Source organism: Pseudarthrobacter sp. NPDC058119 (assembly GCF_042884655.1).
Taxonomy (GTDB): Bacteria; Actinomycetota; Actinomycetes; order Actinomycetales; family Micrococcaceae; genus Arthrobacter.
In genome coordinates this window covers 1-57,671 of record NZ_JBHVTN010000011.1, presented here as the reverse complement: position 1 = coordinate 57,671, position 57,671 = coordinate 1, and the positions used below count along the sequence as shown (strand labels likewise).

At 66.6% G+C, this 57,671-nt stretch carries 52 protein-coding genes (1 of these 52 running past the window's edge); 36 read left to right on the top strand and 16 right to left on the bottom strand.

Translation table 11 applies throughout. The features are described from left to right. Window positions 1–421 carry the 3' portion of a class II 3-deoxy-7-phosphoheptulonate synthase gene (locus ACFVTD_RS19660; protein WP_387566389.1) on the top strand. The gene continues 971 nt to the left of window position 1, outside the view, so the window shows 421 of its 1,392 coding nt (coding positions 972–1,392); its start codon lies off the left edge, out of view; its stop codon occupies window positions 419–421. A gap of 45 nt (window positions 422–466) precedes the next feature. Here ACFVTD_RS19660 and pknB read toward each other — a convergent pair whose 3' ends face one another. Both pknB and ACFVTD_RS19650 read right to left on the bottom strand, forming a co-directional pair. Then, complete coding sequence (gene pknB / locus ACFVTD_RS19655) at window positions 467–2,545, bottom strand: Stk1 family PASTA domain-containing Ser/Thr kinase (protein WP_387566386.1); 2,079 nt, start codon at window positions 2,543–2,545, stop codon at window positions 467–469. Between the two features lie 101 nt (window positions 2,546–2,646). After that, window positions 2,647–4,047 carry a LysM peptidoglycan-binding domain-containing protein gene (locus ACFVTD_RS19650; RefSeq protein WP_387566383.1) on the bottom strand — a complete coding sequence of 467 codons (1,401 nt, stop codon included), beginning with the start codon at window positions 4,045–4,047 and terminating at the stop codon, window positions 2,647–2,649. A gap of 249 nt (window positions 4,048–4,296) precedes the next feature. On the opposite strand from ACFVTD_RS19650, the gene ACFVTD_RS19645 reads away from it, so the two are divergent. Continuing rightward, on the top strand, window positions 4,297–4,650 hold the full coding sequence (locus tag ACFVTD_RS19645; RefSeq protein WP_387566380.1) for an Rv2175c family DNA-binding protein: 354 nt from the start codon (window positions 4,297–4,299) through the stop codon (window positions 4,648–4,650). Between the two features lie 7 nt (window positions 4,651–4,657). Here the strand turns inward: ACFVTD_RS19645 and ACFVTD_RS19640 are convergent, their stop codons facing one another. Together ACFVTD_RS19640 and ACFVTD_RS19635 are read right to left on the bottom strand one after the other, a co-directional pair. Continuing rightward, complete coding sequence (locus tag ACFVTD_RS19640) at window positions 4,658–5,752, bottom strand: polyprenyl synthetase family protein (RefSeq protein ID WP_387566377.1); 1,095 nt, start codon at window positions 5,750–5,752, stop codon at window positions 4,658–4,660. Further along, window positions 5,749–6,267: a hypothetical protein gene (locus ACFVTD_RS19635; protein ID WP_387566370.1), complete on the bottom strand. Its 519-nt coding sequence runs from the start codon at window positions 6,265–6,267 to the stop codon at window positions 5,749–5,751. Before ACFVTD_RS19635 ends, ACFVTD_RS19640 begins: the two co-directional genes overlap by 4 nt. A gap of 124 nt (window positions 6,268–6,391) precedes the next feature. On the opposite strand from ACFVTD_RS19635, the gene dinB reads away from it, so the two are divergent. The 23 genes from dinB to dnaE all read left to right on the top strand — a co-directional run bounded on the left by dinB (window position 6,392) and on the right by dnaE (window position 33,289). Then, window positions 6,392–7,624, top strand: a complete 1,233-nt coding sequence (dinB, locus tag ACFVTD_RS19630) for a DNA polymerase IV (protein WP_387566368.1) — start codon at window positions 6,392–6,394, stop codon at window positions 7,622–7,624. Between the two features lie 252 nt (window positions 7,625–7,876). Next, complete coding sequence (locus ACFVTD_RS19625; RefSeq protein ID WP_387566365.1) at window positions 7,877–8,248, top strand: DUF3040 domain-containing protein; 372 nt, start codon at window positions 7,877–7,879, stop codon at window positions 8,246–8,248. A gap of 362 nt (window positions 8,249–8,610) precedes the next feature. Then, a complete protein-coding gene (mraZ, locus tag ACFVTD_RS19620; protein ID WP_018763545.1) occupies window positions 8,611–9,039 on the top strand; it encodes a division/cell wall cluster transcriptional repressor MraZ in 429 nt (142 codons plus the stop codon). 167 nt (window positions 9,040–9,206) lie between these two features. Further along, window positions 9,207–10,199: a 16S rRNA (cytosine(1402)-N(4))-methyltransferase RsmH gene (rsmH, locus tag ACFVTD_RS19615; protein WP_387566362.1), complete on the top strand. Its 993-nt coding sequence runs from the start codon at window positions 9,207–9,209 to the stop codon at window positions 10,197–10,199. Beyond that, window positions 10,196–10,900: a hypothetical protein gene (locus ACFVTD_RS19610; RefSeq protein WP_387566359.1), complete on the top strand. Its 705-nt coding sequence runs from the start codon at window positions 10,196–10,198 to the stop codon at window positions 10,898–10,900. The genes rsmH and ACFVTD_RS19610 overlap by 4 nt, the downstream gene beginning before the upstream one ends. A 48-nt stretch (window positions 10,901–10,948) precedes the next feature. After that, window positions 10,949–12,751, top strand: coding sequence for a peptidoglycan D,D-transpeptidase FtsI family protein (locus tag ACFVTD_RS19605; protein ID WP_387566356.1), 1,803 nt, complete (start codon window positions 10,949–10,951; stop codon window positions 12,749–12,751). A gap of 97 nt (window positions 12,752–12,848) precedes the next feature. Then, the gene (locus ACFVTD_RS19600) at window positions 12,849–14,480 is read left to right on the top strand and encodes a UDP-N-acetylmuramoyl-L-alanyl-D-glutamate--2,6-diaminopimelate ligase (protein WP_387566353.1); all 1,632 of its coding nucleotides are present in this window, start codon (window positions 12,849–12,851) and stop codon (window positions 14,478–14,480) included. A 6-nt stretch (window positions 14,481–14,486) separates the two neighbouring features. Then, window positions 14,487–15,935, top strand: coding sequence for a UDP-N-acetylmuramoyl-tripeptide--D-alanyl-D-alanine ligase (gene murF, locus ACFVTD_RS19595; RefSeq protein WP_387566350.1), 1,449 nt, complete (start codon window positions 14,487–14,489; stop codon window positions 15,933–15,935). Further along, window positions 15,932–17,041 carry a phospho-N-acetylmuramoyl-pentapeptide-transferase gene (gene mraY / locus ACFVTD_RS19590; protein ID WP_387566347.1) on the top strand — a complete coding sequence of 370 codons (1,110 nt, stop codon included), beginning with the start codon at window positions 15,932–15,934 and terminating at the stop codon, window positions 17,039–17,041. Before murF ends, mraY begins: the two co-directional genes overlap by 4 nt. Beyond that, window positions 17,023–18,600: a UDP-N-acetylmuramoyl-L-alanine--D-glutamate ligase gene (murD, locus tag ACFVTD_RS19585; protein ID WP_387566345.1), complete on the top strand. Its 1,578-nt coding sequence runs from the start codon at window positions 17,023–17,025 to the stop codon at window positions 18,598–18,600. The genes mraY and murD overlap by 19 nt, the downstream gene beginning before the upstream one ends. A 2-nt stretch (window positions 18,601–18,602) precedes the next feature. Continuing rightward, window positions 18,603–19,937: a putative lipid II flippase FtsW gene (ftsW, locus tag ACFVTD_RS19580; protein WP_387566342.1), complete on the top strand. Its 1,335-nt coding sequence runs from the start codon at window positions 18,603–18,605 to the stop codon at window positions 19,935–19,937. A gap of 6 nt (window positions 19,938–19,943) precedes the next feature. Further along, entirely contained in the window at window positions 19,944–21,044 is a 1,101-nt protein-coding gene (murG, locus tag ACFVTD_RS19575; RefSeq protein ID WP_387566339.1) for an undecaprenyldiphospho-muramoylpentapeptide beta-N-acetylglucosaminyltransferase, read from the top strand. Further along, on the top strand, window positions 21,041–22,417 hold the full coding sequence (gene murC, locus ACFVTD_RS19570; RefSeq protein ID WP_387566336.1) for a UDP-N-acetylmuramate--L-alanine ligase: 1,377 nt from the start codon (window positions 21,041–21,043) through the stop codon (window positions 22,415–22,417). Before murG ends, murC begins: the two co-directional genes overlap by 4 nt. Then, window positions 22,410–23,330: a cell division protein FtsQ/DivIB gene (locus tag ACFVTD_RS19565; protein ID WP_387566333.1), complete on the top strand. Its 921-nt coding sequence runs from the start codon at window positions 22,410–22,412 to the stop codon at window positions 23,328–23,330. The genes murC and ACFVTD_RS19565 overlap by 8 nt, the downstream gene beginning before the upstream one ends. Before the next feature lie 184 nt (window positions 23,331–23,514). Beyond that, entirely contained in the window at window positions 23,515–24,768 is a 1,254-nt protein-coding gene (gene ftsZ / locus ACFVTD_RS19560; protein ID WP_387566330.1) for a cell division protein FtsZ, read from the top strand. Window positions 24,769–24,776: 8 nt separating this feature from the next. Continuing rightward, on the top strand, window positions 24,777–25,466 hold the full coding sequence (locus ACFVTD_RS19555; RefSeq protein WP_387566327.1) for a polyphenol oxidase family protein: 690 nt from the start codon (window positions 24,777–24,779) through the stop codon (window positions 25,464–25,466). Beyond that, window positions 25,459–26,193 (top strand): YggS family pyridoxal phosphate-dependent enzyme, encoded by a 735-nt coding sequence (locus ACFVTD_RS19550; protein WP_387566324.1) that lies wholly within the window; start codon window positions 25,459–25,461, stop codon window positions 26,191–26,193. The genes ACFVTD_RS19555 and ACFVTD_RS19550 overlap by 8 nt, the downstream gene beginning before the upstream one ends. 90 nt (window positions 26,194–26,283) lie before the next feature. Next, window positions 26,284–26,814 (top strand): cell division protein SepF, encoded by a 531-nt coding sequence (locus ACFVTD_RS19545; RefSeq protein ID WP_141160844.1) that lies wholly within the window; start codon window positions 26,284–26,286, stop codon window positions 26,812–26,814. Window positions 26,815–26,949: 135 nt separating this feature from the next. Then, window positions 26,950–27,237 carry a YggT family protein gene (locus ACFVTD_RS19540; protein WP_387566320.1) on the top strand — a complete coding sequence of 96 codons (288 nt, stop codon included), beginning with the start codon at window positions 26,950–26,952 and terminating at the stop codon, window positions 27,235–27,237. Window positions 27,238–27,412: 175 nt separating this feature from the next. After that, window positions 27,413–28,096 carry a DivIVA domain-containing protein gene (locus ACFVTD_RS19535; RefSeq protein WP_387566317.1) on the top strand — a complete coding sequence of 228 codons (684 nt, stop codon included), beginning with the start codon at window positions 27,413–27,415 and terminating at the stop codon, window positions 28,094–28,096. Between the two features lie 94 nt (window positions 28,097–28,190). Next, window positions 28,191–28,763, top strand: a complete 573-nt coding sequence (gene lspA, locus ACFVTD_RS19530; protein WP_387566314.1) for a signal peptidase II — start codon at window positions 28,191–28,193, stop codon at window positions 28,761–28,763. Next, window positions 28,756–29,682 carry an RluA family pseudouridine synthase gene (locus ACFVTD_RS19525; RefSeq protein WP_387566311.1) on the top strand — a complete coding sequence of 309 codons (927 nt, stop codon included), beginning with the start codon at window positions 28,756–28,758 and terminating at the stop codon, window positions 29,680–29,682. The genes lspA and ACFVTD_RS19525 overlap by 8 nt, the downstream gene beginning before the upstream one ends. A 49-nt stretch (window positions 29,683–29,731) precedes the next feature. Further along, entirely contained in the window at window positions 29,732–33,289 is a 3,558-nt protein-coding gene (gene dnaE, locus ACFVTD_RS19520; protein WP_387566308.1) for a DNA polymerase III subunit alpha, read from the top strand. A gap of 74 nt (window positions 33,290–33,363) precedes the next feature. On the opposite strand, the gene ACFVTD_RS19515 is transcribed toward dnaE, so the two are convergent. Further along, complete coding sequence (locus ACFVTD_RS19515; RefSeq protein WP_387566305.1) at window positions 33,364–33,864, bottom strand: flavin reductase family protein; 501 nt, start codon at window positions 33,862–33,864, stop codon at window positions 33,364–33,366. A gap of 127 nt (window positions 33,865–33,991) precedes the next feature. Here ACFVTD_RS19515 and ACFVTD_RS19510 point away from each other — a divergent pair, with 127 nt between their 5' ends. The 3 genes from ACFVTD_RS19510 (at window position 33,992) to nrdR (ending at window position 36,542) form a co-directional block, all read left to right on the top strand. After that, window positions 33,992–34,525, top strand: a complete 534-nt coding sequence (locus tag ACFVTD_RS19510) for a hypothetical protein (RefSeq protein WP_387566303.1) — start codon at window positions 33,992–33,994, stop codon at window positions 34,523–34,525. 4 nt (window positions 34,526–34,529) lie between these two features. Further along, window positions 34,530–35,903: a histidinol dehydrogenase gene (gene hisD, locus ACFVTD_RS19505; RefSeq protein ID WP_387566300.1), complete on the top strand. Its 1,374-nt coding sequence runs from the start codon at window positions 34,530–34,532 to the stop codon at window positions 35,901–35,903. 135 nt (window positions 35,904–36,038) lie between these two features. Then, the gene (gene nrdR, locus ACFVTD_RS19500) at window positions 36,039–36,542 is read left to right on the top strand and encodes a transcriptional regulator NrdR (RefSeq protein ID WP_387566298.1); all 504 of its coding nucleotides are present in this window, start codon (window positions 36,039–36,041) and stop codon (window positions 36,540–36,542) included. Window positions 36,543–36,594: 52 nt separating this feature from the next. On the opposite strand, the gene ppgK is transcribed toward nrdR, so the two are convergent. Further along, window positions 36,595–37,398 (bottom strand): polyphosphate--glucose phosphotransferase, encoded by an 804-nt coding sequence (gene ppgK / locus ACFVTD_RS19495; RefSeq protein ID WP_387566295.1) that lies wholly within the window; start codon window positions 37,396–37,398, stop codon window positions 36,595–36,597. A 112-nt stretch (window positions 37,399–37,510) separates the two neighbouring features. After that, entirely contained in the window at window positions 37,511–38,389 is an 879-nt protein-coding gene (gene map / locus ACFVTD_RS19490; RefSeq protein ID WP_387566292.1) for a type I methionyl aminopeptidase, read from the bottom strand. Window positions 38,390–38,509: 120 nt separating this feature from the next. On the opposite strand from map, the gene ACFVTD_RS19485 reads away from it, so the two are divergent. Continuing rightward, window positions 38,510–38,674, top strand: coding sequence for an SPOR domain-containing protein (locus ACFVTD_RS19485; RefSeq protein WP_285242522.1), 165 nt, complete (start codon window positions 38,510–38,512; stop codon window positions 38,672–38,674). A gap of 15 nt (window positions 38,675–38,689) precedes the next feature. Here ACFVTD_RS19485 and panB read toward each other — a convergent pair whose 3' ends face one another. Continuing rightward, window positions 38,690–39,577: a 3-methyl-2-oxobutanoate hydroxymethyltransferase gene (gene panB / locus ACFVTD_RS19480; RefSeq protein ID WP_387566288.1), complete on the bottom strand. Its 888-nt coding sequence runs from the start codon at window positions 39,575–39,577 to the stop codon at window positions 38,690–38,692. A 276-nt stretch (window positions 39,578–39,853) separates the two neighbouring features. Here panB and glnA (ACFVTD_RS19475) point away from each other — a divergent pair, with 276 nt between their 5' ends. From glnA (ACFVTD_RS19475) to ACFVTD_RS19465, 3 genes are read left to right on the top strand one after another with little or no spacing between them, the layout of a single operon-like run. Continuing rightward, entirely contained in the window at window positions 39,854–41,194 is a 1,341-nt protein-coding gene (glnA, locus tag ACFVTD_RS19475; RefSeq protein ID WP_110544581.1) for a type I glutamate--ammonia ligase, read from the top strand. Between the two features lie 9 nt (window positions 41,195–41,203). Next, window positions 41,204–44,215: a bifunctional [glutamine synthetase] adenylyltransferase/[glutamine synthetase]-adenylyl-L-tyrosine phosphorylase gene (locus tag ACFVTD_RS19470; RefSeq protein ID WP_387566283.1), complete on the top strand. Its 3,012-nt coding sequence runs from the start codon at window positions 41,204–41,206 to the stop codon at window positions 44,213–44,215. Next, a complete protein-coding gene (locus ACFVTD_RS19465) occupies window positions 44,205–44,765 on the top strand; it encodes a GNAT family N-acetyltransferase (protein ID WP_387566280.1) in 561 nt (186 codons plus the stop codon). Before ACFVTD_RS19470 ends, ACFVTD_RS19465 begins: the two co-directional genes overlap by 11 nt. A gap of 247 nt (window positions 44,766–45,012) precedes the next feature. Here the strand turns inward: ACFVTD_RS19465 and glnA (ACFVTD_RS19460) are convergent, their stop codons facing one another. Beyond that, a complete protein-coding gene (gene glnA, locus ACFVTD_RS19460; protein WP_141160827.1) occupies window positions 45,013–46,437 on the bottom strand; it encodes a type I glutamate--ammonia ligase in 1,425 nt (474 codons plus the stop codon). Between the two features lie 284 nt (window positions 46,438–46,721). Between glnA (ACFVTD_RS19460) and ACFVTD_RS19455 the strand changes: the two genes are divergently transcribed. Next, entirely contained in the window at window positions 46,722–47,159 is a 438-nt protein-coding gene (locus ACFVTD_RS19455) for an RDD family protein (protein WP_387566276.1), read from the top strand. Window positions 47,160–47,188: 29 nt separating this feature from the next. Here the strand turns inward: ACFVTD_RS19455 and ACFVTD_RS19450 are convergent, their stop codons facing one another. The 5 genes from ACFVTD_RS19450 to lipB all read right to left on the bottom strand — a co-directional run bounded on the left by ACFVTD_RS19450 (window position 47,189) and on the right by lipB (window position 51,200). Continuing rightward, complete coding sequence (locus ACFVTD_RS19450; protein WP_387566273.1) at window positions 47,189–48,172, bottom strand: DMT family transporter; 984 nt, start codon at window positions 48,170–48,172, stop codon at window positions 47,189–47,191. A gap of 18 nt (window positions 48,173–48,190) precedes the next feature. Next, entirely contained in the window at window positions 48,191–48,544 is a 354-nt protein-coding gene (locus ACFVTD_RS19445) for a DUF3817 domain-containing protein (protein WP_387566270.1), read from the bottom strand. Between the two features lie 121 nt (window positions 48,545–48,665). Beyond that, on the bottom strand, window positions 48,666–49,418 hold the full coding sequence (locus ACFVTD_RS19440) for a DUF4191 domain-containing protein (protein WP_255175166.1): 753 nt from the start codon (window positions 49,416–49,418) through the stop codon (window positions 48,666–48,668). A gap of 88 nt (window positions 49,419–49,506) precedes the next feature. After that, complete coding sequence (gene lipA, locus ACFVTD_RS19435) at window positions 49,507–50,526, bottom strand: lipoyl synthase (RefSeq protein ID WP_387566267.1); 1,020 nt, start codon at window positions 50,524–50,526, stop codon at window positions 49,507–49,509. Continuing rightward, on the bottom strand, window positions 50,523–51,200 hold the full coding sequence (lipB, locus tag ACFVTD_RS19430; protein WP_387566495.1) for a lipoyl(octanoyl) transferase LipB: 678 nt from the start codon (window positions 51,198–51,200) through the stop codon (window positions 50,523–50,525). The genes lipA and lipB overlap by 4 nt, the downstream gene beginning before the upstream one ends. Before the next feature lie 126 nt (window positions 51,201–51,326). Here lipB and ACFVTD_RS19425 point away from each other — a divergent pair, with 126 nt between their 5' ends. Then, window positions 51,327–52,571 carry a serine/threonine-protein kinase gene (locus tag ACFVTD_RS19425; RefSeq protein WP_387566264.1) on the top strand — a complete coding sequence of 415 codons (1,245 nt, stop codon included), beginning with the start codon at window positions 51,327–51,329 and terminating at the stop codon, window positions 52,569–52,571. Next, window positions 52,532–52,936: a hypothetical protein gene (locus ACFVTD_RS19420; protein ID WP_387566261.1), complete on the top strand. Its 405-nt coding sequence runs from the start codon at window positions 52,532–52,534 to the stop codon at window positions 52,934–52,936. The genes ACFVTD_RS19425 and ACFVTD_RS19420 overlap by 40 nt, the downstream gene beginning before the upstream one ends. Window positions 52,937–52,986: 50 nt before the next feature. Here ACFVTD_RS19420 and ACFVTD_RS19415 read toward each other — a convergent pair whose 3' ends face one another. Next, window positions 52,987–53,898 carry a TIGR01777 family oxidoreductase gene (locus ACFVTD_RS19415; RefSeq protein WP_387566258.1) on the bottom strand — a complete coding sequence of 304 codons (912 nt, stop codon included), beginning with the start codon at window positions 53,896–53,898 and terminating at the stop codon, window positions 52,987–52,989. Window positions 53,899–53,971: 73 nt separating this feature from the next. On the opposite strand from ACFVTD_RS19415, the gene ACFVTD_RS19410 reads away from it, so the two are divergent. Next, the gene (locus ACFVTD_RS19410) at window positions 53,972–57,466 is read left to right on the top strand and encodes a S41 family peptidase (protein ID WP_387566255.1); all 3,495 of its coding nucleotides are present in this window, start codon (window positions 53,972–53,974) and stop codon (window positions 57,464–57,466) included. Window positions 57,467–57,548: 82 nt separating this feature from the next. Here the strand turns inward: ACFVTD_RS19410 and ACFVTD_RS19405 are convergent. Next, window positions 57,549–57,671 (bottom strand): integrase core domain-containing protein (locus tag ACFVTD_RS19405; RefSeq protein WP_387566493.1); only part of this gene is annotated, 123 nt, incomplete at its 5' end.

The following is a 57,671-nucleotide window of genomic DNA, read 5'->3' as shown; positions in this document are numbered from 1 at the left end:
CCCGGAACGCGAACCCGGCCGCCTTACGTTCATCACCCGCATGGGTGCGGGCAACATCCGCGAGAAGCTGCCCGCCGTCGTCGAGAAAGTCACCGCCTCCGGGGCGCAGGTCCTGTGGGTCACCGACCCCATGCACGGCAACACGGTCACCTCGCCCAACGGGTACAAGACGCGCAACTTCGACGACGTCATCGACGAAGTGCGTGGCTTCTTCGAGGTGCACCACGGCCTGGGTACGGTACCGGGCGGCCTGCATGTGGAGATGACGGGCGACGACGTCGCAGAGTGCCTGGGCGGCGCCGACCCGATCGACCAGGACGCTTTCCTGGACCGCTACGAGTCTGTCTGCGATCCCCGCCTGAACCACATGCAGTCCCTCGAGATGGCGTTCCTGGTGGCCGGCGCCCTCGCCAAGCACTAGGGACATCACTGCCTAAGGTGGGCCGGCGATGCCGGCCCACCGGGACTACACCACGGTGATGGTGACCACGGAGCCTTCCGGGACTTCCCGGTTCACCGGCGACTGGTCCCGGACCGTGCCGAAGAAGCCGCCCAGGATGTTGTTGCGGCGGACTTCGAATCCGAGCTTCTTCAGGGCCTGTTCTGCTTCGGTGGCCTGCTTGCCGATAAAGCTTGGGACCGCCACCATTTTGGGACCCTTGGAAATGGTCAGGGTGACGGTTCCGCCCCGGGTGAGCGTCCCGTCCGCCGGGGTCTGGCTGACGACGGCGCCCTCCGGAACATTCCGGTCGAACACCCGGTCCGGGGCTACCTTGGCAGTAAGGCCTGCTGCCTCAATGGCGGCGACGGCATCGTTGCCGTTTTTTCCTACGACCGACGGAACCGGAAGCGGCTGCGGGCCTTTGGAAACGGTGATTCCCACAGGGGTCCCGTGCCTGGCGGGCGTGCCGGCGCCTGGATCCTGGGACAGGACGCTTCCGGCAGGTGCCTGGTCGTCGAATTTTTCCGTGACCGCGCCCAGCGCCATCTCCGCCGCGTTGAGGGTTTTCTTCGCATCGTCCAGGTTCCCGCGGGTGAGGTCCGGCAGGGGGAAAAGCTGCGGACCTTTGGACACCAGCAGGGAGACCGGCTGGAACTTCCGGATTTGCGTCCCTGCCGCCGGATCGCTGCCCACCACGATTCCGGTGGGCACGTCGTCGTCGAACACATCACTCGTGGTGGAGTGGAAGCCCACCCCGTCCAGGACCTGCTGGGCCTGGGCCACGGTCTTGTTGGCCACCGCGGGAACAGCGGCGGCGGCACCGGGACCCATGCCGAAAAACCACCCTGCACCCGTTGCCAGGAGTGCGGCGAGGATCAGGACCACGACCCATATGAGGCCGCGGCGGCGCGGATTTCCGTCCCGCAGGGTGCGCACCGGCGTGGCGGCCGCCTCGGCACGGAGTTTCTCGCTTTCCCTGTCGGCCTTGCGTTGTGCCCGCTTGCCCAGCCGCGGCGGCGGGGGAGACCAGCCGCTGTCGGCGGCGTCGTCGTCGGGCAGCGTGAGTCCCGGGCGTTGGTGGTAGGCCACCTGCTCCGTCGGGTTTGCCTCCGCCTGCTGGGACTGCCGCGGCGGGTGGGCAGGTGCAGCCGGCCGGGACGGGGGCATCATGGTTGTCGGGTTGCTGGTGCGGCCCAGCACCTCGGTCTGGTGCATGGCGGCAGCCGCGGCAGCTGCCGGCGGCTGCAGGTCCAGTTCCGCATCGGTGAGGTTGGTACGGATGTGGCGCAGTTCCTGGAGCAGCGCGTTCCCGTCCACGGGCCGGTTCTCCGGATCGTTGGCGGTGCACCACTGCACCAGTTCGTCCACCTCGCCCGCCAACCGCGGGACCAGGTCCGACGGCGGCCCCACCACATCGTTGACGTGCTGGTAGGCCACCTGGATGGGTACTTCGCCCTCGAACGGCTGCCGCCCGGTCAACATTTCGTACAGCATGATGCCAACCGCATAGACGTCGCTGCGGGCATCCGCCGGCTTACCCAGGACCAGTTCCGGCGAGATGTACGCCACTGTTCCAATCAGGGCGCCGGTGCTGGTTGAGCTGGTGACGGCACGGGCCAGGCCAAAGTCGCCGATCTTGATCCGGCCGTCGTCGGCGATCAGGACGTTTTCCGGCTTGACGTCGCGGTGGATGAAGCCGGCAGCGTGGGCGGCAGCCAGGCCCTCCACCACCGGATCGATCAGGGCCAGCGCCAGCCGGGGTGTCAGGGCGCCCCTCTCCTTGAGGACGTCCCTGAGCGTATGGCCCTTGATGTATTCCATGACGAGGTAGGCGGTATTGCCGTCGTTGCCCTGGTCGAGGACTCCCACCACGTGCGGGTGGGACAGCCGGGCAGCAGCCTTGGCTTCACGGCCCAGCCTGCCCAGGAAGTTTTCGTCGGCGGCGAGGTGGGGATGAAGCACTTTCAGCGCCACCTCACGGTCCAGCCTTTGGTCCACCGCCAGGTAGACGGTGGACATCCCGCCACGGGCAAGCCTGGAAGTGACTGCATAGCGGTTGTCCACCAGCGTCCCTACAACTGGGTCTGACACGTGTTCCTGCACCTTACGATCCTAGTCCCGCAGCAAAACGCGTCCGAAATGAAAACGGGTCCGAACCGGTAACGGTTCGGACCCGCAGGCTTGAAGCTGTCAGTTGCCGAAGCTCAGCTGAAGTTCTTCTGGTGTGCCTTGATGGCCGCGAGGTAGGCCTTGGTGTCGTCGTACATGCCGTACTTGCTCACGGAGTACTGGCCCTGGTAGTAACCCGCGATGGCGGTGTCCTGGTCTTTGCTGGTGGCCAGCAGCTGCCGGATGATGGCCACGCCGGCCGTGGCGTTGTCGTACGGGTCCAGCAGGTTCAGCTTCCGCCCCACCAGGTCCGATGCCCACTGCCCGGAGCTGGGAATGACCTGCATGGTGCCGATTGCATTGGCCGGGGAGACGGACCGCTGGTTGAAGCCGGATTCCTGGAAAGCGAAAGCCATGGCCAGCGAGGGATCCACGCCCATGCGCCGTGCGGTGTCGGCAACGATGTTCTTCATTTCATCCCGGGAAGGAACGGGAGAGGCGTTCAGCAACGCCTTGTTTTCGTTGGCTGAGCTGACAACAGCGGCCGGGTAGCTGAAACCCAGGAAGGAGCTGGGAACCAGCGGTGCGGCCGCCGGCTGGGGTGCTGCTGCGGGCTGCGCGGCCGGCTGGCCGGAGCCGCCGGGAATGACCAGCCTGCTGCCCGGGTAGATGACAGTGGTCATACCCAGGTTGTTGGCCGCGAGTAGGTCCGACAGTTTGACGCCGTGGCGGGACGCAATGGCGGAGAGCGTATCGCCGGCCTTGATGGTGTAGGAGCCTGTTGCCGGCGCGGAGGTATTTGCCAGTGCCGGTGCCGGGGCCGGGGCGGCGGGAGCTGCCGGTGCCGGGGCTGCCAGGGCAGGAGCGGCGTCGCCGCCGCCTACCTTGACCTTTTGTCCCGGGTAGATGATGGAGCGCATGGAGAGGTTGTTCCAGGCGAAGACGTCCGAAAGGGAGACGTTGTGCTTCGCGGCGATCGCTCCCAGGGTGTCCCCGGCCTTCACCGTGTAGGTTGCGCCGCCCGTGGGTGCAGGCGCTGCGGGGGCGGCGGCAGGTGCGGGAGCGGGAGCCGCGGGCGCCGCCGTGCCGGACAGCTTGAGCTTCTGGCCCGGGTAGATGATCGTGTTGGCCTGCAGGTTGTTCAGCCTAAGGATGTCCCCGGTATTCAGGCCGAAACGGCCGGCGATCCCGCTGACCGTATCCCCGCGGACGATCGTGTACTCCGCGGGTGCCGCCGGCTGCGCGGGCTGGAATGCTGCGGGAATGGTGGTGGAGACAACGGCAGCGGGAATGATGGTCCCGGCCGCCTTCGCTTCGGCCTGTGCCTTCATTGCTGCTGCGAGGCTGCTGGGAATGTTCCTCACCGGCTGCTGGGCCGTGGCCGGCTCGGCGAGGGCCAAGGATGACAAAACGACCGCTGGCAGCGCCGCTGTGGTGGCGGCAATCATGGGCAGACTCGGCTTGGGGGGCTGCTTGCGCGAGCGGGACATCGTCATCGGAAAGAATCCTCTTCTCAACTGCGGGTGCGGACGCGGACGGGGATGCCGCTGTCAATCTTGATACTACTGTGACTCAAGTTAATACTGTTACAACTGTGATGTGTGTGAATCTCTCATGAATTTGCGGATAGCACAAGAATTTTTGAAATTCGGGTAATGGCTTCTTTTTGGGAGTGTCCGCAGGCCAGGGCCGGATTGCATCGCCCCGACTAGGCGCCGGGGCGGGCGGCGTGGCAACCTTTATCCGTGAGTAATGTAGAAAACCTGGTGGGCCAGTGGCTACCGCTGCCCGACGTCGCCCGTTTATTGGATGTTTCAGTCACCAAGGTGCACAGCCTGATTGACGAGCGTTCCCTGGCGGCCCTGCGCGTGGGCGAACGGAAAATACGGTCGGTGCCCGCGGAATTCATCCAGGACGGCCAGGTGGTGGACAGCTTAAGGGGAACCATCGTGGTGCTGGCAGATGCCGGCTACTCGGATGAGGACCTTATTGTGTGGCTGTTCACGGAAGACGAATCCCTCCGAGGCCGTCCCATCGACGCCCTGCGGGAAGGCCGCAAGACGGAAATCCGGCGCCGGGCCCAAACCCTGGCCTGGTAACAGCCCCCTAGGAGGCTCGGCTGACCGTTGCCTCAGCCAGCCTCCGCAGGGCGGTTTTGGGCAACTCTTCCAGTTCCAGCCCGTCGAGCGCCTCGAAAGCTGCTGCCCCGAATTCGCCGATGAGCACTTCAGTGGCCTGCAGTGCACCGGAATCCTCGATTATCCGCCGGATTTCGAGGATGTCAGCGTCAGACAACTCGGGACTGCCAAGGCTTGCATCAATAAAGGCCGATTCCTCGGGAGACGCCTGGTCCAGGGCCAGTGCCACCAGGACTGTCCGCTTCCCCTCGCGCAGGTCATCGCCCGCGGGTTTGCCCGTGGTCAACGGATCGCCAAAGACGCCCAGGACGTCGTCGCGCAACTGGAAGGCTTCGCCCAGCGGCAGGGCAAACGCTGAGTAGCCCCGAAGCAGATCGTTGGTGGCGCCCGCCAGGGCCCCGCCCAGGGCCAGGGGGTGTTCCGTGGAGTACTTTGCGCTCTTGAACCGGATGATCGACTGTGCCCTGCCGACGGCACCGGCCCGGTCCCGGACCGGACCTGCCACTTCTTCGAGGATGTCCAGGTATTGGCCGGCCATGACCTCGGCCCTCATGAGGTTGAAGATCAGCCGCGCCCTGCTTCCAGCTGCGGCCCGCTCACCGATGTCAGTGAACGCCTCCTCACTGAAGGAGAGGCAAAGGTCGCCCGCCAGGATGGCAGCCGCCTGGCCAAACCGTTCGCTGTCCAGTGCCCAGCCCTGCGAGGTGTGAAGCTGGCTGAAACGGCGGTGCACGCTGGGACCGCCCCGCCGGGTATCCGATCGGTCGATGATGTCGTCGTGGATCAGGGCAGCCGCCTGGAACAGCTCCAGCGCGGCGCCGGCCGTCACCACCTGGCCCGCTCCCGCGTCGCCGCCAGCGCCCCGCCAGCCCCAGTAGCACATCAGCGCGCGGAGCCGCTTGCCGCCGGTCACCAGGTTGGAGATCGATCCCATGATGGGTTCGATGTCCGGGGAGATGCCGGACATCACGGATTGCCGTGCCGTCAGGAAGCCGGTGAGCTCACCGGCCACCCCCGCCACAAAGTCGGCCTGTTCGTTCCTCAGCTGCTCGGCGGCCGTCACTTGGCTGACTCAGCTGCCACGTTGGCACCGATGGTGAAGGTGGAAACGCCCGCGGCTTCAACCACGGAAAGGTTGACAGTCTCGTTGTCACCGCGGACGAAATCCTTGGAGGCCACCCCGCCCACGTTGTCGCCGGGGACCGCTTTGAAGCCCTGGCCTTCCAAGGCCTTGGTGTAGAAGTCGAGGACGGCTGCGGTGGGAGCCGTCACTGTGCCCACGAGTGCTGCCGTTGCCGGAGTGGAAGCCTTGTCGAAGCTGCTCGATACCACCGTTGCCCCTGTCATGAGCGGGAGGAGCTGCTGCGGGAAGCCCTCCACCACGGCGCCCACGGTTGCGGACGTGTTGGGCGACGCCGAAGGGCTGGGTGAGGCCGTGATGGCGGACTGGGAGGCGGCAACGGACGGGGACGGCTCGGCTTGTCCGGACGGTGCCTGGCTGCAACCGGCCAGGACCAGCGCCCCAACAGCGGCAAGCGCGGCCAGGCCAGCTGGCTTGAAGTATCCAATAGCCGTCACGAAGACTTTCCTCCTGGTGTTGTTGGCGGAACCAGCCTCCAGTTTAGCCAGCCTGCCATGCGCTCCCGACAAACGAGTCCAGCCCGGACAAGCCGATAGGATTGCAGCCGTGGGGCCAGCAGGTATGAACCAGGTATCCGCCGCGTGCCTTCCGGGCCGCCGGCGCACGTGCATCATGCACGTCGACATGGATGCCTTCTTCGTTTCGGTGGAGCTGCGGACGCGGCCCGAACTGCGCGGCAAGCCGGTGATCGTCGGCTTCCCCGGAGAGCGTTCGGTAGTCCTGTCCGGCTCCTATGAGGCCCGGGCCTTCGGCGTCAAATCTGCGATGCCCATGGCTGTGGCGCTGCGGATGTGCCCGCAGGCCGTGGTGATCGAACCGCGGCACAAGCTCTACTACGAGGTGTCCGGGCAGCTGATGGCCATCTTTGAATCCATCACCGGCCTGGTCGAGCCGCTGAGCGTTGACGAGGCCTTCCTTGACGTCACGGGTGCGATCCGCAGGCTGGGGCCGCCCCGCGGCATCGGTGAGCTGATCCGCCGCCGGGTGGCAGCGGAGCTCGGCATCACCGCTTCGGTGGGCATTGCGGAGACCAAGTTCGTTGCCAAAATCGCGTCCACCCGGTGCAAGCCGGACGGGCTCCTGCTCATCGGCCCAGACCAGACGGTGCCTTACTTGCACAGCCTGCCCGTGGGTGCCCTCTGGGGCGTGGGTGCCAAGACCAAAGAGGTGCTGGCAAAGATGGGCATCAGTACCGTGGCGGACGTGGCAGCTACTCCCGTGTCGTCCTTGAAGAAGGTCCTGGGCGCAACGGGGGAGCACGTCCACCAGCTCGCCTGGGGCATTGATCCGCGCCCGGTGACGCCGGTCCGGCTTGAGAAGAGCATCGGTGCGGAGGAGACCTTTGCCACAGATACCGACGACGATGCCCTTCTTCGCAGGGAGCTGCTGCGCCTTTCCCACCGCACCGCCGGCCGCCTGCGCAGTTCCGGGATGGTGGCCCGCACCGTGGCCCTGAAATTGCGGTTCGCTGATTTCTCCACCATCACCCGCAGCAGGACCGTGCAGACCCCGGTGGACAGCGCCCAGCTGCTCTACGCTGTGGCACTCCAGCTCCTTGAGTCCGTCGGAACCAGGGCCATGCCAGTGCGCCTGGTGGGAGTCAGGGCTGAACAGCTCGAGGAAGCAGCCCGGACCTCGCTCCAGCTGAGCATTGACCGCAGGGATGACAACTGGCGGGCGGCCGAGCAGGTACTCGACGAAGTGGCGCGGAAATTCGGCAACAAATCGGTCCTTCCGGCCCGTCTGATGGAGCCCGAAAAGGGGCCGGACGGCAGTACCGGGCGGCCCGGCTGACGGGGTCCGCCGAAGTCATTGCCGTCTTTCAGATCAGCCCTCGACAATCTATCCTTAGAGATACATAGTTTCGAGTGAATGGACTTACTGCCGGACCCTCTTGGACATGCTCCCGCTCCCGCGACCGCATGCTGGGTTCCTGTTTTGGCCAAGGCCGGCCGGGCGGGAACTTTCCAGCAGCAGCAGGCGTTCTACGGAGTAGAAGTAGTGGCTGGGATCAGCCCGGACGTTGGCCTACAAAAGGAGGTCGTGATGCCGCTGTCGGAGCACGAACAGAAGCTGCTTGAGCAGCTTGAGAAGCAGCTTCACGAGGACGACCCGAAATTCGCGAACTCAATGGGTTCGGATCCGGGGCGTTCATGGTCAACCAGGCATGTGGTCATCGGTGTCCTCGGCGCGCTGGCAGGCGTGTTCCTGCTGCTGGTGGGGGTCACCCTGCAAAGCATTCTCGTGGGAGTCCTGGGATTTGTGGTGATGGGCGGCGGGGTTTACTTCGCCACGATGCGCAGTTCCCGCGGCAAGGCCCGATCCAAGGCTGCGGGCGGAAAGCCCGGCAAGCAGCGCAGTTCGTTCATGAGCAGCCTCGAAGAGCGCTGGGATGAGCGCCGCAGGGGTGAGCCCTAACCCCGGAGCCCGGCCGGCCGTATTGCGGCCCCCAGCTCCTCCATTTCGCTCCCCGGCCACGGGGAATCGACGTAAAAGGCCCGCTCCGGCGGGTCTTTTCGCATTTAATCGGCAAATTCCTGCGGATACCACCCGTCCGCTGTCCCGCCGCATTCCGCGGGCGCCGCCGGGTGGCAAATTTCCTCCACTTCCCACCACCGCCTCGAATCCCCGTCATTTCGCCGAACCTTTCCCATTATTTGCCCTCGTCGGGGGCCGTTTTGCGTTGACTGTGGTGGAAAGTGGAGTAATGTGGAGGACATAAGAGGGTGGTTGCAACATAGGGGATGTGCAGTTCCTGACGGCGGACAGGCGGTGGGCCAGTGTTTCTGGGCACTCACTCGCCGCGTCTGGACGAAAAGGGACGGATCATTCTCCCCGCTAAGTTCCGCGAGGAACTTGCCAGCGGCCTGGTGCTCACGAGGGGCCAGGAGCGTTGCATCTACGTCTTCAGCGAGAAGGAATTTGCGCGGGTCCACGAGCAGATGCGGGAGGCTCCAATCTCCTCCAAGCAGGCACGTGACTACATCCGCGTTTTTCTCTCTGGAGCCTCGGACGAGGTACCTGACAAGCAGGGGCGCGTGACTATTCCACCGGCGCTCCGGGAGTACGCAGGACTCGGAAGGGAACTTGCCGTCATCGGCGCCGGTACCCGCGCCGAGATCTGGGACGCCCAGGCTTGGAATGAATACCTCGCGGAGAAGGAAACAGCCTTTTCCGAAACTGACGATCCCATCCCGGGCATTCTCTGAATTCCGGAGGGAGCGGCAGGGACGTTTCTTGGATGAGATCTCCAGCCGGCCCATCGGCTGCCAACCTGGCTCACCTTCCCCGGAGCCAGGCGGGCATGACGGTAGGCGCGGATGGGGATCTGATCCCAGGAACAGCAGGGGACAACGACGGCGGGAAAGGACAAGGCGTGACCGATCAACCCAAGCCCACGTCCGAACGCCATGTGCCGGTCCTTCGCGACCGGTGCATCAATTTGTTGGCACCTGGATTCGAGGCGGCGAGGCTGCGCGGCGAAACCCCCATTGCCGTCGACACCACCTTGGGCATGGGCGGCCACTCCGAGGCCATGCTCCAGCGGTTCCCCGACCTCCACCTCATCGGCATCGACCGGGACGAGGAAGCGCTGGCTCTCGCCGGGGAGCGGCTGGCGCCGTTCGCCGCCCGGACGGACCTGGTCCACGCGGTGTATGACGAGATCCAGGATGTCCTGGCAGACCTCGGCGTCGCCGAGGTGCATGGAATCCTCATGGACCTGGGCGTCTCCTCCCTGCAGCTTGACGAACGTGAGCGGGGATTCGCGTACTCCTTCGACGCGCCGCTGGACATGCGAATGGACACCAGTCGCGGCCAGACCGCCGCGGACGTAGTGAATACGTACAGCGAAGAAGACCTGGTGCGGATCATCCGGAAATGGGGCGAGGAAAAGTTCGCCGGCCGGATTGCCAACAGGATCGTGGCCGCGCGTGCCGTCAAGGAATTCACCACGACCGGCGAACTCGTGGAACAGATCCGTTCCGTAGTGCCGGCCTCCGCTGCCAAGTCGGGTGGACATCCGGCCAAGCGGACCTTCCAGGCATTGCGGATCGAGGTCAACGAGGAACTCGATGTCCTGGAACGGGCCGTTCCCGCCGCCGTCGAATCCCTGGCCCTGGGTGGACGCATTGTGGTCATGTCCTACCACTCCCTGGAAGACAAGATCGTCAAAGGCGTTTTCCAGTCCCGCTCCAAGTCTTCGGCTCCCCTCGGTTTTCCGGTGGAACTGGAGGAACACAAACCCGAACTCAAGACCCTGACCAAAGGCACCGAGGTGCCAACCGCCGTCGAAATCGCCGAAAACCCGCGTGCTGCCTCCGCCAGGCTTCGTGCGGCAGAACGAATCAGAGCCAGGAGAGCTGCATGAGCACCGCCGCCGTCAAGAACTTTCCCGTTGTTTCCGGCAGCTCGGCGCCCGACACCAGGCCGGCAGGCAAGCCGGGTGGGGGACAGAAGGCCCGCACACCGCTCTCGGTGGTCCGCTCGGCGCCCCGGAAGCGCCGTGCACCCTTCGTTGTGCTGTGCTTCGCCATGCTCGCAGTGGCACTGGTGGCGGTGCTGGTCCTGAACATCTCAGTGTCCACCGCCCAGTACCAGTTGGTGGAGCTGCGCGCCAAGCAGAGCTCACTGACGAAGACCAACCAGGACCTGACCCAGCAGGTGCAGAGCTTTGAAGCTCCCCAGAACCTCGCGGCCAAGGCCACCGAGCTGGGAATGGTCGCCTCCACCGTCAAAGGACAGATTGACCTATCCACACTCTCGGTGACCGGCAAGGCCACCCCCGCAGTTAAAGGGGCACCGGTGGGAGCGGTAATCCCTGCGCCGGCCGTCGCAGGTCAGCAGATCGTACCGTCACCCAAGGACGCGGCCGCCGGCAACACAACGGCTCCCGTCGCGGGCCGGACTTCCTCAGCCCCGGCGGCGGAAGCGGCCCAGGCGGCAACACAGGCCCAGGCCGCAGCCCAGGCCGCGGCTCAGGCCGCAGCCGCACAAGCGGCAGCAACTCCGGCCCCTGAACTTCACGGCGGCTCGGTGCCGGCTCCCCAGCAAAAGGTTCCCGGACAGTAGGCTGGCACGCAGGCCAGGCAGCAGCGTCGAGCAGCAAGGAAATTCACGGTGGCGAAGACGACCGGCAACGCAGTAAAAAGCAAGGTACCCAACGCCACCAAGCGACTGCGCCTGGGACTGGGTATCATGCTCACGCTCCTGCTGGTGGTGGGCGGCAAGCTCTTCCTGGTCCAGGGGCTGGATGTCGGCGGCATGGCGGAAGCTGCCCTGAACAGCCGCATGACCTCCGCCATCCTGCCCGCCGAGCGGGGCAGCATCCTGGACTCGCGGGGCACCGTCCTGGCCAACAGCGTGATCCGCTACAACATCGTGGTTGACCAGCGGGTCAACACCAAAACCGAGTCCTACAAACGGCTCGACCAAACTGACGGGCACGAAAAGCTGGTGGACGTCAGCCGCGACCAGGCAATCTCCGAACTCGCAGCGGCCCTGGGCATGGACACCAATGCCGTCCACGACGCCGTCACCGGAACGCAGCCCTATTACATCGTGGCCAAGGACGTGAAGCCTGACGTCGAGGACAGGATCTCCAAGCTCCAGGTGCCAGGCATTGTTGCGGAGGGCGTCAGCAAGCGCGTCTACCCCAATGGCGCCGTGGCCGGGGGAGTGGTGGGATTCCTCCAGGACGGGACCACCGGGCAGGCCGGCATTGAGCAGACACAGGATGACAAACTGAAGGGAACGGACGGCAAGCGCCTGTTCGAGATCGGGGCCGACGGGCTCCGCATCCCGGTTGGTTTGGACGAGCTGACGCCGCCCCAGAACGGCAAGGACGTCAAACTCACCCTCAACTCCGACCTCCAGTACTTTGCCCAGCAGGCCATCCAGAGCCAGGCAGACAAACTAAGCGCCGAATGGGGCGTCATCATCGTGATGGACGCCAAGACGGGCAACCTGCTGGCCCTGGCCGACACGAACGCCCCCGACCCCAACAACCCTGGCGCCGTGGCCGCCAAGGACCGCGGGGTCCGCTCCGTGACCGCGGCGTATGAGCCCGGTTCGGTGGAGAAGATGATGACCGCCGCAGCCGTGATCGATGAGGGCCTGGCCAAGCCGCTGGATACGTTCACCATCCCACCCACCTACACGGTTGACGGCCAGACTTTCAGCGACGCATTCACCCATGGCACCGAGGAACGGACGCTGGCCGGAATCATCGGGTACTCCATGAACACCGGCACCGTCATGGCGGGCCAGCGGCTCAGCAAGGAACAGCGCTACGACTGGCTGAAGAAGTTCGGCATCGGCGAAGCACCGGATATCGGACTGCCCGCCACGGCATCGGGCATCCTGACACCCTCGGACCAGTGGGACGGGCGCCAGCAGTACACTGTCCTCTTTGGCCAGGGCGTCTCCCAATCGACGCTCCAGACGGTCCGCGCCTACCAAAGCATCGCCAACAACGGTGTGATGCTGCAGCCGCGGCTGATCGATTCCTACATTTCACCTGACGGCACCGAGGAGAAGGTACCCGCCCAGCCGCCCCGGCAGATCGTTTCGGACAGTACGGCCCAGCAGGTCCAGGACATCCTGGAAAGTGCCGTCACCGAGGGCGAAATCAAGGATGCCGGCATCGACGGTTACCGGGTAGGGGCCAAGACCGGTACCTCCGAATCGCCCTGCGACGACGGCAAGCCCGGCTACTGCGGCTACACCGCCTCCATCGTGGGAATGGCACCAATGGATGATCCGCGGTTTATTGTGGAGGTGGTGCTCCAGCGGCCGAAGGGCAGCATTTACGGCATCACCAACGGGCCGGTGTTCCGGTCCGTGATGAGCCAGGCGCTGCGGACCTACAACGTCCAGCCTTCAACCGGCGAGCCGGCCAGGATGCCCCAGTACGCCAAGTAGCAGCCGTCCCACGCCGGAAGTACCAGCAGCATCCAGCGCATCACAGTGCCCGGGGAAGAACCATGCCGGGCACGCACTAGCACCATCGGAGATCCCCTTGTCAGAGTTCACCACGCCCGGCAGCGACGCAGCCGGGGATGAAAAAGCAGGCCGCTTCCGCCCTGCAGCCGTAGCGCCCGTCCCGCTGGCCGCCGTCGGGCAGGCCGTTGGCGTGGCAGTACCCGCTCCGGCCGCTGACTTGGAGATCACCGGCATATCTCTCAACTCGCGCACCGTGGAGCCCGGGGACCTCTACGTGGCGTTGCCCGGCGCCAGCAGGCACGGCGCAGACTTTGCCACGGACGCCATCGGAGCCGGGGCGGTGGCCGTTTTGACGGACGACGCCGGCGCGCGCCTGCTCGCCCTCTCCGCGGACACACCGGTGCCCGTGCTCGTCGTCGAAAAGCCCCGCAATGTGGTGGGGCCGCTCTCAGCCATGATCTACGGGAGCCAGCCGCCCGGCGGGACCCCGCTACAGCTTTTCGGCGTCACGGGTACCAACGGCAAGACCACCACCACCTACTTCATCACCTCGCTGCTGCGCGCCCTGGGCCGGCAGACCGGGTTGATCGGCACCATCGAGATCCTGGCCGGAGGGGTGCCGATTCCCAGCCTCCTGACTACCCCGGAATCCACCGAGGTGCACGGCCTTATTGCCCTGATGCGCGAGCGAGGGCTCGACGCGGCGGCCATGGAAGTGTCCTCGCATGCCATTTCATACCAGCGGGTGGACGGGCTCCTCTTCGACGTCGCTGGATTCACCAACCTCACCCAGGACCACCTGGACCTCCACAACACGATGGAGGAGTACTTCGCCACCAAGGCAGAGCTTTTCACGCCAGGCCGTGCCCGGCGGGCAGTTGTAACGGTCGACGACGAGTGGGGCCGGCAGCTGGCCGGCACCGCCCAGGTGCCGGTCACCACGCTCAGCACCACTGGTTTGGTATCGGCGGACTGGACCGTCACCGCGGCATCGCCACAGGGGCTCGGGACCCGGTTCACGCTCAGCGGGCCCGGCGGCGCCAACCTCGAGGTCCGCACCGGGCTGCCCGGCAGCTTCAATGTCGCCAATGCCGCCCTGGCCGTCCTCATGGTCCTCGCCTCCGGCGTCGATCCTGCTGTCCTGCAGGCCGCGCTGGACACCGCGGACCCCTTCACGGTGGCGGTGCCCGGACGGATGCAGCTGGTCTCCGACCGGCCGGCCGCCGTGGTGGATTTCGCCCACAACACCGACGCCCTGGCACGGGCGCTTGAAGCGGTCCGCTCACCGGAACCGGACTCGCGCCTGATCGTCGTCTTCGGCGCCACCGGACAGCGGGACCAGGGCAAACGGCCGGCCATGGGAGCCATCGCTGCCCGCCTCGCCGACACCGTGATCATCACCGACGACGACCCCCACGACGAGGATGCTGCGGCGATCCGCGCCGACGTTATGGCCGGCGCCCGTGAAGCCCTCGGCAACGAGTCCCTGGGCACCGAAGTGCAGGAGGTCTTCCCTCGCGCGGAGGCCATCCGGCACGCCGTGGCGCTGGCACGTCCGCAGGACACCATCCTTGTCGCGGGCCGCGGCCACGAAGTATGGCAGGAAGTGAAGGGCGTGAATATCGCCCTGGACGACAGGGTGGAACTGCGGACCGCCTTGACAGCCAGGGGATTCAACGTTCTCCATGACGACCGGATAGAGTCCTAGACCGAGATGATTGCATTTACTGCGGCGGAAATCGCCGAAATCACCAGCGGGCGCCTGGACGCCGATCCCGGAATCACGCCCCTCTCGGTGGTGACGGATTCACGCGAAGCCACCCAGGGTTCGCTGTACGTCGCGAAGCCGGGCGAGCATGCCGATGGCCACGATTTCATTGATGCGGCCTTTGCCGCCGGTGCGGTCCTGGCCCTGGTCGAGCGTCCCGTGTCCGGCCACCCATCCATCGTGGTGGCCGACGCCGTCCTGGCCATGGGCGCCCTCGCCGCCGAAGCAGTCCGCCGCATCCGCGCCGCCCGTGCGGAGGCCGGCAGCCGGCTGACGGTTGTTGGCATTACCGGTTCGGCCGGCAAGACCACCACCAAGGACCTGCTGGCCGGCATCCTGGCCACACAGGGCAACACCGTGGCACCCCAGGGTTCCTACAACGGCGAGGTGGGCGTCCCGCTCACGGTCTTCCGGGCGGGCACCGACACCCGGTACCTGGTCATCGAGATGGGTGCCACCGGCATCGGCCACATCCGCTACCTCGCGGAGATGGTCAAACCGGATATCGGCGTCGTCCTTGCCGTGGGCACCGCCCACGCCGGCGAGTTCGGCGGAGTGGAAAACATCGCGCTGGCCAAGGGCGAAATGGTGGAGGGACTCACGGCCGGGGGCACCGCGATCATCAACCTCGACGACGAACGCGTCGCAGCCATGCGCAGCCGCACCGGCGCCAAAGTCCTCGGCTTTTCCTCGGAAGGCCGCCAGGACGCACAGGTGCAGGCGCTGAACGCCGACACCAACGCCGAAGGCTGCCCCGAATTCGATCTCCAGCTGCCCGACGGCGCCGCGCCCCGGCATGTCAGCAGCAGGCTCATTGGAGCACACCACACGGGGAACCTGCTGGCAGCCGCAGCGGCCGCCTGGGCTGCGGGCGTCCCGGGGGACCACATCGCCGAGTCGCTGGGCAACCAGGCCGCCGCCAGCCGCTGGCGCATGGAGCGTACGGAGCGGCCGGACGGCGTGACCATCATCAACGATGCGTACAACGCCAACCCCGAATCCATGCGTGCAGCGTTGCGGACCCTGGCCGACCTGGGCCGCGGACGCCGCACCTGGGCCGTGCTTGGCGCCATGCTGGAACTGGGCGGGGACTCCATCCGCGAGCACACCGCCGTCGGCACCCAGGTGGTGCGGCTCAACATCTCCCGGCTGCTGGTGATCGGGCGCGAGGCCCGCGCCCTGTACGTTTCGGCAGTCAATGAGGGCTCCTGGGGCGACGAATGCCTTTTCGCGGAAACACTTGAGGAGGCCTACGACGTCCTTGCCGCAGAACTCCAGCCAGGCGACCTGGTGCTGTTCAAGTCCTCCAACAGCGTGGGACTGCGCCACTTGGGCGATCGGATAGCATTACCCCCAGCCCCGACCCCTGCCGACGAAAGGAGCACTCTGCTGTGATTGCTCTGCTGATCGGCGCAGGCCTTGCCCTGCTCTTTGCCCTGGTGGGCACCCCACTGTTCATCCGCTTGCTGGTGCGCCGTGGCTACGGCCAGTTCATCCGGGACGACGGCCCCACATCGCACCACACCAAGCGCGGAACGCCCACCATGGGCGGTACCGTGGTGGTGGCTGCGGTCCTGCTGAGCTACGGGCTCACCCACCTCATCATGCTTATGATGAACCCTGATTCCCCCGGGCCCTCGGCCTCGGCCCTCATCCTGCTGTTCCTCATGGTGGGCATGGGACTGGTGGGCTTCCTGGACGATTTCATCAAGATCTCCCGGCAACGGAGCCTTGGCCTGAACGCCAAGGCCAAGCTCATCCTCCAGGCAGCCGTCGGCATCATCTTCGCCATCCTGGCTTTGAACTTCCCCAACGACGCCGGGCTGACCCCCGCGTCGACAAAGATCTCCCTGGTCCGGGACGTGCCCTGGCTCGACCTCGCCTTTGGCGGTACCGTCCTGGGCGCTGTGCTCTTCGTCATCTGGTCCAACCTGATCGTCACCGCCGCCACCAACGGCGTCAACCTCACCGACGGACTGGACGGCCTCGCGGCCGGCGCCTCCATCATGGTGTTCGGGGCTTACACCCTCATGGGCATCTGGCAAAGCAACCAGGCCTGCGGTTCCCCCCGGGAAGCCGGCAGCGGCTGCTACCTGGTCAGGGACCCCCTGGACCTGGCCCTCCTGGCCGCCATCCTCAGCGCCGCACTGGTGGGCTTCCTCTGGTGGAACACTTCACCGGCAAAGATCTTCATGGGCGACACCGGCTCCCTGGCCATCGGCGGAGCCGTTGCCGGATTCGCCATCCTCTCCCGCACCGAACTGCTGCTGGGCATCGTGGGCGGCCTCTTCGTGCTCATCACGCTGTCCGTCATCATCCAGGTGGGCTACTTCAAGGCAACCGGCGGCAAACGCGTGTTCAAGATGGCGCCACTGCAGCACCACTTCGAACTCAAGGGCTGGGCCGAGGTGACCGTCGTGGTCAGGTTCTGGATTCTGGGCGGACTGTTCGTCGCCGCGGGCCTGGGCATCTTCTACGCTGAATGGGTTGTGCTGCTGTGACCGTTTCCCCCCGCCTGGCAAACCTCGTTTCCTGGGACTCCGACTGGGCCGGGCTGCGCGTGGCCGTGACGGGCATCGGCGTGTCCGGTTTTGCCGCCGCGGACACCCTGATCGAGCTCGGTGCCCGCGTGGTGGTGGTGGATGCCGCCACCAGCGACACAGCCCGCGCCCATGCCGACACCCTGAAGATCGTAGGTGCCGCCGATGTGCTGCTGGGCCCGGACGCGGTCGCCCACCTGCCGAAGATCGACGGCGAACTTCCGGAACTGATCGTCACCTCGCCCGGCTGGCGTCCGGACCAGGCCCTGCTGGCCGCAGCGGCACGGGCTCACATCCCGGTCTGGGGCGACGTCGAACTTGCCTGGCGGGTAAGGACCAGGGAAGGCCGGAAGACGGCTGACTGGCTGGCCATCACCGGCACCAACGGCAAGACCACCACCGTGGGCCTTACGGAATCGATGCTGCGGGCCGCGGGCCTGAAGGCCATCGCCGTCGGCAATGTGGGCACCCCCATCCTCGATGCCCTCCGTGACCCCGTGGAGTACGACGTCTTCGCCGTCGAACTTTCCAGCTTCCAGCTGCACTGGGCCGAATCGGTCTCGCCCGTGGCCAGCGTATGCCTCAACGTGGCCGAAGACCATGTCGACTGGCACGGCTCTTATGATTCCTACCTGGCGGACAAAGCAAAGGTCTACGAGCGGACCCAGAAAGCCTGCATCTACAACGCCGAGCAGGTGGAAACCGAGCGCATGGTGGAAAACGCCGACGTGGTGGAAGGCTGCCGCGCCGTTGCCTTCACCACCCTGACGCCGGCCATCAGCATGCTCGGCGTCGTGGAGGGGCTGCTGGTGGACCGGGCCTTCATCGAAGAACGCCGGGACAGCGCGGCGGAGCTTGCCTCGATGGCCGACCTCGGCCCGCTGGCCCCCCGGCATATGGTGGCCAACGCCCTTGCGGCTGCCGGCCTGGTGCGCGCTTATGGCGTGGACGCCAAGGCCGTCCGCCAGGGCATCCTCGACTACGTGCCCGGCGACCACCGCATCCAGCCCGTCGCCCGCAGGAACGGTGTCCTGTGGGTCAACGACTCCAAAGCCACCAACCCCCATGCAGCGTCGGCGTCCCTGTCGGCCTTCAGCAAGGTGGTCTGGATCGCCGGCGGACTGTCCAAGGGCGTCAGCTACGACGACCTGGTCCGTGACCACGCCGCACGGCTCAAGGCGGTTGTCCTGATCGGAACCGACACCTCGCACCTTCGGGAAGCCCTCCAGCGACACGCGCCGGATGTCCCGGTGATCGAACCGGGGGCAGGCGAAACTGAAGGAGTGGAGACTGCTTCGGCGCCCGGTGGCACCCCTGCCGGTACCCCCGGCACTGGAGAACAGGTGATGTCCTGGGCCGTTGCGTCAGCGGCCCGGCTCGCCGAATCCGGTGACACCGTGCTCATGGCTCCGGCAGCTGCTTCCATGGATCAGTTCTCTTCCTACGCTCACCGTGGTGGTACTTTCATCGACGCTGTCCGCGAGCTGGTGGAAGGGCAGGCCCAGACCGGCGAGGAGTAACAATGGTCAGCACGCCCACCCGGCAGCAGGGTGCCACGCCAAAGGGCGGCAAACCCCGGCCCGGCTCAACCGCCGTCCGGCAGCCCGCCGCGGCCGGCGCACAGCTGCGCTCCCTGTACCGCCGGTTCTGGTCTGCGCTGGAGGGCACCGGCAAGTCCAGAAACGGGTCCACCTACTACCTCATCCTCGGCGCCACCCTGGCCCTGACGGCCATTGGCATCATGATGGTCCTCTCTGCCTCGAGCGTTGAATCCATCGCCGCCGGAAAGTCTCCCTACGGTGACGCCCTGAAGCAAGGCGTCTTCGCCGCAATCGGCATCTTCACCATGTTCGTGCTCTCACGCATCAACGTCGTCTGGCTCAAGCGCCTCGCCTGGCCCGCCGTAGGCGTTGCCGTGCTCCTGCTGATCCTGGTCCAGGTCGTGGGTACCGAGATCAACGGCAACCGGAACTGGATCGACCTTGGCGGCATCACCTTCCAGCCTTCCGAGGCGGCCAAACTTGCCCTCGCCCTGTGGCTGGCGACCGTACTGGCAAGGAAAGGCAAGCTGCTGAACCGGTGGCAGCACGTACTGGTACCCGCCATACCCATGGCGGCCGTCGTCATTGTCCTGATCCTGGTGGGCAACGACCTTGGCACGGCCATGATCATCATGATGATCATGGCGGCGGCGCTGTTTTTTGCCGGCGTTCCGCTCTACCTGTTCGGGATTGCCGGCATTATCGCGGCCGCCGGCACCGCCGTCATGGCCGTCACCAGCTCCAACCGAATGTGCCGCATCACCTCCTGGTGGACGGGCCAGTCCTGCGCCGACGGCATTGACGCCAACTACCAGGCAACCAACGGCATGTACGGCCTTGCTTCCGGCGGCTGGCTGGGGGTGGGCCTGGGGCAGAGCCGGCAGAAGTACAGCTGGATCCCCGAAGCCCACAACGACTTCATCTTCGCCATCATCGGCGAGGAACTCGGCCTGGTGGGAACCGTCGTCGTCCTGGTGCTCTTCGCCATCCTTGGCGCTGCCATCTACCGTGTGGTGGTGGCACAGGAGGACATGTTCCACCGCGTCCTTGCCGGCACCATCATGGTCTGGCTGCTGGGCCAGGCCACGGTGAACATGTCGGTGGTCACCGGGCTGATGCCCGTCATCGGTGTTCCGCTGCCGTTTATTTCCTACGGCGGCTCGGCCCTGCTGATGTCATTGTGTGCCGTGGGCGTGGTCCTGTCCCTGGCCCGGGAGCAGATGGCTCCTGCCATGCGCCCCAAACGGATGTTGAAGTTCCAGCTGAAGCCGGGGCGGGACAAGAAACAGCCCAAGAATTCCAGAAAGCGTGCCTAACCCCTTATGACTCCGACACACCCTTCCATTGTCCTGGCAGGTGGCGGCACGGCCGGCCATATCAGCCCGCTGCTCGCCATTGCCGCGGCCCTCCGCAGCGAAGCCCCGGACGCCTCGATCCTGGCTGTCGGAACACCGTCGGGAATGGAAACCCGGCTGGTTCCCGCCGCCGGCGTCCAGCTGGCCACGATCGACCGTGTACCTTTCCCCCGTCGGCCCTCCGCGGACCTGCTCCGACTGCCGGGCCGGCTCGCCGGGGCAGTCCGGCAGGCCGGTGCCATCCTGGACCGGGCGCAGGCCGACGTCCTGGTGGGCGTCGGCGGCTACGTGTGCACCCCCCTGTACCTGGCAGCACGGAAACGCCGCATTCCCATCGTGATCCATGAAGCCAACGCCCGTCCGGGGCTGGCCAACCGGGTGGGGGCCTTCCTGAAGGGCCGGGTTGCCGTGGCCTTCGAGGGCACGCCGCTCCGCAACGCCGTTCACGTTGGGATGCCCATGCGCAAGGAAATTTCCGGATTGGACCGAAAAGCGGCGCGGACGGCGGCCCGCGAGGCCCTTGGGCTGGATCCCCAGCAACCGACGCTGATCGTGACGGGCGGATCGTCAGGAGCACAAAGCATCAACCGCGCCATTGCCGCCTCGGTCGCACTCCTCGCGGATGCCGGCATCCAGACCCTCCACGTCACCGGACGCGGAAAAACCGTCCTGGACCCCGCCGGCCAACCCTTGGCCGCGAAGGGCTACCGGCAGGTGGAATACATCGACGGCATGGAACTTGCCTATGCCGCGGCCGACCTCCTGCTGGCCCGGTCCGGCGCTGCCACGGTATGCGAAGTTGCCGCGGTGGGTGTCCCGGCAGTACTGGTGCCGCTTCCCATCGGAAACGGGGAACAGGCGCTGAACGCAGCGGGCCTCGTGGCCGCAGGCGGCGCACTGCTGGTGGCCGACCGGGACTTCACGCCGGAATGGGTCGGCCGGGAACTGGTCCCGCTGGTCACCGACAAGGCCCGGCTCGCCGCCATGGAAGCGAAGTCCTACCGGCTCGGTATCCGAAACGCCGACCAGCGCATGGCTGGTCTTGTCCTGGAAGCGGTATCTGCATGAACGCCCACACCACCCCCCAGCTCGCCTCCCTCGGCAGGGTGCACTTCATCGGCATCGGGGGAGTAGGAATGTCCGCCGTGGCCCGCATCATGCTGGCACGCGGCGTACCGGTCAGCGGCTCCGACGCAAAGGACCTCCCCGTGATGGCGGACCTGGCCGCGGCCGGTGCCCGCATCGCCGTCGGATACGCTGCCGGCAACCTGGGCGATGCACAGACCGTCGTGGCGGGTTCGGCCATCCGGGACGACAATCCGGAACTGGCGGCGGCGCGCCAGGCGGGCCTGCCGGTGCTGCACCGCTCCCAGGCCCTGGCAGCGACCATGGGTGATGACACCGTGGTCACGGTGGCGGGAACGCACGGCAAGTCCACCACCACCTCCATGGTCACAGTCCTGCTGCAGGCGGCGGGACTGGACCCGTCGTTCGCGGTGGGCGCCACTATTCCCGCGCTGGGCGTCAACGCCGCGCACGGCACCTCCGGCATCTTCGTCGCCGAGGCTGACGAATCCGACGGTTCCTTCCTGAACTACCGGCCCCGCATCGCCGTCGTCACCAATGTGGAGCCCGACCATCTTGACTACTACGGCACGGCTGAGGCGGTGTACGAGTCCTTCGACCGCTTCACTGCCCTGCTGCCCGCCGACGGCCTCCTGGTGGCCTGCGCGGACGACGCAGGCGCGCTGGCCCTCGCGGAACGGACCCGGGCGAGGGGCAACACCCGGGTGCTCCTGTACGGCACCAACGGTGCAGCGGACATCCGCCTTCACGACGACGGTCCCGGCCAGGTAGCGGTGGAGGCGGGCAGCACCCGGTACGGGTTGTCACTGCAGGTTCCCGGGCGCCACAACGCGCTGAACGCCGCGGCCGCGTTTGCCGTGGCATTGGAACTTGGCGTCGAACCGGCGGCAGCCGCCGCAGGCCTGGCGCACTTCGCGGGCGCATCACGCAGGTTCGAACTGAAGGGCTCGGCGCGGGGCGTCAGGGTCTTCGACGACTACGCCCACCATCCCACGGAGGTCAGGGCGGCCCTCACCGCTGCCCGTTCCGTAGCGGGCGGCCACCGGGTCCACGTCCTGTTCCAACCGCACCTGTTCTCCCGCACCCGGGAGTTCGCGGAGCAGTTCGCGGACGCCCTCAACCTTGCCGATACCGCGCTGGTCCTGGACATCTACCCCGCGCGGGAGGATCCCATTCCGGGCGTTACCAGCCAGCTCATCGCCGACCACCTCACCGAAGGCGGACGGCTCGCAGCGGCCGCCGACGCCGTCGACACCCTGGCCGATGCCGCCGAGGACGGCGATGTGGTGCTCACGGTCGGCGCGGGTGACGTCACGGCCTACGGCCCCCTGATCGTGGAGGCGCTGCGTGCCTAGCTCCCGCCGGCCCACCTACGCCCCGCCCAAACGGAATGGCCGTCCCGCCGATCCTGCCGTGGACAACGCCGAAACGGCGGCGCGGGGTGCCACATCACCGAAGGGCGCCGGTTCTGACGTCATCACGGCGTCCCGGAGCATCCCGGAGACGCCGCCGCCCAGGCAGCCGAAGGCGGAGAAGCCCTCCGGGGCAACGGTCCTGGCTTTTCCCGAGCCCAAAGGCCGGCGCCGCAGGAAGAAAGTCCTGTTCGCCGCCGGTACAGTACTTGCGCTGGTGGCGGGACTGCTGGCCGCTGCAATCTATTCGCCGGTCCTGGCCTTGCAGACCATCTCTGTCACGGGCACGCACTTCGTGACCCCCGCCCAGGTGCAGGCGGCGCTGGACCCACTGCGCGGCAAGCCGCTGCCCCAGATCAGTGACGACGACGTGCGGGGCCTCCTCGGGTCCCTGGTCCAGGTCAAATCCATATCAGTCGAGGCGCGGCCGCCGTCCACCCTCGCCGTGGCCGTGCACGAGCGCGTGCCGGTGGCCCTGGTCAAGCAGGGGGAGAAGTACCAGCTGGTGGACGTTGATGGCGTCCAGCTGGCTACCACGGATGATCCGTCGTCGGCATCGCTGCCGGTCATCGACGGCGGTGCCGGTGCGATCGGCCAGGACCTGTTCCGCGCCACCGCGGCAGTGCTTGGTGCGCTCCCGGCCGACATCCTGGCCAAGCTGTCCAACGCGTCCGCGCAGTCCGTGGATGCCGTGGAACTGAAGCTGGTTGACGGCCAAACGATCGTGTGGGGCAACGCCTCGGAGAAGGAGCTCAAAGCCAAGGTCCTGGCCGCCCTCCTCAAGGCTCCGGTGGACCCCAAGAACCCGGTCAGGGTCTACGATGTCAGTGTGCCCCGGCACCCCGTGACGCGCTGAGCGCTTTCTTTCCCGGTATTAATCCGACACGCGGACCCGGTTATTGAATGTCGGAACCAGAGGAAATACCGTCACAGACAAGAGTTACTTGACATAACTCTAACCTTCAACTTGAGGGTTAGGGTTGAGGGTTTTAAGCTCACCATCAGTTTTCGCAATAAGACACGAACAAGGGACACGTAACGTGGCAGCTCCGCAGAATTACTTGGCCGTCATCAAAGTCGTCGGCATCGGCGGCGGTGGCGTGAACGCAGTCAACCGCATGATCGAGGTCGGCCTCAGGGGTGTTGAATTCATCGCCATCAACACCGACGCCCAGGCCCTGCTCATGAGTGACGCCGACGTGAAGCTCGACGTCGGACGCGAACTGACCCGTGGCCTCGGTGCCGGTGCCAACCCCGAGGTGGGCAAGCAGGCGGCCGAGGATCATGCGGACGAGATCGAAGAGGTCCTCCGCGGCGCCGATATGGTGTTCGTTACCGCCGGCGAGGGCGGCGGCACGGGTACCGGCGGCGCGCCGGTCGTTGCCCGTATCGCCCGGTCGCTGGGCGCCCTGACCATTGGCGTGGTTACCCGCCCCTTCACCTTCGAAGGCCGCCGCCGTGCCGGGTCCGCCGAGGCAGGCATCGATGCCCTGCGCGACGAAGTGGACACGCTGATTGTGATCCCCAACGACCGCCTGCTGTCCATCAGCGACCGCAACGTGTCCGTCCTTGACGCGTTCCGCTCCGCAGACCAGGTCCTCCTCTCCGGTGTCCAGGGCATCACCGACCTCATCACCACCCCGGGCCTGATCAACCTTGACTTCGCCGACGTCAAGTCCGTCATGCAGGGCGCGGGCTCGGCCCTCATGGGCATCGGCTCCGCTCGGGGCGAAGACCGCGCCGTGAAGGCCGCGGAACTTGCCATCGCCTCACCGCTGCTGGAAGCGTCCATCGACGGCGCCCATGGCGTGCTCCTGTCCATCCAGGGTGGCTCGGACCTTGGCCTGTTCGAGATCAACGAAGCCGCGCGCCTGGTCCAGGAAGTTGCCCACCCCGAAGCGAACATCATCTTCGGTGCCGTGATCGATGACGCCCTCGGCGACGAGGCACGCGTCACTGTGATCGCTGCAGGCTTCGACGACGTCAAGGCAACTTCACCGTCCATGGACCAGTCCCAGCCGCAGTCCGCGCCGCAGCGGCCCGCCGCCCCTGCTGCTGCTCCCGCCTCGGCCCACTCGAACAACGGTAACCACCAGGGCAACGGAAACCACCAGCAGAACGTGCAGCCGATCCACGCGGGTGTGGGTGCAGCAGGACTCAGCAACTGGGGGCAGCAGCGCCCGCAGGCTGTTCCCGCTGACTCCGGCTTCGACGTCGACCTGCCCTCCGTTGTGGAGCCGGATCTGACCGGAACCCACCCGGACGATCTGGATGTTCCCGACTTCCTGAAGTAGGCAGCGGCTTGTTCCATTGGCGTGCCGACATCCTTCCCGGGGTGTCGGCCGCATTCACCGACGCAGGTGCGGGAAACCTTGCCCTGCACGTGGGGGATGATCCCTCCGCGGTCCGGGGGCGCCGGCTGCAACTGGAAGAGTCCATCAGCGCAGCGCCGGGCTCGCTGCGCTTCATGAACCAGGTCCACGGCAATACCGTGGCCATCATGGACGCCGGGTCGCCGGCGCCTGAAGCTGACGCCATGGTGTCCCGTGGCCTGCCCCTGGCTGTCATGGTGGCGGACTGCATTCCGGTGCTGCTGGCGGGGGAGTCCGGAGAAGGGCCCGTCCTTGCCGCCGTGCACGCCGGCCGCCCCGGGATCGCCAACGGTGTCCTCCCGGCCGCCGTGGACAGCATGAAGTCCCTGGGCGCCGACCGGATCCGGGCCTGGCTGGGTCCGTCGATCTGCGGGTCCTGCTACGAGGTCCCCGCCGCCCTGCGCGATGAGGTGTCGGCCCTGGTACCGGCAACGCAGAGCACCACCAGTTGGGGTACGCCGGCTCTGGACCTGCCCGCAGGTGCCCGGGCCCAGTTGGAGGCGGCAGGGGTGCGGGTGGAATATACCGGCGCATGCACACTGGAAACGGACTCGCTTTACTCGTACCGCCGGGACCGGAATACGGGCCGCTTCGCAGGATTGGTTTGGTGCCATGAGTGAGCGGCCGGAACCTGATTCCCGCAGCGCAGAGCTCGCCGAAAGGCTCGCCGTGGTGCGGAACCGGATCGCTGCAGCGGCCGGGGACGCGGGCCGAAGGGACAACCTTCCCTCGTTGATCGTGGTCACCAAGTTCCACCCCGCAGCCGATATTCGGCGCCTGGCCGCCCTGGGTGTCACGGATGTGGGCGAGAACCGGGACCAGGAAGCAGCCGCCAAGGCGCTGGAGCTCGCCGACCTTGACCTGACGTGGCACTTTGTCGGCCAGCTGCAGACAAAGAAGGCCAAGTCGGTGGCCCGCTACGCGGCCGCCGTCCATTCGGTGGACCGGCCGCAACTGGTGGACGCCCTGGCGAAGGCAGTAAAGAACGAGATGGACTCCAGCGGGCGTGCGCAGCTGCAGTGCTTCATCCAGGTCAACCTAGAGGACGACGGCGGCGCGCACCGCGGCGGGGCGGCACCCGCCGATGTGCCACTTCTGGCAGAGCGGATCGCCGGTGCCGACGGGCTCCGGCTGGCGGGCGTGATGGCCGTAGCTCCGCTGGGTGCGCCGCCAGGGCCGGCGTTCGAAAAACTGGCAGCCGTTTCCGCCCGCCTGGTTGCTGAGTACCCCGGTGCCGGCGGCATCTCGGCCGGCATGAGCCAGGACCTGGAGGATGCCATCAAGTTCGGGGCGACACACCTGCGAATCGGTTCCGATATTCTCGGTTCCCGTCCTGCCGTGGGGTAGCGTCGGTCCTATTGGAAGTGATGGGCGGGGGACTCCAGTGCTGTCAAATCATTGGGCGGCCCGCTTACGGGACACGATTAGGAGTCGACCATGGCCGGCGCTCTGCGCAAGACAATGATCTATCTTGGGCTCGCCGACGGCGATGAGCATTACGAGCCCGAGCAACAGACCACACGTAAGGATGAGGACGAACCGATGGAAGTCGACCGCGAGGAACGCCGTGCCCCGGCGCCGGTCCGCGAAGTCAGCCGCGAGGCGTCCTACGCCCCTGAAGAGGAATACCGCGCCCCTGTGACCCCCATAAAGCGTGCGGCGTCCAGCCGTGAAGAGAACACCGGCCTGCGCCAGATCACCACCATCCACCCCCGCTCCTACAACGATGCCAAGCTCATCGGCGAGAGCTTCCGGGACGGTATCCCGGTGATCATGAACGTCACCGACATGGGTGAAGCCGACGCCAAGCGCCTGGTGGACTTCTCGGCAGGGCTCGTCTTCGGCCTGCGGGGAAGCATCGAACGGGTCACCAACAAGGTGTTCCTGCTCTCACCGTCCTACGTCGAAGTGATCGGTGACGACAAGAAGGCCAGCGACACTCAGGCCAGCTTCTTCAACCAAAGCTGACAACCAAAGGCTGTTCACAGATGCCAGGCAGGGACACCTGTCTGGCATCTGTGCTGAAATAGACAAGACAACAGCAGTACTACAGCGGCCGCCGCCAGGGACGGGCCGCATGAATATGGAGATATGAAATAAGTCATGGGAATTGTTTTCGGACTTCTCTATCTCGCCCTGCTGCTGTTCTTCGTGGCCCTCATCATCCGCCTGGTCTTCGACTGGGTGCAGATGTTCGCCCGGGAGTGGCGCCCCCGGGGTGCCGCCCTGGTGGTGGCGCACGCCGTCTACTCCATCACGGACCCGCCGCTGAAGGGCCTGCGGCGGCTGATCCCGCCGCTCCGGCTAGGCGGTGTCTCCCTGGACCTGGGCTTCCTGATCCTGTTCATCGGCGTCAGCATCGCCATGAACGTCACCAGGGGACTGGCCTGATTTTTCCGCCAGGCCCGGCAATGCAGCCTGTTCCCTCCCGGAACAGCTACTGTAAAGCGAAGAAACCTCCCGTTTGACACCGCAGTGTTGAATTAGAGTAAGCAGACCAAATTTAGGTACCTTAGTTTTGACGGCCGGAAGGCCTACTGACTAACCAGACCAGTGAGGTGACCAGATGGCTTTGACGCCAGAAGACGTTGTCAACAAGCGCTTTCAGCCCACCAAGTTCCGCGAGGGCTATGACCAGGACGAAGTTGACGACTTCCTGGACGAAATCGTCGTCGAACTCCGCCGCCTGAACCAGGAAAACGACGAGCTCCGCAAGAAGCTCGCCGAAGCAGGTTCCAGCGTTCCGGCAAGCTCTGCCGCAGCTCCCGTGGTGGAGAAGGTCCCCGCGCCGGTCAAGGCCGACAAGGACGAGGCCCGCGAGAAGGCAGAGGCTGAGGCCAAGGCCGCCGAAGCCAACAAGAAGAAGGACGTCCAGCAGGCCGCCCCGGCTGCAGCCGCACCGGCCGCGCCCGCCGCTGCCACGCCTTCTGCTGAATCCGCCGCCGGCCTGCTGGCCATGGCACAGCAGATGCACGACCGCCACGTCGCCGACGGCCAGGCGCAGAAGGACAAGATCATCGCCGAAGCGCAGATCGAAGCCAGCAGCCTGGTCAACGACGCGCAGGAGAAGTCCCGCAAGATCCTCGGTGCCCTGGAACAGCAGCGCTCCGTCCTGGAACGCAAGGTGGAGCAGCTCCGCGGCTTCGAACGCGACTACCGTTCGCGCCTCAAGGCCTACATCGAGGGCCAACTCCGCGACCTGGATGCCCGCGGCTCTGTGGCGACCCCGGAAGTCAGCGAAGCCAACTAAGGCTGGCAGCACGTATTCTGAAAGCCGGTGGCTGAGGATTCCTCGGCCACCGGCTTTTGGCATTCAGATCCACGTTCCACGAATTGAAAGCACCATGACTGACGACCTTGCCGCTGACGCGGCACGCCCTGTCCCACCGTCGCCGCGCCGCCGCCGGGCGGTGCTGCTGTCCCTGTTCGCGGGGTTCGCGGTCTTCGCCTACGTCCTGGACCAGCTGACCAAGCTCTGGGTGACTTCCACCATGGTGGAAGGGGAGCGGATCCCCGTTCTGCCGCCGCTGCTGCACTGGTACTTCATCCGGAACTCCGGAGCTGCCTTCTCCATTGGCGAAAACGTCACCTGGGTGTTTTCGATCATCATGGCCGGTGTCGCCATCGCCATCCTTTTCCAGGTCCGCCGGCTGGGCTCCGCCTGGTGGTCCCTGGCCCTGGGCCTGCTGCTGGGCGGAGCCCTGGGCAACCTGACCGACCGGCTGTTCCGTGAACCGTCCTTCGGCATGGGACACGTGGTGGACTTCATCCAGCTCCCCAACTTCGCGATCTTCAACATCGCCGACTCCGCCGTCGTGTCCGCCGTCGCCATCATCTGCATCCTGACCATCCGCGGGATCGCCCTGGATGGCACCCGGCTGGGGAGCGCACACAAGGACACGGCCGCCCATGACTGAACACGTCGTTATCCCGGAAGAGTACGGCGGCACACGAGCCGATGCCGGCCTCGCAGGCATCCTGGGCGTCTCCCGGTCCGTCGCCGCCTCACTGCTCGCTGAGGGCCACGTGCTCAACCGGGGCAAGGCGCTGGGCAAGTCGGCAAAACTTGTCACCGGGGACACCCTCGAGGTCACCGTCCCGGAACGGCGGGACCCGCTTGAAGTCGTGGAGGAAGCCGTGGAAGGCCTGAATATCCTGCTCGACGACGACGATTTTGTCGTCGTCGACAAACCCGTTGGCGTGGCAGCCCATCCCTCGCCGGGCTGGGTCGGACCCACCGTGGTGGGCGGCCTTGCGGCCGCCGGGTACCGGATCTCCACCTCGGGTGCCCCTGAGCGGGCGGGAATCGTCCACCGGCTCGACGTCGGCACCTCCGGGGTGATGGTGGTGGCCAAATCCGAGCGCGCCTACACGGCCCTCAAGCGCGCCTTCAAGGAACGCACCGTGGATAAGGTGTACCACGCTGTGGTGCAGGGCCTGCCCGACCCCCTGACAGGAACCATCGACGCCCCCATCGGCCGCCACCCCGGCCACGACTGGCGTTTCGCCGTCATCGAGGACGGGCGCCCCTCCGTGACCCATTACGAAGTCCTGGAGGCGTTCGGCAAGGCCAGCCTGGTGGAGGTCCACCTCGAAACGGGCCGTACGCACCAGATCCGTGTCCACTTCTCTGCTCTCCGGCACCCCTGCGCGGGTGACCTGACCTACGGCGCCGATCCCCGCCTGGCAGCCACCCTGGGACTCACCCGGCAGTGGTTGCACGCCCGTCAACTGGCCTTCGACCACCCTGTGACGGGGGAACGGGTTACGGTCAGCAGCGAGTACCCCCAGGACCTGGCCTACGCACTGGAGCTGCTGGAGTCCGGCCAGGCCTGACACGGCCGGCCTGGCCGGACCGCCCGGGGGCAGCGCTTAGAATGGTGCGGTGAGTTCCAGCAATGATTCGTTTGTCCACCTGCACACCCACACCGAATATTCCATGCTGGATGGAGCTGCCCGCCTGGGGGAGCTGTTCGATGAAACCGAGCGACTGGGCATGCCGGCCCTCGCCACCACCGACCACGGCTACCTGTTCGGTGCTTTCGATTTCTGGCGCAAGGCCACGGACAAGGGCATCAAGCCGATCATCGGTGTCGAAGCGTATGTGACGCCCGGAACTGCCCGGACGGACAAGGAACGCGTCCGCTGGGGCGATGAGTCCCAGCGCAAGGACGACGTCTCCGGCGGCGGTTCCTACACGCACATGACGCTCCTAAGCTACAACAACGTGGGCATGCGGAACCTCTTCCGGGCCTCGTCCATCGCCTCCCTGGACTCGGTCTTCGGCAAGTGGCCGCGGCTGGACAGGGAACTGCTAAACACCTACTCCGAAGGGCTGATCGCCACCACGGGCTGCCCCTCCGGCGAAGTCCAGACCCGGCTCCGGCTGGGCCAGTACCGCGAAGCGCTGGAAGCCGCGGCCGAGTTCCGCGACATCTTTGGCGCGGAAAACTACTTCTGCGAACTCATGGACCACGGGCTGGACATCGAACGGCGGGTCACCGGCGACCTGCTGCGGCTCGCCAAGGACCTGAACCTGCCCCTGGTGGCCACCAACGACCTCCACTACACCCACGAGCACGACGCCAAGGCGCACGAGGCCCTGCTGGCCATCCAGTCCGGCTCCACCCTGCTCGAACCCACCTACGACAACGGCGGCTCGCGGTTCGCGTTCTCCGGCAGCGGCTACTACCTCAAGTCCCCGCAGGAGATGCGCGAGCTCTTCCGTGACCACCCGGATGCGTGCGACAACACCCTCCTGATAGCCGAACGCTGCGAAGTCTCCTTCAACACCGACGCCAACTTCATGCCGCGGTTCCCCTGCCCGCCCGGCGAGGACGAAACCTCCTGGCTGGTCAAGGAAGTGGACAAGGGCCTGCAGTACCGCTACCCGGGCGGCATCCCGGACGAGGTCCGCAAGCAGGCCGACTACGAGCTCGGCGTCATCACCTCCATGGGTTTCCCCGGCTACTTCCTGGTGGTTGCCGACTTCATCAACTGGGCCAAGAACAACGGCATCCGCGTTGGCCCCGGCCGTGGTTCGGGTGCAGGCTCCATGGTGGCCTACGCCATGCGCATCACCGACCTCGACCCCCTGCGCCACGGCCTGATCTTCGAACGCTTCCTCAACCCCGACCGCGTGTCCATGCCCGACTTCGACGTCGACTTCGATGACCGGCGCCGCTCGGAAGTCATCGACTACGTGACCCGCAAATACGGTGATGAACGCGTGGCGATGATCGTCACCTACGGCACCATCAAGACCAAGCAGGCACTCAAGGACTCCTCCCGTGTCCTGGGCTACCCCTTCAGCATGGGCGAGACGCTGACCAAGGCCCTGCCCCCCGCGGTCATGGCCAAAGACATCCCCCTCGCGGACATCCAGAACCCGGACGCCAAGCGCTACAGCGAGGCCGGCGATTTCCGCCAGCTGATCGCCGCCGACCCCGAGGCCGCCAAGGTCTTCGAAACGGCCCTGGGCATCGAAGGCCTGAAACGCCAGTGGGGCGTACACGCCGCCGGCGTCATCATGTCCTCGGACCCCATCATCGACGTCATCCCCATCATGCGCCGCTTCCAGGACGGCCAGGTGATCACCCAGTTCGACTACCCGACGTCCGAGGGCCTTGGCCTGATCAAGATGGACTTCCTGGGCCTGCGGAACCTGACGATCATTTCCGACGCCCTCGAGAACATCAAGATGAACCGCGGCATCGACCTGGACCTGGAGAACCTGGAGCTCGACGACGCACCGTCCTACGAACTCCTGGCCCGCGGCGACACCCTGGGCGTGTTCCAGCTCGACGGCGGACCCATGCGGTCCCTGCTCAAGCTCATGAAGCCCGACAACTTCGAAGACATCTCCGCCGTGCTGGCCCTCTACCGGCCCGGCCCCATGGGCGCCAACGCCCACACCGACTACGCGCTCCGCAAGAACGGGATCCAGGAAGTCATTCCCATCCACCCGGAGCTGGAGGAACCCCTCAAGGAGATCCTGGGCGGAACATATGGCCTGATCGTGTACCAGGAGCAGGTCATGGCCGTGGCGCAAAAACTGGCCGGCTACTCGCTGGGCCAGGCAGACATCCTCCGGCGCGCCATGGGCAAGAAGAAGAAGTCGGAACTGGACAAGCAGTTCGCCGGCTTCTCCCAGGGCATGCAGGACAACGGCTACTCCATGGAAGCGGTCAAGACCCTCTGGGACATCCTCCTGCCCTTCTCCGACTACGCGTTCAACAAGGCCCACTCGGCCGCCTATGGAGTCATCTCCTACTGGACCGCGTACTTGAAGGCCCACTACGCGCCCGAGTACATGGCAGCGCTGCTGACCTCCGTCGGCGACGACAAGGACAAGTCCGCCATCTACCTGAACGAGTGCCGCCGCATGGGCATCACGGTGCTTCCGCCGGACGTCAATGAATCCGCCCTGAACTTCACCCCGGTGGGCAATGACATCCGCTTCGGCATGGGCGCCATCCGCAACGTCGGTGCCAACGCCGTCGATGCCATGGTGACCGCGCGCGAGAGCGAGGGCGCCTACACGTCCTTCAAGGACTACCTGATGAAGGTACCGGCGGTGGTCTGCAACAAGCGGACCATCGAATCCCTGATCAAGTCCGGGGCCTTCGACTCCCTGGGCCACCACCGGCGTGCGCTGGCCATGATCCACGAGGAGGCCATCGACTCCGTCATCACCCTGAAGCGGAACGAGGCGATCGGCCAGTTCGACCTCTTTGCCGGCTTCGAGGAAGCCGAATCCGAGGCCTCCCTCAGCATCGAGATTCCGGACCTGCCGGAGTGGGAGAAGAAGGACAAGCTCTCCTTCGAACGCGACATGCTGGGCCTGTACGTCTCCGACCACCCGCTGCAGGGACTCGAAGGCCTCCTGGCCCAGCACGCCGAAATGAGCATCACCACCATCCTTGGCGAGGACGGCCCGCAGGACGGTGCCATCATCACCATCGCGGGCATGATCACCTCCCTGAGCCGCCGCATCGCCAAAGCCAGCGGCAACGCCTACGCCCGGGCGGAGATCGAGGACCTGGGCGGTTCGATCGAAGTCATGTTCTTCGGCCAGGTATACGGGCCCATCGCCTCCGTGCTCGCCGAGGACCTGATCGTCGTGGTCAAGGGCAGGCTCCAGAAGCGCGACGACGGCGCCATCACGCTGAACTGCATGGAGCTCTCCGTTCCGGACCTCAGCGAAGGGCTGCACGGGCCCCTGGTGATCACCATGCCCACCCATAAGGCCACCGAGGCCGTGGTGACGGAACTCGGGGACGTACTGCGCACCCACCGGGGCAACTCGGAGGTCCGGCTGCACCTGCAAGGCGACACCCGGACTGAAATCATGGGCCTGCCCGTCCATCTTCGCGTGAATCCCAGCCCGTCGCTGTTCGGCGACCTGAAGGTCCTGCTGGGCCCGGCCTGCCTGGACGCCTGACAAACAGGCGGCCGACGGCGGGAATCACCTCCCGCCGTCGGCCACCCGTTGGTGCCCCGCCAAGTCCCCGTGGGTCAGATCTCGTAGTCCAGCGGCACCGGCTGCCCATAGGCGCCGCCGTGGTACAGCAGCGGCGATCCCTCGCCGCCCACCTGGCCGTCCACCACCTGGACCACCACGACGGCGTTGTTCTCGAAGGAAAGGCGCATCTGGATCTCGCCGATCAGCCATCCGGCGACATCTTTGAGGACGGGTACGCCATGGGGACCAATCTCCCAGTGGTTGCCTTCGAAGCGGTTGCCGGGACGGGCGAAGCGGGCCGCCAGTTCCTGGTTGTCCAGGCCCAGCATGTGGACGCCCAGGTACTGCGTGTTGGCCACGGCGGGCCAGGACCTGGAACTGCGCGCCATGTTGAAGGTAAAACGCGGCGGCTTCGCCGACAGGGACGCCACCGATGTGGCGGTAAAGCCGTAGGGCTCATCCTGGAAATTCACGGTGATGATGGCGACGCCGGCGGCATGCCGGCGGAACATCTCCCTGAACGTCTGCTCGAACGGCTCGCTGTTGTCGGTCACCGGAACTCCTGGACTAGGTGGCGTAACTCTTTCCCCAAGCGTATTGGCCCGCGGTCATGGCCGGAAAACAGGCTCCGGGAGCATGGCCGCGAATGACCTTGCAGGAACCTTTGTTAAGGTGTGTTGCATGACGAACTTCGCCCGCCCCGCCAGGCGGCGGCTGCCCTGGTCCCTGCTCCTAGTCCCGGCAGCGGCAGGCATTCCGGCGGGACTCCTCTGGTGGATCCTGGCGCCGGGCGGGTTGAACCTGATCACCCGGGATTCCGCCCTGGCGGCCGGAACAGCGCCCCTGGTGTGGCTGCCCCGCGACCTCACCCTCGCAGGCATCCTGGTGCTGGCCGGCTGCCTGCTGGCGGTATTCCTGGCCGACGGCAAGCGGCCTGACCCGCAGGCGGCCCTGCTGGCCGGACTGGCCGGGGCGGTGGCAGGCAGCGCCGTGGCCTGGGGGACAGGGATCCTGGCCGGACGGCTGTGGGGCCCTGCCGTGGACGCCGGAGCGAATGCCAGCATCGCCTTCTCGCTGCGGGCGTGGCCGGTCCTGCTGCTCTGGCCCGCCGCGACCGCCGTGTCGGTCTTCATCCTGGAACTGGTGGGCGCAGCCGGCAGGAAGCCCGGCGAAGCAGGGTTGGAAACGGCAGGCGCGAACGGCCCCGTAAAATAGAGCGGTGACCACATCCCCGGAGTTCCCCGCACCCGTGACAGCCGCCGTCGACTTCCGCACCATCGACCTTCGGGGCCGCAACCTGACCCTCCAGGCCCTTCGGGCCGCGGTGCCGCGTGCCAAGGGCCAAACCGTGGCCGACGCCGAGGAAAAGGTCTTGCAGATCATTTCCGCCGTGCGGCAGCGCGGCTTCGCGGCTCTGGCGGAACTGGCTCAACGGTTCGACGGCGTGGAGCAGCAGCACCCGCTGGTTCCCGGGGAGGCCATCGCCGCAGCGCTGGACCAGCTTGACCCGGCTGTGCGGGCAGCACTGGAGGAATCCATCAGCCGTGCGCGGAAGTTCGCGGACGGGCAGCGCCCGCGCAATGTCGACGTTGAGCTGGGCGACGGCGCCGTGGTGAGCCAGAACTGGGTGCCCGTGGCCCGTGTGGGACTGTATGTTCCCGGCGGCCTCGCTGTGTACCCGTCGTCGGTCATCATGAACGTGGTGCCCGCCCTGGCGGCCGGCGTGGAATCCATTGCCTTGGCATCGCCCCCGCAAAAGGAATTCGGTGGCCTGCCACACCCCACCATCCTGGCGGCGGCAGCGCTGCTGGGCATTACCGAGGTCTACGCCATCGGCGGAGCCCAGGCCATCGCCGCGTTCGCTTACGGCATCGAAGCCGCTGCGGCGGGGCCCGCCCTGGAACCGGTGGATGTGGTGACCGGTCCCGGCAACATCTTCGTCGCCACGGCCAAGCGCCTGGTGAAGGGCGTCGTAGGCATTGACTCCGAGGCCGGAACCACGGAAATTGCCATCCTCGCCGATGACTCCGCCCAGCCCGCCCTGGTGGCCGCTGACCTTCTCAGCCAGGCCGAGCACGATCCCAAGGCCGCGTCAGTGCTCATCACCGACTCCGAAGACCTGGCCGCCGCCGTTCGTGCCGAACTGGCGCTGCAGGCCGCCGCCACCAAGCACTCCGCCAGGGTCCAGGAGGCGCTGTCCGGTCCGCAGTCGGGCGTGGTGCTGGTTGACGGTTTGGAACAAGGCGTCGCAGCCTGTGACGCCTACGCCGCGGAGCACCTGGAAATCATGACCCGGGATGCCGCCGCCGTGGCCGCCCGCATCCGCAACGCCGGCGCCATCTTCGTGGGCGACTACAGCCCGGTCAGCCTGGGCGACTACTGCGCCGGCTCCAACCACGTGCTGCCCACCAGCGGGACGGCGGCTTTTTCCTCCGGCCTGAACTTGACCACCTTTTTGCGGGCTATCCAGGTCATCAACTACAGCCGGGACGCCCTGGCCGTGGTCAGCGGGCACATTGTGAGCCTGTCCAGGGCCGAGGACCTCCCGGCGCACGGGGACGCCGTCACTGCCCGGTTCCCCGGCGATCAGTGACCACTACATGTAGTAATTACAGGATTGTTATTACCCAAGATCTGCCCGTAAACTGGGATAGGCCACGGCATCGCCCCCCGGCGGTGCTGCTGGCTTCCATACCGTTGCACACCACAAGCGAAAAGGGGGAACGCCATGTACTGCCCGTTCTGCCGCAACCCTGATTCCCGAGTGGTGGACAGCCGGATGACGGACGACGGCTCGGCCATCCGCAGGCGCCGGCAGTGCCCGGAATGCGGCCGCCGGTTCACCACGGTGGAAACCACCAGCCTGTCCGTGATCAAGCGCTCCGGCGTCGGTGAACCGTTCAGCCGCAGCAAGGTGATCAACGGTGTGCGGAAGGCCTGCCAGGGCCGCCCCGTGAGCGAGGACGACCTCGCCATGCTCGCCCAGGAAGTCGAAGAGCAGATCCGTGCGTCCGGGGCCGCCGAAATCGAGGCCCATGAAGTGGGCCTGGTCATCCTTGGACCGCTGCAGAAACTCGATGAGGTGGCCTACCTCCGCTTTGCCAGCGTGTACCAGGCCTTTGATTCCCTCGAGGACTTTGAGACTGCCATTGCACTGCTCCGCCAGGAGGCGGGCGAAGGCGCCAAGGGCGCAGCCGGTGCGGCAAAGAGCTCCGAGAAGAGCCCCCTCTAAAACTCCGGTGGCGGCAGCGGAGGGGAAGCCGCAGCCGCCACCGGCTCCACTCCTACTTGGCCAGCTTGTGCTGGAGCGCGATCTCCAGGGCGGCGCCCACGATGCCTGCCTCGTTCCGCAGGACGGCCGGGACAATCGGGGTGCGGAGCTTGAGGTTGGGAAGGTACTCGTCGGCGCGCTTGGAAATGCCGCCACCCACGATGAACAGTTCCGGTGAGAACAGGAACTCCACGTGCGAGAAGTAGCGCTGCAGGAGCACGCTGTACTCGTCCCATGACAGGCCGTCCCGTTCGCGGGCAACGGCGGACGCCTTCGATTCGGCGTCGTGGCCGTCAATTTCAAGGTGACCCAGCTCTGCGTTGGGCACCAGCTTTCCGTCGAAGATGAAGGCTGAACCGATGCCGGTGCCCAGGGTGATCACCAGGACGGTGCCTGCGACCCCTTCGCCCGCACCGTAGCGGGCCTCTGCCAGGCCTGCGGCGTCGGCGTCGTTGATGACCTCCACCGGACGGCCCAGCCGCTTGGTGAGGAGGGCATCGATGTCCGTGTCCAGCCAGCTCTTGTCCACGTTGGCGGCGGAGTGGACCACGCCGTGCTGGATGATTCCGGGGAAGGTCACGCCGACCGGGGAGCCGGCCTCCGGGGCCTCGGGTCGGGCCGAGAGTTCGGCGACCACCAGGGCCACGGCCTCCGCGACGGCCTCAGGCGTGGCGGGCTGCGGGGTGGGCACCCGGAAGCGTTCACCCAGGAGCTTGCCCTTCTTCAGGTCGACAATGCCGCCCTTGATGCCCGTACCACCGATGTCGATACCGATCAGCGGTGCATTCTTGTGCGACTTTTCGTCCTTCTTGGCCAATGGGATTCCGTTCTTGACAGGGGCGGGCAGGAAAGGGGCTGCTGGGGTGCGGCCCATGACAGGTGGCAGCCGGGTGGCGCCGGCTGCATGCCCACCAGGGGCATGGGACAGGCTACGGCGGGGTAAGGATTTCGGCGCCGGTCTCGGTGACCAGCAGGGTGTGCTCGAACTGGGCGGTGCGCTTCCGGTCCCGTGTGACCACGGTCCAGTCGTCGCTCCACATGTCCCACTCCACCGTGCCCAGGGTGAGCATCGGCTCGATGGTGAACACCATGCCCGGCTCAATCACGGTGTTGTAGGCGGGAGCGGCGTCGTAGTGGGGGATGATCAGTCCGGTGTGGAAGGCTTCACCGACGCCGTGGCCGGTGAAGTCGCGGACCACGCCGTAGCCGAAACGCTTGGCGTAGGACTGGATGGTCCGGCCAATGACGTTGATTTCACGCCCGGGGGCAACGGCTTTGATGGCACGGTTCAACGACTCCTGGGTGCGCTCCACCAGCAGCCGGGATTCTTCGTCCACGTCTCCCACGAGGAACGTGTAGTTGGTGTCGCCGTGGACGCCGTTAATGAACGCGGTGATGTCGATGTTGAGGATATCGCCGTCCTGGACCACCGTGCTGTCCGGAATGCCGTGGCAGATGACCTCGTTCAGTGAAGAGCACAGCGATTTGGGAAAGCCGCGGTAACCGAGCGTGGAGGGGTATGCGTTGTGGTCCAGCAGGAATTCGTGGCCCACCTGGTCCAGCTCGTCGGTGGTGACACCGGGCCGGATGTGCTTGCCCACTTCCACGATGGCCTGCGCCGCGATCTTCCCGGCAATGCGGATCTTCTCGATGGTCTCCGCGCTCTTGACTTCGGAGCCGGTGAATTTGGCGGGTGCCGGTTTGCCGACGTACTCCGGGCGGGGGATGGACGCCGGAACGGGACGCTGCGGACTCAAGGTACCCGGGGTGAGGGTGCCAATGGGTGCAGTGGAGGCAAGGGAAGGCATAGATTGATCATATAAGGCACCACAGAACGCCTAACAACCGACAAGCTGGGCAGGCCGCGCGTAAGTGTTTGTGTTACGTGGGTCACGCCCGGTTTCCTGTCGCCGGAACAAGGAGCAACCATGACTGAGTACTGGTTCAACATCAACACCCACGAAGTGGAAGAAGACCGGCTCTCGGACTGGAGCCAGCTCATTGGGCCCTACAAGACCCGCGAAGAAGCGGAGCACGCGATCGAGAAGGTCAAGGCGCGCAACGAGGCCTGGGAAAAGGGCGACGACGACTGACCGGCTGCTTCCTTCCTAGAAGGAGTGTTCCGGGCCGGGGAACGTACCGGAGCGGACATCGTCCCCGTAGGCGGTTGCGGCGTCGTGCAGGGTGCTGCGCAGGTCCGCGTACTGCTTGACGAATTTCGCCATCCGGCCGCCGCGGAGCCCGGCCATGTCCTGCCACACGAGGACCTGGCCCGTGGTGGCTTTCCCCGCGCCGATGCCCACCGTGGGGACGGTCAACGCCGCGTCGACCGCCGCGGCCGTCCCGGCGGGAACCATTTCCATCAGCACGCAAAACGCTCCGGCCTCTTCAAGTGCGCGGGCGTCCTCGATCAGCCGCCCGGCGTCATCGCCGCGGCCCTGGACGCGGTAGCCGCCGAGGGCATGTTCGCTCTGCGGCGTGAAGCCGATGTGCGCCATGACGGGGATACCGGCCTGCACCATGGCCCGGACGGTGGAAGCGTAGTACTTTCCGCCTTCGATCTTTACCGCGTGGGCCAGGCCCTCCTTGAGGAACCGGACACCGGCGGCAACTGCCTGTTCCGGGCTGACCTCATAGCTGCCGAACGGCAGGTCTGCCACCACCAGGGCCCGCTTCGCGGACCGGGCCACCGCACGGCAGAGGGGGAGCAGTTCGTCAACGGTCACCGGAAGGCTGGTTTCGTTGCCAAAGACATTGTTGGACGCCGAGTCGCCGACCAGGAGCACTTCGATGCCCGCGTCGTCGAAAATCTCGGCAGTGTACTGTTCGTACGCCGTGAGCATGGCGAACCTGGTGCCGTCCCGCTTGGCCTGCTGAAGGTGGTGGATGCGGACCTTGGCGGGCTTCCGTTCGGCAGGAGCCGGCACGCCGGGGCCCTTACCGTACGGGGCGGGTACTTCTGCGGACGCGCTTGAGTCGGAGCTGTTGGAGGCCATGGGATGAGCGTAGTGCGGTACCGGCCGTCCTAGCTACCGCGGGCGCCCCGGCCAAAAGGTGATAAGCGCCATAAGTCCGTCCATGAGCGGGTCCCGGAACCGCCGCGGGGGCCGGCGCGCAGGCTTGACCGCGGAACCGCCAGGTTAATGGTGTGTTACGCACGGCGCAGGCTCAAGCATCGGCGCCGAATGATTAGTACAGTGATGGTGAACTGCTGCCGGCTTTCCCCTTTGCGCGGACCCGGAGCATGGACGTTGACCGGAGAAGAGGCCATCATGGACCGCCAGCAAGAATTTGTCCTGCGCACAATCGAAGAGCGCGATGTACGTTTCGTGCGCCTGTGGTTCACCGACGTCGTGGGTTCGCTGAAGTCCGTGGCGCTGGCTCCGGCGGAAGTGGAAGGGGCATTCGAGGAAGGCCTCGGATTCGACGGCTCCTCCATTGAGGGCCTGGCCCGTGTGTTCGAATCCGACATGCTGGCCCAGCCGGACCCTGCCACCTTCCAGATCCTGCCATGGCGTGGCGAGACCGAGCAGACCTCCAGGATGTTCTGCGACATCCTTACCCCCGACGGCGAGCCTTCCGCCGCCGATCCGCGCAACGTGCTCAAGCGGACCCTCGCCAAGGCCGCGGACATGGGCTTCACCTGCTACACGCACCCCGAAATCGAGTTCTACCTGCTCAAGTCGCACGAGCCGGGTCCAAACGGCGCTCCGGTACCCGTTGACGAGGGCGGCTACTTCGACCATGTGCCGGGCGGCGTGGCCCAGGACTTCCGCCGCACCGCGGTGACCATGCTGGAATCCGTGGGAATTTCGGTTGAATTCAGCCACCACGAGGCCGGCCCGGGCCAGAACGAGATCGACCTCCGCTACGCGGACGCCCTGCAGACGGCGGACAACATCATGACGTTCCGCACCGTCATCAAGGAAGTGGCGCTGCAGCAGGGCACGTATGCCACTTTCATGCCCAAGCCGTTCACCGACCACCCCGGGTCCGGCATGCACACGCACTTCTCGCTCTTCGAGGGCGACAGCAACGCGTTCTTCGAGGCAGGAGCGGAGTTCCAGCTGTCCAAGACGGCCCGCCAGTTCATCGCCGGCATCCTCAAGCACGCCCCGGAGTTCACCGCCGTCACCAACCAGTTCGTCAACTCCTACAAGCGCCTGTGGGGCGGCGGCGAGGCGCCCAGCTACCTCAGCTGGGGCCACAACAACCGTTCCGCGCTGGTCCGTGTGCCGCTGTACAAGCCCGGCAAGGGCCAGTCCGCCCGGATCGAGTACCGCGGCATCGACTCCGCCGCGAACCCGTACCTGGCCTACGCCGTCCTGCTCGGAGCGGGCCTGAAGGGCATCGAGGAAGGCTACGAGCTCCCGGCGGCAGCCGAGGACGACGTCTGGTCGCTGAGTTCCGCCGAACGCCGCGCCATGGGCCATGATCCGCTCCCGGCCAGCCTGCACGACGCCATCCGCTCCATGGAAGACTCCGAGCTGATGCCGCAGATCCTGGGCGAACAGGTCTACGAGCACTTCCTGCGCAACAAGCGCGCCGAGTGGCAGGACTACCGGCTGCAGGTGACGCCCTACGAGCTGCAGCGCAACCTCGGCATCCTCTAGGTGCCCGGCGTGAGCCTGGCGCGCCGCCTCATCGCGGCCGGATTCAGCGACCTTGAAAAGGGCGAACGGTTCCTGGCCGCGCGCGAACTCGAGGGCCTGGACCAGGACAGGCTCTTTGCCGGCCTGCAGCTCGCCGCCAGCCCCGACACCGCCCTCCAGTCCCTGGTGCGGCTGATCGAAAAGCATCCGCAACTCCGGAACCTGGCCGCTGCCGACCTGGAGGAAAGCGAACCCATGTACCGGGTCCTGGGCGCCTCCGAGGCCTTGGGGGAGTTCCTCATCAGGCACCCGGAGCACCTGGATGCCTTCGAGGTCCGGGCCAGTCCCGAGCCAATGCCTGCAGATCCCGGACGGCTGCGCGCCACCCTCCTGCAGTCCGTGGGCGCCGACCCACGCGCCGCGCGGCCGGTTGCCGCAGCCACGGGCACGGACGCCTACGCCGCGCTGCGCACCGCCTACCGGCGCGGGCTGGTGGACCTCGCCGTGAAAGACCTTTGCGCCGCGGACCCGCTGGACTTCCTGCCATCGGTGGGCGGCGAACTGGCGGACCTCGCCGCCGCCGCCATCGAGGCCGCCCTGGCCGTCTCCCGGGCCGAAGCCGCGGAGCAGCACAGCGCAGCCGACATCGCCGACGTCGGCCTCGCCGTCATCGGCATGGGCAAATGCGGAGCACGGGAGCTGAACTATATCTCCGACGTGGACGTCATCTACGTGGTGGATGCAGGAAGCCTGGAGGACGCGCAGGCCAACACCATCGGCACGGCGCTGGCCAGCGGAATCTCGCGGGCCATATCGTCCGTGGCCCGGGAACCGGGCCTGTGGGAGGTGGACGCCAACCTGCGGCCGGAGGGCAAGTCCGGGCCGCTGGTCCGCACCCTCGCCTCGCACGAGACGTACTACGCCAGATGGGCCGAGAGCTGGGAATTCCAGGCGCTGCTCAAGGCCCGTGCCATCGCCGGTGACGCCGCACTGGGCCGGGCCTACGAGGAAGCCGTGGCCCCGCTGATCTGGAGTTCGGCCGGGCGGGAGGGCTTCGTGGAATCCGTGCAGGCGATGCGCCGCCGGGTCACTGAGAACATTCCGGCCGCCGAGGAGCAGCGCCAGATCAAGCTGGGCCGCGGCGGGCTGCGCGACGTCGAGTTCACCGTCCAGCTGCTCCAGTTGGTGCACGGCAAGGCCGATGAGAGCTTACGACGGCGGGATACCACCTCGGCGATCGCTGCCTTGTCGGCGGGCGGCTACATTGGCCGTTCCGACGCAGCCGCCTTTGACAACGCCTACCGCTACCTGCGCCTCCTGGAACATCGGATCCAGCTGTTCCAGCTCCGCCGCACCCACCTCATGCCGGTGGCGGATCCGGCCCTGCGCTCCCTGGCCAAGGCGGTTTTGGGGCCCTTTTCCAATGAACGGCCCAGCCCGGACACCCTGCTTTCCGCGTGGCAGCGCACCAAGCGCTCGGTCCGCGAACTGCACGAGCGCATCTTCTACCGGCCGCTGCTCAACACGGCGGCCAAGCTCAGCAGCGAGGATGCCAGGCTCACCCCCGAGGCGGCGCAGGGACGGCTTGCCGCGCTCGGCTACCAGGACCCGCAGGGCGCGATGCGCCACATAGAGGCGCTGACCGCCGGTGTGAGCCGGAGGGCAGCCCTGCAGCGCCAGCTCCTGCCCATCCTGCTCGACTGGCTCGCCGAGGGGGTGGACCCCGACGCAGGCCTGCTTGCCTTCCGCCGCGTGAGTGAGGCGCTGGGCACCACGCACTGGTACCTCGGACTGCTCCGGGACTCCAACGCTGCCGCCGAACGGCTGTGCCACATGCTGTCCAATTCCCGGTTGATTGCCGACCTGCTGGAAGTCTCGCCGGAGTCCGTGGCGTGGCTGGGGCAGGACAAGGACCTGATTCCGGTGGGCTTCGAAGCCCAGTGGCAGGAAATCACTGCCAAGATGTCGCGGCACGAGGACCCCGAGAGCGCCATGCGCCTGATCCGGCTGATCCGGCGCCGGGAAATCCTCCGCATCGCCATCGCCGATTCCGCCGGCCTCCTGGACCAGGACCACGTCGGCCGTGCCCTCGCTGACACTGACCGCGCCGCCGTCCTGGGCGCCCTGCGGGTGGCCGAAGGCATCGTCTCGGCCGCCGGACCGCTGAAGACCACCGTGCTGGTGGTGGCCATGGGCCGCCAGGGCGGCAGGGAGATCGGCTACGGGTCCGATGCGGATGTCATGTACGTCCACCGTGCCCTGCCGGGTTTCTCCGAGGCCGAGGCGCAGGAGCAGGCTGCCCGCATCGTGGCGAAGGTGTCCAGCCTCCTCACCCAGCCTCTCAAACCGGCCATCATGGCAGAACGCGTCCTCCAGATGGATGCCGACCTCCGGCCCGAGGGCAAGAACGGCGCCATGGTGCGCTCCCTTGACTCTTTCGCCGAGTACTACCGCCGCTGGTCGCTCATCTGGGAAGCGCAGGCCCTGCTTCGGGCGAGGCCGATGGCGGGCGACGATGCCTTGGCCGCTGATTTCCTCAAGCTGATCGACCCCATCCGGTACCCGGAAACCGTGGCTGAACAGGACGTACGCGAGATCCGGCGCATCAAGGCCCGGGTGGAATCGGAGCGGCTCCCGCGCGGCGCCGACCCTGCCCGGCACCTCAAACTGGGCCGTGGCGGCCTCAGCGACGTCGAGTGGCTGGTGCAGCTGCTGCAGCTCCAGCAGGCCGGCAAGCACCCGGAACTCCGGACCACGTCCACGCTGGAGGCCCTGGAAGCCGCGGCGGACCTTGGCCTGCTGGACGCCGCAGACGCCGGCTTGCTGGCCGAGGCCTGGCGCTTGGCCAGCCGCATCCGGTCGGCCAATGTCATCTGGAGCGGCAAGGCCTCGGACCTCCTGCCGTCCTCGCGCCGCGACCTGGAGGCCGTGGCGCGCTGGTGCGGCTACGAGCCGGGCCACGCTGCTGCGCTGGAGGAGGACTACCTGCGGGTGTCCCGGCGGGCCAGGGCAGTCTTTGAACGTGTCTTCTATGGGCACTGACTGGGTCTGGCTCATTCCGCTCCGCGACCTCGACGCCGATGCCCGGGCCATCCAGCTCGGGGCGATCGCGGACATGTCGCTGCTGCCCGGACAGGAACGGTTCGTGGGCGACCCCCTGCGCATGGCCCTGGCAGGGCTGGCAGATGGGTCACGGCATCCCTGCGTCGTGGAGTCCGGTGGCGATGCTGTCGGCATCCTGACGCTCCAGTCAGGGGCGGCCGGCCTGGCGGGGTGGCCCAACGACAGCTCAGCCTGGCTGCTGCGGGGCTTCCTGATCGACTCCCCGTACCAGGGCAAGGGGCTGGGCACCCTGGCAGCGGCCGCCGCTGTGGAGACCGCGCGCAAGCTCACCGCCCGGCACCAAGGCCGCGAGTCCGGCGTCGTACTGTCCGTCAACGAGGGGAACCCGGCGGGCCTGTCCGCTTACCGCCGCGCCGGTTTCGTCGACGCCGGGCGGTACCTGGGCGGTTCCGCGGGGCCGCAACGGACCATGTTCCGCAGCTTCGAAGTCGCCGCGCCGCGTAACGCGCCGGGCCGGCATTGCGCTTAGCAAGCGTTTGCCCGATTATGTGGATGGCGGTGTTCTCCAACCTTGTTGGGGGGAAGGCTGGACAGTCTTCGTCTCGGGGGGCATTCGTCAGGGGGTCCGGTTCCCGGTCTCAGCACGTCTGGAGCCGGGCCCCCACCTTACGGTCTCCGTCCGCGGCCACGCGGCCCGGACAACGCGAAAGGCGGCCACCGGTTGAACCGGTGGCCGCCTTTCTTTGCTTCAGCGCTCCTGCGGGGCAGGCCGCGGACTAGACGCCGTAGTAGAGCTCGAACTCGTAGGGGTTCGGGCGCAGGGACAGCGGGCGGATCTCGTTCTCGTACTTGTACTCGATCCAGGTGTCGATCAGGTCCTGGGTGAAGACGCCGCCGGCCTGCAGGAACTCGTTGTCCTCGCGCAGGGCCTCCAGGGCTTCCTCCAGGGTGCCCGGAGCCTTCGGGATGTCCTTGGCTTCCTCGGCGGGGAGCTCGTAGAGGTCCTTGTCGATCGGAGCCGGGGGTTCGATGCGGTTGCGGATGCCGTCAATGCCGGCCATCAGCTGGGCAGCGAAGGCCAGGTACGGGTTGGAGGAGGGGTCCGGCGCGCGGAATTCGATGCGCTTGGCCTTGGGGTTCGAACCCGTGATGGGGATACGGATACCGGCGGAGCGGTTGCCCTGCGAGTAGACCATGTTGACGGGGGCCTCGAAGCCCTTCACCAGGCGGCGGTAGGAGTTCACCGTCGGGTTGGTGAAGGCCAGGACGGCGGAGGAGTGCTTGAGCAGGCCGCCGATGTACCAGCGGGCGGTGTCGGACAGGCCGGCGTAGCCCTTCTCGTCGTAGAACAGCGGCTCGCCACCGTTCCACAGCGACTGGTGGCAGTGCATGCCGGAGCCGTTGTCACCGAAGACCGGCTTCGGCATGAAGGTCACGGACTTGCCCCAGGCGTCAGCGGTGTTCTTGATGACGTACTTGAACTTCTGCAGGTCATCGGCAGCGTGCGTCAACGTGGTGAACTTGTAGTTGATCTCGGCCTGGCCGGCGGATCCAACTTCGTGGTGGCTGCGTTCGACCTCGAGGCCGGCTTCGTCCAGGGCAACGCACATGGCGTCGCGCAGGTCAGCCTGCTTGTCGGTGGGGGAGACCGGGAAGTAACCGCCCTTGACCGGGGTCTTGTAGCCCAGATTGCCGCCCTCTTCCTCGCGGCCGGTGTTCCAGTGGGCTTCCTCGGAGTCGATCTTGTAGAAGCTGCCCTCGGGGGAGGACTGGTACTGGACGTTGTCGAACACGAAGAATTCGGCTTCGGGAGCGAAGAACGCGGTGTCGGCGATGCCGGTGGAGGCCAGGTATGCTTCGGCCTTCTCGGCCACGCCGCGGGGGTCGCGGTGGTACGGGTCACCGGTGCGCGGGTTGACGATCGAGAAGTTCAGCGCGAGGGTCTTCTCCATGCGGAAGGTGTCCAGGAACGCGGTGGTGACGTCCGGGATCAGCTGCATGTCAGATTCGGCGATGCCCTGGAATCCACGGATGGAGGAACCATCGAAGAGCTGTCCGTTGACGAAGAAATCGGCGTCGACACTCTTCGCGGGGACGTTGAAGTGCTGCTGGACGCCCGGAAGGTCGGTGAAGCGGATATCGACGAACTTTACATCTTCGTCCTTGATGAACTTGAGGACTTCGTCCGCAGTCTTGAACATCTATGCTCCTAACGCATATGTAAATATCTGGCATGCACGCCATGTGATCCAGCGCAATCCAAAATCAGGGAGAACGCCTGTTGTCCCTGTCGCGTGTACCTGCCGGGGGATTGCTTGAAACTTCTAACAGACTATGGATCCGGGATTTCCCGTCCGTGTCCGCATTGTTTCGGGCAGGTTACAGAATGCCCTGCTATGACCACGGTATCGTCCGTCCACACTGTGGTCGAGCCCTATCCAAAGTGTGGGCGCCCCGGCGGTGCCCGGATCGGTAAACTTGGACGGTGGTAGATCGCAAAGACATAGGCTCCTGGCTCACCGGACCGGACACTTCCGGCATCTCCAAATATCCGGGGGAGCGCCTGGGCCTGCCTGAGTCGGGTCCGGGGTCCATTGCCCGGGCAGGGCGGAGGATCGTAGCGATCATGATCGACTGGGCCATCGCCCTGCTCATCAGCAACTTTGCCTTTGGCGGCGATTCCTGGGCCACGCTGGGCGTCTTCGCCATCGAACAGACCCTGCTGGTGGGAACCCTCGGTTACAGCATCGGCCACCGCATCATGGGCATAGCCGTGATCAAGCCGGGCGGCGGCACCCCCGGGCCCTTGGCCGGCCTGGTGAGGGCGGTGCTCCTATGCCTGGTCATCCCCGCCGTCATTTTCGACCCGGACCAGCGCGGCCTGCACGACAAGGCAATGAACATGCTCCTCATCCGGCGGTAGGACCCCACCCGCCGGCAGGCATAGGGGTCCTAGCCGCGGGGCAGTTGCGCGTCCCGTCGCTGCCGGCGGAAGGCGGGCACATTCGTGAGGACCACGCCGCAAACGACGATGGCGCCACCCACAAACTGCGCAGCCGCATGCACCTGCCCGGCGAGCAGGGTCAGGACCGCGGTAAAGACGGTGATCAGGTTAAGGAACACCCCCGCACCGGCCGCCGGCAGGACCGTCAGTGCCCGGTTCCACAGCACGTAGGACAGTACCGACGGAAAAATCGCAATGAAGAGCAAGGACGCCAACGCACCGTCTGTTGCGGGGAGGGCCAAGCCTCCCTTGGCAAGGTGGACGGGCGCCAGCAAGCCCACGGCCACGGCAGCCTGTACGGCCGTGGCCGTGATCGGCGGAACCTTCGGTGCCAGGCGGCCCGTGACGGTGTAAGCCGTCCACACCACCACTGCACCCACCATCAAGACTTCCCCGGTGCCGAAACCCGCAGTGGCCAGCCTGCCCAGGTCCCCTCCACTGATGACGATGAGGACGCCCGCCAGCGCCATCACGACGCCCGCCACCGCCAGGGGCGTGAGCCGTTCGCGCAGGAACACCGCGGCCGCAAGCGTGATGAGCGCCGGGTTGAAGGCATTGATCAGTGAGGCATTGAACGCATCGGTATGTTCCAAGGCGAAGTACAGGAGCAGGTTGTAGCCGAGCAGCCCGCACACGCTGAGCGCCAGCAGCCACGGCCACGCAGCTGCTACGGAGCGCCAGCAGGGCTTCTCCACAAGCTGGGCGATCAGCAACAGCGGCACCAGCGCAACCGCCCACCGCAGGAAGACCAGGCTGAGGGGGTCGATGTTGTGGACGGCGCCCGCACCCACAACATAGTTGCCGGCCCAGAACAGCGTTGCTCCCAGCAGGGAGAAGACGGCCACGGTGCGCTTGCGGCGTGGGGCACCGCCAGCCTGCATCTTCACGGCGCCGGGCGGCCGTGCCGCCAGTCCCTGCTCAACGGATTCCACTGCGGTGTCCCTGTTCCGCTAAGCGCGGCTTGATTCGAGGGATGTTGCGGAGTCCGGTGCTTTGGCTGCGCTGAGGTACCCACGGCGTCCGGCCCAGCGTTCAAACAAGAGGGTGGCGAAGGGGAAAATTGCCGAGAACCCGGCCAGTGCGGCCACCCGGAACGGCCAGCTCTGCACGCGCCACAGCATGAGCGCGGCAGCCCCGTAGCCGATGAACAGGGCGCCGTGGATTGGGCCCGCCACCTGGACGCCGAGTTCCGTGGTGCCGGCGATCCATTTGAAATACATGCCGGCCAGCAGCGCTGCCCAGCTGCAGGCCTCGGCCACGGCGAGGATGCGGAAGGCGCGGATCATCGTTGTCCTAAGGGGCATGGTTATGTCCTGTCGTGGTTATGAACGGTGCCGCCGAAGGCGGACGCCTGAGCGCGGCACGGAGGGCGCAACGAAAAACGCCCCGGCCAACGGCAGTGCCGGTACCGGGGCGTTTCACCAGCTAGCGTCCGCGGTTGGGACGGGCCTTGTACGGGTCGATGCCCTTGGGGATGGGAAGCCTGGTACCCATGGAAGCGATGCGCTTGGAGACCGTGCTCACCTCAAGCTTGGTCAGTTCGTTCTTCATCTTGCCCATCTGCTTGGCCACCTGGCTCAGCGGTACCTGGCCTTCGCCGCGGCCGGTCTGGATGGTGTGGACCGGAACGTTGGGGAGGATGCGTGCAAGGCGCTTGCGCTCGGCGTCGAGCAGGGGCTTCACCCGGTGGGTGGGCCCTTCGCTGACAAGCACGACGCCGGGACGGCCTACGGCGCGGAACACGGCATCCTGCGTGCGCGGGTTAACGGCAACGGGCTGCTCTTCGGTGATCCAGCCGCGGCGCAGCGTCCCCAGGGCGGCGCCTGAAGCGCCGGGCTGGTTTTCAATCTGCGCGAACGCAGCACGCTCGGCCCGGCGGGAGAGGATGAACGTAGCGGCCAGCAGGCCGAGCGGGATTCCGATGATCAGGCCCGTGATCCAGTTATCCAGCCAGAAACCTACCAGGAAGCTCACGGCCACGACGCCGAGGAACACCAAAAGCATGAGCCACGGGACCATGGGATCGTGGCGGCGGGTCATGGTGAAGACCTCGCCGATCTGCTTGAGCCTGCTGGGCTTCTTGGCCTTCGCTTCCTTGGGCTTGCGCGTGAACAGGCCGCGCTTCACCGCGCTGGAGCCCGCCGGGGTGGAGTTGCTGGAGTCAGGGGATTTCGCCATAGTGCCTCAATTCTACGTGACTTAAACCAAAGGGCCGGACGCTGGATTCTTCCAGCGCCCGGCCCTCTGCCACTTTACAAAGGAGGGGTCACGAGTGTGCGGCGAGGAGGGTGGCGGCTTCCTGGCGGGTGGTGCCGGAGTCCTGGATGCCTTCTGCGATGTGGGCGAGGTTGTCGGGGATGTCGCGGCCTTTTTTGCGCATGGCGGTGGCCCAGAGCCGGCCGGCGCGGTAGGAGGAGCGGACCAGGGGTCCGGACATGACGCCGAGGAAGCCGATTTCTTCGGCTTCGTGCTGGAGGTCCACGAATTCCTGGGGTTTGACCCAGCGGTCCACGGGCAGGTGCCGTTCACTCGGGCGGAGGTATTGGGTGATGGTGATCAGGTCGCAGCCGGCCTGGTGGAGGTCGCGGAGGGCTTCGCTGATTTCCTCCCGGGTTTCGCCCATGCCCAGGATGAGGTTGGATTTGGTGACCATGCCGTGGTTGCGGCCCTGGGTGATGACGTCCAGGGAGCGTTCGTAGCGGAACGCGGGGCGGATCCGCTTGAAGATCCGGGGCACGGTTTCGACGTTGTGGGCGAAGACTTCGGGGGCGGAGTCGCAGATCGCCTTGATGTGGTCGGGGTTGCCGGAGAAGTCGGGGATGAGCAGTTCGACGCCGGTGCCGGGGTTCAGTTCGTGGATCTTGCGGACGGTTTCGGCGTAGAGCCAGACGCCTTCGTCTTCGAGGTCGTCGCGGGCCACGCCGGTGACGGTGGCGTAGCGCAGGGCCATGGACTGGACGGAGCGGGCCACCTTGGTGGGTTCGAACATGTCCACGGGGGAGGGTTTGCCGGTGTCGATCTGGCAGAAGTCGCAGCGGCGGGTGCATTCGGAGCCGCCGATCAGGAAGGTCGCTTCCTTGTCTTCCCAGCATTCGAAGATGTTGGGGCAGCCGGCCTCTTCGCAGACGGTGTGCAGGCCTTCTTTTTTGACCAGGTTCTTCAGCCCGACGAACTCGGGGCCCATTTGGACCTTGGCCTTGATCCACTCCGGCTTGCGCTCCACCGGGACCGCAGCGTTGCGCTGCTCGATCCGCAGCATCTTCCGGCCTTCAGGTGCCAATGTCACAGTAGAGCTCCTTCAGGGCTCGAAACCAATGCTTCTTCATGTTTGCGGAATTCCTCCACGAACCGCTCCGCGATGTCCGCGGGCTGGATTTCCCTGCCCGTTTCAAGGGACATGGTGGTCACTCCGGCGTCGGTGATGCCGCAGGCGATGATCTGGCCGTAGGGCGCAAGGTCGTTGCTGCAGTTAATGGCGATGCCGTGCATGGTCACGCCGTTCAGGACGCGGATGCCGATCGCGGCGATCTTGCGATCCGGGCCCTTCGAATCGGCCTTGATCCATACACCCGCGCGGCCCTTGATCCGTTCGGCGTTAATGCCGTAGTCCGACATGACGGTGATCATGATCTCTTCGAGGCGTTCCACGTAGTCGCGGATGCCTGCGCGGTTCTTGAGCTTCAGGATGGGGTAGGCAACCAGTTGGCCCGGGCCGTGCCACGTAAGTTTGCCGCCGCGGTCCACCGCGACCACCGGCGTACCGTCAAAGGGCCGCTCGTGGTCCTCGGTAAGCTTGCCGGCCGTATAAACAGCGGCGTGCTCCAGGAGAAGGACTGTGCTGGGCGCACTTCCCGCGACAACTTTGTCATGGAGTTCGCGCTGGGCATCCCAGCCTTCCATGTAATCAACGAAGTCGGGGGCAAGACCCAGCTGTGAAAACTCAAGAGTCATGGCATCCAGCTTAGACCCCGCAGCCGCAGCGGCCCGGTTTAGTGTCCAAGCTCACCGGCTGCACTGTTTGTGACCGCACCGCGGGGGCTGTGGATAACTTCTGCGGCGCTGCCGGAAGTCGGCTAGACATGGACCATGGACGATGCACAGGCACCCGACATACCGGGCTACGACGTCGGCAGGCTGTTGGGGCGGGGCGGCAGCGCGGACGTGTGGCTGGTAACGGAACGCCGGACGGGACAGGAATACGCATTGAAGTGCTTCCGCGCGGACGTAAGCGGCGCGCGCAGCAGTCCGGGAATCACCGGGGAGGATGTTCGGCGGGAGCTCCACATCCTGTCAGTCCTGGACCACCAGCACCTGGTTAAGGCTTACGGTGCGGTGCAGGGCACCGGGCCCGGCAGCGGCGCGGCCCTGACCATGGATTACGCCGCCGGCGGTTCGCTGGCCCAGCTGGTCTCCTCCCGGGGCAGGATCAGCGTGGGGGAGACGGTCACCGTCCTGACGCCTATCGCCCAGGCCCTGGCCTACCTGCATGCCAAGGGGTTCACGCACTCGGATGTCTCACCGGGAAATGTCCTGTTCACCGGGCAGGGAAAACCAATGCTCTCAGACCTCGGAATCGCCCGGATGCTCGGCGATCCGGGCTGTGCCGGGGCCGCCGGAACCGGAGGATTCGTGGACCCGTCACCGGTGGACGCAGTGCGCGCCGGCCTCCAGCCGGAGCGCGACGTGTACTCGGTGGCTGCCCTGGGCTGGTATTGCCTGACCGGTGATGCTCCTGGACGGACCGCCGACAGGCCTCCCCTCTCCCTGCTGGTTCCCGGCGTCCCCAAAGACCTGGCAGCCGCCCTGGAAGCAGGACTGAACGATGAGCGCAGGCTGCGGCCTGACGCGCTGGCGCTGGCGACCGCGGTGTACCGCAGTGCGGAACCACAACCCGTGGACCTTTCCGGTGCCGTCCACCCCAGCGTCCTGCCGGAACTGCTGACCCGCCGCCACGTCCCAGCTCCGTCGCGGGGCAGCGGACTCCGGGGAAAGGTCCAGGGGCTTCGCCGCCGGCGGTGGCCTCCCGCTGGTCCGCGCGGCCGGGAGCGGCAACAACTGCAGCCGCGCCGGCCCGCGGAAAGCATGCGGAGCACCTGGCCGGTGGCCAGGTGCTCCGGCTTCTGCGGCGGTCCGTGCTGCCGCTCGTTGCTGCGGCTGCGGCAGTGCTGTGGTGGCTGTCAGCGTTTGCCGGTCACGGCACATGGCCCGGGAATTCTGCCCACGGTCCGGTCCCACAGGTTGCGTCCCCGGCCGCCACAGGTGGAGGGGGCCCGGGCACCGCGCCCCTGGACGTGGCGAGGGAGCAGGCAGGGGCAGCTGATCCCGTCATAGCCGCACAGGGGCTGGCCGCGGTTCGCGACTACGCCTTCAGCAGCGGGGGAATGGAACTGCTGGCGGATGTGAACGCCCCCGGGTCGGCCGCGGCCGCGGCTGACCAGAGGATCTCGAGCCAGGTTGCGGCCGGCCGGCGGCTCGCCGGATTCAGCACCACGCTTTCAGGGGTGGCTGTGGAGGACGGGGCAACCGGGGTGCACGCGGTGGTGCGGGCAGTCTCCACCACGTCCGGCTACCGGGTGCTGGACCCGGACGATAGTGTTCTGGCCACCGGGCCGGCGAGCGGTCCGCAGCCGCTTCGGCTGGTCCTGGTGTCAGTGGACGGTCGGTGGCGGGTCAGCGACATCCTGCCCGGCCAGTGAACAGCCCCGGGGAACCCCTGGCATCCAGCGTTGCCGGGTCGGCTCATTGCCTACCCCCGCTGGGGCGTGGCGGCCTTTCCTGCCACCCAGCGGGCCGCATCTGCCAGATGCCCGTGCTGCCATTGGAACCCGGCAGCTGCCAGGACGGCCGGTTCCATCCGCTGGCTGTACAGCAGGAGTTCCTCACCAAGGCCGGGCAGCACGGTCCGCAGCACGGGGTCGGGGACCCGCAGAAACGCGGGACGGTGCAGCGCATTGGCCAGGGCCGCCACGATGGTGTTCACGTCGGCCTGGTCAGGGGCGGCCACATTGACTGGGCCCGAGACCGGAGCGGCCAGCAGGAACAGGAACGCGGCCGAAACATCGGGCAGCGTCACCCAGGGCCAGAACTGCCTGCCGTTGCCAAACGGGCCGCCCAACCCCAGGCGCAGCAGCGGGAGCAGCTTGCCCAGCGCCCCGCCGGAGTGGCTGAACACCACACCGGTCCGCGGTGTCACCACCCGGACGCCCGCCGGCGCCATCAGCGCGGCCTGCTCCCACTCAATGCAGATCTGCGAGAGTGTTCCCTCGCCTGCCGCGGCGTCCTCCCGTAGGACGGTATTGCCGGCGTCGCCGTAGTATCCCGACGCCGACTGGCTGATGAAGGTTGCCGGCGGCGTATCCGTGTGCGCCATGGCCTGCACCAGGGTCCGGGTAGGGGCCAAACGGGAGCTGAAGAGCTCCTCCACCCGGTGCCGCGTCCACGGCCGGTCACCGATGCCGGCGCCGGAAAGGTTGACCACAGCGTCGGCGCTGGACAGCACTCCGGGATCCAGGACACCGGCAGCCGGATCCCAGCGGACTTCGCTGGCACTGGCAGGGGGCCTGCGGACCAGTGTCACCACCGAGTGGCCGGCACTGCGGAAGGCGGCGGACATGGAGGTGCCGATGAGCCCGGAGGCGCCGGCCATGACGATGTGCATGGTCCATCTCACCACGGCAGCACGGGTTGTGTGTCTCCCGCGGGGCAGGGGAGGGGATGGCTATGATCGAACGATGACCTCTTCCAGCTACTTCCGTTTCCCGCATCTGCACGGTGATCTGGTCACTTTCGTGGCCGAGGACGACGTGTGGATCGCGCCCCTGGACGGCGGGCGCGCCTGGCGCGTCTCGTCGCTCCAGCTCCCTGCCCGCAACCCGCGTTTTACCCCTGACGGCAAGCGCCTGGTGTGGACCGTGGTCCAGGGAACGGCGCCGGAGGTAGTTTCCGCCCAGGTGGATGGCGGCGGGTACCGGCAGCTCACCTATTTTGGCCACAGCACCACCAAGGTCAAGGGATTCACCACCGGCGGTTCCGTGGTGGTCACCAGCGCGTTCCGCCAGGCCGAAAGCCGGCACACCCACGCCTACAGCGTCCCGCTCGACGGCGGCATGGCCCAGGAGCTGCCCTATGGACCGGTGGAGGCCGTTGCCTTCGGCCCCGAAGTTGGCGATGAACGCCCCGTGGTCCTGGCGAGTGTGCTCTCCCGCGAACCGGCATGGTGGAAGCGGTACCGGGGTGGAACGGCCGGGAAGCTGTGGATCGACCGCGATGGCAACGGCGAATTCGAACGCCTCCTGCCGGACCTTGACGGCAACCTCACCGACCCTCTCTGGGTGGACGGCCGGATCGCCTTCCTGTCCGACCATGAGGGCTACGGCAATGTGTACTCGGTCCTCCCCAGCGGTAAGGACCTGCGCAGGCACACCGACCACCAGGACTTCTATGTCCGGCATGCGGCCACTGACGGCAAGCGGGTCATCTTTGAATCGGCCGGTGAACTTTGGGTCCTCCACGACCTTGGCTCGGACGCGGTAAAGCTGGACATCAGCCTGGGGTCCGCCAGCCAGTCGAGGCGCCCCGCACTGCTCGACGCCGTCAAGCACCTCGGTGCGGTGGCGCCGGATGTTGCGGGCGCCGCCAGCGCCGTCGAATCCCATGGCACCATCCACTGGCTGCGGCACAAGGACGGCCCGTCGCGCATCATCGAGGCCACCCCGGGTGTCCGCGGCCGGTTGCCCAGGCCGCTGGGAGACGGACGCATTGCGTACACCGCCGACCATGACGGCGTGGAAGCACTGCACATCAAGGACATCGCCGCGCCCGTTCCGCACACCGCCGGGAAACCGGGCACCCAGGCTCCTGACGCCCCGGCCGGCCCGGCACCCGCTGGGGAGGAAGCGGAGGCGGTCAGCCTGCCCCAGCCTGTCCCGGCGTCGGGCACCAAAGTACCGGCGGCAGCAACGGCACACGTGTCCACCGATGACGAGCAGCAGGCGGACGTGGCGCCCCAGGCCGATGCCGCCGGCACCGAAGCCCGGGTTCCCGCCGTGGACGCGGGTGTCACCGTGCCGACGCCGTCCCGTGCCAGTTCGCTGGAGCCGAGCCCCGATGGCCGCTGGGTTGCCCTCGGGACGTCTTTTGGTGATGTCTTCGTGGTGGACACCCGCTCCGGAGACCTCACACAGGTAGCCAGCATCGGGGAGGGCAGCATCTCCGAACTCGGGTGGTCGGCGGATTCGCGCTGGCTGGCCTGGTCCGAGCCCGTCACCTCCTTCGGTTCGCGGAGCCGGCTGCGCCTGGCCACCGTGGACCGTCTCGACGCAGAACCCGTGGAGGTCACTGACGGCCGCTTCCGCGACGCCTCCCCGGCCTTCACTCCGGACGGGAAATTCCTTGCCTTCCTGTCCAACCGCAGCTTCGACCCCGTGTACGACGGGCACTCGTTCGACCTCTCCTTTCCCAGCCCCATCAAGCCGTACCTGGTGGCGCTTGCGGCCGGGACGCCGTCGCCCTTTGGCCCTTCGGTTGATCCCGCGGGCGGGGAACCGGATGCCGGCGCCGGGGCAGAAGCCGCGGAAGGTGCCGGTGACAGCACAGCGCCCGCCGTCACTGTCGATCCGGAGGGCCTGGCCCATCGTGTGATCGGCGTTCCCGTGCCCCAGGGCAACTACACCTCGTTGCAGGCTGTTGACGGCGCGCTCCTCTGGCTCGACTCCGTCCTGGCGGGCGTGACCGGCGACGGGAAGGCCAGCCAGGAAGACAAGGACGCCCGTCCCAGCCTGGTCCGGTATGACATCGCCCGGCGCAAGCAGACCACCCTGGTGGATGCCGTCGACAGCTACCGGCTCTCGGGTGACCGCAGCAAAGTGGCGGTCGTCGCCGATAAGCAGGTGACTGTTGTTCCGTCGGACGCCAAGGCGGACGAGGAATCGGGCAAGCTGGTCAAGGTGGACCTGGGCCGGATCCGCGTGCTGATGGACCCGCTCAGCGTCTGGGGACAGGCATTCGACGAGGCCTGGCGCCTGCAGCGCGACTTCTTCTGGGCCGAGGACATGGCCGGGCAGGACTGGGAATCCATCCACGCCCGGTACCGCCCGTTGGTGGAACGGCTCGGCTCCCACGACGACCTCGTGGACCTCCTGTGGGAACTGCACGGCGAACTGGGGACGTCCCACGCCTATGTGCGTCCCGCGGCCGTCACCGAGCGCGGCAGCCGTGGACAGGGCAGGCTCGGCGCCGACCTCGTCCACACCGCCCGCGGCTGGGAGATCACCCGCATCCTGGCGGGCGAGTCCTCTGACCCGCTGGCAACCTCGCCCCTGACCCGGCCCGGTGTCGGTGCCAAGGCGGGAGACGTCCTGCTGGCCGTCGACGGCGTCCCCTTGTCCGAAAGCACCACCCCTGCCATGCAGTTGGTGGGGGCCGCCGGCCGCGCCGTGGAGCTCACCCTCCTCAACGGCCCCGGGCACGGCGGCGCCGAGGGCACCCAGCGGAGGGTCGCCGTCGTGCCGGTCAAGGATGAGGAACGCCTCCGCTACCAGGAATGGGTGGCGGGAAACCGGCGGACGGTCCGCGAGGCTTCCAGCGGAACCTTCGGCTACCTGCACATCCCGGACATGATGGCCAACGGCTGGGCCCAGCTCCACCGCGACCTGGATACCGAAACAGCATTCGATGGACTAATCGTCGATGTGCGCCGCAATCGCGGGGGGCACACCTCCCAGCTTGTCGCCGAGCTCATTGGCCGCAAGGTCACGGGCTGGAGCATGCCGCGCGGGGAGAAGCCGCGCACCTACCCGCACCATGCACCGCGCGGTCCTGTGATCATCCTCGCGGACGAGTTCGCCGGGTCCGACGGCGACATCATCACCCAGGTGTCAAAGCTCCGCGGGATCGGCCCGGTCATCGGAACGCGCACCTGGGGCGGCGTCGTCGGCATCGACAACCGGTTCACACTGGCGGATGGCACCGGCGTCACCCAGCCCCGCTATGCCAACTGGTTCGGCGGCGGCGTGGGCTGGAGCGTCGAGAACTACGGCGTTGACCCGGACATCGAGGTGACCTACCCGCCGCACGCGTACGCCGCCGGGCGGGACCCCCAGCTGGAGTACGGCATCGGGGCCCTGAAGGAGATGATCCAGGAACTTCCCACGGACCGTCCGCCGGTCCGCACCGGCTACCGGAATCTCAAGCCTGCTCCGCTGCCGGCACGCCGGCACGACGGCTAGCCTGAGTCGTCAACAGCAAAGGCCCTGTCCTTCCGGAATTCCGGAAGGACAGGGCCTTTTGCGTCGTGCGGGGTTGCGGAACCTAGGTGTACTGCCCAGGGAGGTTGGTCAAGCGGCTGATGGGCGGGTGGCCTCCGATTGCGGTGTGGGGCCTGTGGTGATTGTAGTGGTGCAGCCATGCCGGGAGGGCGTTTCTGCGGGCTGA

Excerpts from the sequence above, each read along its gene's own strand:
- murC (WP_387566336.1), top strand. The coding sequence starts at position 21,041 with ATGAACGCCCACACCACCCCCCAGCTCGCCTCCCTCGGCAGGGTGCAC.
- ACFVTD_RS19445 (WP_387566270.1), bottom strand. The coding sequence starts at position 48,544 with ATGCCCCTTAGGACAACGATGATCCGCGCCTTCCGCATCCTCGCCGTG.
- murD (WP_387566345.1), top strand. The coding sequence starts at position 17,023 with ATGGGTTGTGCTGCTGTGACCGTTTCCCCCCGCCTGGCAAACCTCGTT.
- ACFVTD_RS19510 (WP_387566303.1), top strand. The coding sequence starts at position 33,992 with ATGACGAACTTCGCCCGCCCCGCCAGGCGGCGGCTGCCCTGGTCCCTG.
- ACFVTD_RS19465 (WP_387566280.1), top strand. The coding sequence starts at position 44,205 with ATGGGCACTGACTGGGTCTGGCTCATTCCGCTCCGCGACCTCGACGCC.
- ACFVTD_RS19545 (WP_141160844.1), top strand. The coding sequence starts at position 26,284 with ATGGCCGGCGCTCTGCGCAAGACAATGATCTATCTTGGGCTCGCCGAC.
- dinB (WP_387566368.1), top strand. The coding sequence starts at position 6,392 with ATGAACCAGGTATCCGCCGCGTGCCTTCCGGGCCGCCGGCGCACGTGC.
- ACFVTD_RS19425 (WP_387566264.1), top strand. The coding sequence starts at position 51,327 with ATGGACGATGCACAGGCACCCGACATACCGGGCTACGACGTCGGCAGG.
- ACFVTD_RS19410 (WP_387566255.1), top strand. The coding sequence starts at position 53,972 with ATGACCTCTTCCAGCTACTTCCGTTTCCCGCATCTGCACGGTGATCTG.
- ftsW (WP_387566342.1), top strand. The coding sequence starts at position 18,603 with ATGGTCAGCACGCCCACCCGGCAGCAGGGTGCCACGCCAAAGGGCGGC.
- ACFVTD_RS19535 (WP_387566317.1), top strand. The coding sequence starts at position 27,413 with ATGGCTTTGACGCCAGAAGACGTTGTCAACAAGCGCTTTCAGCCCACC.
- murF (WP_387566350.1), top strand. The coding sequence starts at position 14,487 with ATGATTGCATTTACTGCGGCGGAAATCGCCGAAATCACCAGCGGGCGC.
- panB (WP_387566288.1), bottom strand. The coding sequence starts at position 39,577 with ATGGCCTCCAACAGCTCCGACTCAAGCGCGTCCGCAGAAGTACCCGCC.
- map (WP_387566292.1), bottom strand. The coding sequence starts at position 38,389 with ATGCCTTCCCTTGCCTCCACTGCACCCATTGGCACCCTCACCCCGGGT.
- ACFVTD_RS19610 (WP_387566359.1), top strand. The coding sequence starts at position 10,196 with ATGAGCACCGCCGCCGTCAAGAACTTTCCCGTTGTTTCCGGCAGCTCG.
- murG (WP_387566339.1), top strand. The coding sequence starts at position 19,944 with ATGACTCCGACACACCCTTCCATTGTCCTGGCAGGTGGCGGCACGGCC.
- ACFVTD_RS19525 (WP_387566311.1), top strand. The coding sequence starts at position 28,756 with ATGACTGAACACGTCGTTATCCCGGAAGAGTACGGCGGCACACGAGCC.
- ACFVTD_RS19550 (WP_387566324.1), top strand. The coding sequence starts at position 25,459 with ATGAGTGAGCGGCCGGAACCTGATTCCCGCAGCGCAGAGCTCGCCGAA.
- glnA (WP_110544581.1), top strand. The coding sequence starts at position 39,854 with ATGGACCGCCAGCAAGAATTTGTCCTGCGCACAATCGAAGAGCGCGAT.
- nrdR (WP_387566298.1), top strand. The coding sequence starts at position 36,039 with ATGTACTGCCCGTTCTGCCGCAACCCTGATTCCCGAGTGGTGGACAGC.
- ACFVTD_RS19440 (WP_255175166.1), bottom strand. The coding sequence starts at position 49,418 with ATGGCGAAATCCCCTGACTCCAGCAACTCCACCCCGGCGGGCTCCAGC.
- ACFVTD_RS19540 (WP_387566320.1), top strand. The coding sequence starts at position 26,950 with ATGGGAATTGTTTTCGGACTTCTCTATCTCGCCCTGCTGCTGTTCTTC.
- ACFVTD_RS19650 (WP_387566383.1), bottom strand. The coding sequence starts at position 4,047 with ATGACGATGTCCCGCTCGCGCAAGCAGCCCCCCAAGCCGAGTCTGCCC.
- glnA (WP_141160827.1), bottom strand. The coding sequence starts at position 46,437 with ATGTTCAAGACTGCGGACGAAGTCCTCAAGTTCATCAAGGACGAAGAT.
- ACFVTD_RS19485 (WP_285242522.1), top strand. The coding sequence starts at position 38,510 with ATGACTGAGTACTGGTTCAACATCAACACCCACGAAGTGGAAGAAGAC.
- ACFVTD_RS19625 (WP_387566365.1), top strand. The coding sequence starts at position 7,877 with ATGCCGCTGTCGGAGCACGAACAGAAGCTGCTTGAGCAGCTTGAGAAG.
- ACFVTD_RS19415 (WP_387566258.1), bottom strand. The coding sequence starts at position 53,898 with ATGCACATCGTCATGGCCGGCGCCTCCGGGCTCATCGGCACCTCCATG.
- lspA (WP_387566314.1), top strand. The coding sequence starts at position 28,191 with ATGACTGACGACCTTGCCGCTGACGCGGCACGCCCTGTCCCACCGTCG.